Source organism: Mesorhizobium sp. WSM3224 (genome assembly GCF_000427725.1).
In the GTDB taxonomy this organism is placed as follows: domain Bacteria; phylum Pseudomonadota; class Alphaproteobacteria; order Rhizobiales; family Rhizobiaceae; genus Mesorhizobium.
Map to the genome: position 1 here is coordinate 396,435 of NZ_ATYO01000001.1, position 56,538 is coordinate 452,972.

54 protein-coding genes, 1 tRNA gene, 1 pseudogene and 1 riboswitch (2 of these 57 running past the window's edge) are annotated in these 56,538 nt (G+C 62.8%); of the genes and pseudogenes, 29 read left to right on the forward strand and 27 right to left on the reverse strand.

The window, feature by feature from the left end; all coding sequences use genetic code 11:
• Nucleotides 1-60, forward strand: partial view of a TetR/AcrR family transcriptional regulator gene (locus YU3_RS0101890; protein ID WP_027164642.1) — the 3' end only. 534 nt of this gene lie to the left of the window's left edge; the window shows 60 of its 594 coding nt (coding positions 535-594); its start codon lies beyond the left edge, outside the window; the stop codon is at nt 58-60.
• Nucleotides 61-189: 129 nt separating this feature from the next.
• Complete coding sequence (locus YU3_RS0101895; RefSeq protein ID WP_027164643.1) at nt 190-1,173, forward strand: hypothetical protein; 984 nt, start codon at nt 190-192, stop codon at nt 1,171-1,173.
• On the opposite strand, the gene bluB is transcribed toward YU3_RS0101895, so the two are convergent.
• Nucleotides 1,174-1,905, reverse strand: a complete 732-nt coding sequence (bluB, locus tag YU3_RS0101900; protein WP_027164644.1) for a 5,6-dimethylbenzimidazole synthase — start codon at nt 1,903-1,905, stop codon at nt 1,174-1,176.
• A gap of 42 nt (nt 1,906-1,947) precedes the next feature.
• A riboswitch (cobalamin riboswitch) is annotated at nt 1,948-2,125 on the reverse strand.
• A gap of 115 nt (nt 2,126-2,240) precedes the next feature.
• Here bluB and YU3_RS0101905 point away from each other — a divergent pair.
• The 6 genes from YU3_RS0101905 (at nt 2,241) to YU3_RS0101930 (ending at nt 7,135) form a co-directional block, all read left to right on the forward strand.
• On the forward strand, nt 2,241-3,167 hold the full coding sequence (locus tag YU3_RS0101905; RefSeq protein WP_027164645.1) for a histone deacetylase family protein: 927 nt from the start codon (nt 2,241-2,243) through the stop codon (nt 3,165-3,167).
• 3 nt (nt 3,168-3,170) lie between these two features.
• On the forward strand, nt 3,171-3,422 hold the full coding sequence (locus YU3_RS0101910) for an exodeoxyribonuclease VII small subunit (protein WP_027164646.1): 252 nt from the start codon (nt 3,171-3,173) through the stop codon (nt 3,420-3,422).
• A gap of 44 nt (nt 3,423-3,466) precedes the next feature.
• Nucleotides 3,467-3,733 (forward strand): DUF2277 domain-containing protein, encoded by a 267-nt coding sequence (locus YU3_RS0101915; protein WP_027164647.1) that lies wholly within the window; start codon nt 3,467-3,469, stop codon nt 3,731-3,733.
• Nucleotides 3,734-3,741: 8 nt separating this feature from the next.
• Nucleotides 3,742-4,662: a pirin family protein gene (locus YU3_RS0101920; protein ID WP_027164648.1), complete on the forward strand. Its 921-nt coding sequence runs from the start codon at nt 3,742-3,744 to the stop codon at nt 4,660-4,662.
• A 128-nt stretch (nt 4,663-4,790) separates the two neighbouring features.
• Nucleotides 4,791-6,698 carry a 1-deoxy-D-xylulose-5-phosphate synthase gene (dxs, locus tag YU3_RS0101925; protein WP_036257661.1) on the forward strand — a complete coding sequence of 636 codons (1,908 nt, stop codon included), beginning with the start codon at nt 4,791-4,793 and terminating at the stop codon, nt 6,696-6,698.
• Between the two features lie 149 nt (nt 6,699-6,847).
• Complete coding sequence (locus YU3_RS0101930; RefSeq protein WP_027164650.1) at nt 6,848-7,135, forward strand: hypothetical protein; 288 nt, start codon at nt 6,848-6,850, stop codon at nt 7,133-7,135.
• Here YU3_RS0101930 and YU3_RS0101935 read toward each other — a convergent pair.
• Nucleotides 7,132-7,533: a GFA family protein gene (locus YU3_RS0101935; RefSeq protein ID WP_027164651.1), complete on the reverse strand. Its 402-nt coding sequence runs from the start codon at nt 7,531-7,533 to the stop codon at nt 7,132-7,134. The genes YU3_RS0101930 and YU3_RS0101935 overlap by 4 nt on opposite strands.
• Before the next feature lie 107 nt (nt 7,534-7,640).
• On the opposite strand from YU3_RS0101935, the gene YU3_RS0101940 reads away from it, so the two are divergent.
• From YU3_RS0101940 to YU3_RS35840, 3 genes are all read left to right on the forward strand, one after another.
• Entirely contained in the window at nt 7,641-8,408 is a 768-nt protein-coding gene (locus tag YU3_RS0101940) for a TlyA family RNA methyltransferase (protein WP_027164652.1), read from the forward strand.
• Complete coding sequence (locus tag YU3_RS0101945; RefSeq protein ID WP_027164653.1) at nt 8,405-9,646, forward strand: class I SAM-dependent RNA methyltransferase; 1,242 nt, start codon at nt 8,405-8,407, stop codon at nt 9,644-9,646. The genes YU3_RS0101940 and YU3_RS0101945 overlap by 4 nt, the downstream gene beginning before the upstream one ends.
• A 169-nt stretch (nt 9,647-9,815) precedes the next feature.
• A complete protein-coding gene (locus YU3_RS35840) occupies nt 9,816-12,461 on the forward strand; it encodes a caspase domain-containing protein (RefSeq protein WP_036257663.1) in 2,646 nt (881 codons plus the stop codon).
• A gap of 73 nt (nt 12,462-12,534) precedes the next feature.
• Here the strand turns inward: YU3_RS35840 and YU3_RS0101955 are convergent, their stop codons facing one another.
• The 4 genes from YU3_RS0101955 to YU3_RS0101970 form a co-directional block, all read right to left on the reverse strand.
• A complete protein-coding gene (locus tag YU3_RS0101955; RefSeq protein WP_027164654.1) occupies nt 12,535-13,200 on the reverse strand; it encodes a transglutaminase-like cysteine peptidase in 666 nt (221 codons plus the stop codon).
• A gap of 171 nt (nt 13,201-13,371) precedes the next feature.
• On the reverse strand, nt 13,372-14,784 hold the full coding sequence (gene tldD / locus YU3_RS0101960) for a metalloprotease TldD (RefSeq protein WP_027164655.1): 1,413 nt from the start codon (nt 14,782-14,784) through the stop codon (nt 13,372-13,374).
• Between the two features lie 109 nt (nt 14,785-14,893).
• The gene (locus YU3_RS35845; protein WP_051333814.1) at nt 14,894-15,361 is read right to left on the reverse strand and encodes a YbjN domain-containing protein; all 468 of its coding nucleotides are present in this window, start codon (nt 15,359-15,361) and stop codon (nt 14,894-14,896) included.
• Nucleotides 15,362-15,437: 76 nt separating this feature from the next.
• Nucleotides 15,438-15,977, reverse strand: coding sequence for an invasion associated locus B family protein (locus YU3_RS0101970; RefSeq protein ID WP_027164656.1), 540 nt, complete (start codon nt 15,975-15,977; stop codon nt 15,438-15,440).
• 328 nt (nt 15,978-16,305) lie between these two features.
• On the opposite strand from YU3_RS0101970, the gene coxB reads away from it, so the two are divergent.
• The 12 genes from coxB to YU3_RS0102030 all read left to right on the forward strand — a co-directional run bounded on the left by coxB (nt 16,306) and on the right by YU3_RS0102030 (nt 26,106).
• The gene (gene coxB, locus YU3_RS0101975) at nt 16,306-17,190 is read left to right on the forward strand and encodes a cytochrome c oxidase subunit II (RefSeq protein ID WP_027164657.1); all 885 of its coding nucleotides are present in this window, start codon (nt 16,306-16,308) and stop codon (nt 17,188-17,190) included.
• 38 nt (nt 17,191-17,228) lie between these two features.
• Nucleotides 17,229-18,881, forward strand: a complete 1,653-nt coding sequence (gene ctaD / locus YU3_RS0101980; RefSeq protein WP_027164658.1) for a cytochrome c oxidase subunit I — start codon at nt 17,229-17,231, stop codon at nt 18,879-18,881.
• A gap of 77 nt (nt 18,882-18,958) precedes the next feature.
• On the forward strand, nt 18,959-19,903 hold the full coding sequence (locus YU3_RS0101985; protein WP_027164659.1) for a heme o synthase: 945 nt from the start codon (nt 18,959-18,961) through the stop codon (nt 19,901-19,903).
• On the forward strand, nt 19,900-20,091 hold the full coding sequence (locus YU3_RS0101990) for a hypothetical protein (protein ID WP_027164660.1): 192 nt from the start codon (nt 19,900-19,902) through the stop codon (nt 20,089-20,091). The genes YU3_RS0101985 and YU3_RS0101990 overlap by 4 nt, the downstream gene beginning before the upstream one ends.
• Nucleotides 20,091-20,720, forward strand: coding sequence for a cytochrome c oxidase assembly protein (locus YU3_RS0101995; RefSeq protein ID WP_027164661.1), 630 nt, complete (start codon nt 20,091-20,093; stop codon nt 20,718-20,720). The genes YU3_RS0101990 and YU3_RS0101995 overlap by 1 nt, the downstream gene beginning before the upstream one ends.
• Before the next feature lies 1 nt (nt 20,721).
• Entirely contained in the window at nt 20,722-21,603 is an 882-nt protein-coding gene (locus tag YU3_RS0102000) for a cytochrome c oxidase subunit 3 (RefSeq protein ID WP_027164662.1), read from the forward strand.
• 85 nt (nt 21,604-21,688) lie between these two features.
• Nucleotides 21,689-22,075: a DUF983 domain-containing protein gene (locus YU3_RS0102005; protein WP_027164663.1), complete on the forward strand. Its 387-nt coding sequence runs from the start codon at nt 21,689-21,691 to the stop codon at nt 22,073-22,075.
• The gene (locus tag YU3_RS0102010) at nt 22,072-22,827 is read left to right on the forward strand and encodes an SURF1 family protein (protein ID WP_027164664.1); all 756 of its coding nucleotides are present in this window, start codon (nt 22,072-22,074) and stop codon (nt 22,825-22,827) included. Before YU3_RS0102005 ends, YU3_RS0102010 begins: the two co-directional genes overlap by 4 nt.
• 135 nt (nt 22,828-22,962) lie before the next feature.
• Nucleotides 22,963-23,967: a 4-hydroxy-3-methylbut-2-enyl diphosphate reductase gene (ispH, locus tag YU3_RS0102015; RefSeq protein WP_027164665.1), complete on the forward strand. Its 1,005-nt coding sequence runs from the start codon at nt 22,963-22,965 to the stop codon at nt 23,965-23,967.
• 6 nt (nt 23,968-23,973) lie between these two features.
• Nucleotides 23,974-24,936: a homoserine kinase gene (locus tag YU3_RS0102020; RefSeq protein WP_027164666.1), complete on the forward strand. Its 963-nt coding sequence runs from the start codon at nt 23,974-23,976 to the stop codon at nt 24,934-24,936.
• Entirely contained in the window at nt 24,933-25,478 is a 546-nt protein-coding gene (gene rnhA / locus YU3_RS0102025; protein WP_027164667.1) for a ribonuclease HI, read from the forward strand. The genes YU3_RS0102020 and rnhA overlap by 4 nt, the downstream gene beginning before the upstream one ends.
• 34 nt (nt 25,479-25,512) lie before the next feature.
• Nucleotides 25,513-26,106, forward strand: coding sequence for a histidine phosphatase family protein (locus YU3_RS0102030; protein WP_027164668.1), 594 nt, complete (start codon nt 25,513-25,515; stop codon nt 26,104-26,106).
• Between the two features lie 3 nt (nt 26,107-26,109).
• On the opposite strand, the gene YU3_RS0102035 is transcribed toward YU3_RS0102030, so the two are convergent.
• From YU3_RS0102035 to YU3_RS0102045, 3 genes are all read right to left on the reverse strand, one after another.
• On the reverse strand, nt 26,110-26,586 hold the full coding sequence (locus YU3_RS0102035; RefSeq protein WP_027164669.1) for a DUF2938 domain-containing protein: 477 nt from the start codon (nt 26,584-26,586) through the stop codon (nt 26,110-26,112).
• A gap of 100 nt (nt 26,587-26,686) precedes the next feature.
• A complete protein-coding gene (locus tag YU3_RS0102040) occupies nt 26,687-27,169 on the reverse strand; it encodes a peroxiredoxin (protein ID WP_027164670.1) in 483 nt (160 codons plus the stop codon).
• Between the two features lie 84 nt (nt 27,170-27,253).
• Nucleotides 27,254-28,060 (reverse strand): protein-disulfide reductase DsbD domain-containing protein, encoded by an 807-nt coding sequence (locus tag YU3_RS0102045; RefSeq protein WP_027164671.1) that lies wholly within the window; start codon nt 28,058-28,060, stop codon nt 27,254-27,256.
• Nucleotides 28,061-28,186: 126 nt separating this feature from the next.
• Here YU3_RS0102045 and YU3_RS0102050 point away from each other — a divergent pair, with 126 nt between their 5' ends.
• Nucleotides 28,187-28,792, forward strand: coding sequence for a YqgE/AlgH family protein (locus tag YU3_RS0102050; protein ID WP_027164672.1), 606 nt, complete (start codon nt 28,187-28,189; stop codon nt 28,790-28,792).
• A gap of 157 nt (nt 28,793-28,949) precedes the next feature.
• On the opposite strand, the gene YU3_RS0102055 is transcribed toward YU3_RS0102050, so the two are convergent.
• From YU3_RS0102055 to thrC, 4 genes are all read right to left on the reverse strand, one after another.
• The gene (locus YU3_RS0102055; RefSeq protein WP_027164673.1) at nt 28,950-31,811 is read right to left on the reverse strand and encodes an EAL domain-containing protein; all 2,862 of its coding nucleotides are present in this window, start codon (nt 31,809-31,811) and stop codon (nt 28,950-28,952) included.
• Between the two features lie 29 nt (nt 31,812-31,840).
• Nucleotides 31,841-32,437 carry a GNAT family protein gene (locus YU3_RS0102060; RefSeq protein WP_027164674.1) on the reverse strand — a complete coding sequence of 199 codons (597 nt, stop codon included), beginning with the start codon at nt 32,435-32,437 and terminating at the stop codon, nt 31,841-31,843.
• A 117-nt stretch (nt 32,438-32,554) separates the two neighbouring features.
• Nucleotides 32,555-33,847 carry a pitrilysin family protein gene (locus YU3_RS0102065; protein WP_027164675.1) on the reverse strand — a complete coding sequence of 431 codons (1,293 nt, stop codon included), beginning with the start codon at nt 33,845-33,847 and terminating at the stop codon, nt 32,555-32,557.
• A 14-nt stretch (nt 33,848-33,861) separates the two neighbouring features.
• Nucleotides 33,862-35,259 (reverse strand): threonine synthase, encoded by a 1,398-nt coding sequence (gene thrC / locus YU3_RS0102070; RefSeq protein WP_027164676.1) that lies wholly within the window; start codon nt 35,257-35,259, stop codon nt 33,862-33,864.
• 128 nt (nt 35,260-35,387) lie between these two features.
• Here thrC and YU3_RS0102075 point away from each other — a divergent pair, with 128 nt between their 5' ends.
• Nucleotides 35,388-36,131 (forward strand): hypothetical protein, encoded by a 744-nt coding sequence (locus YU3_RS0102075; RefSeq protein WP_027164677.1) that lies wholly within the window; start codon nt 35,388-35,390, stop codon nt 36,129-36,131.
• Nucleotides 36,132-36,181: 50 nt separating this feature from the next.
• On the opposite strand, the gene YU3_RS0102080 is transcribed toward YU3_RS0102075, so the two are convergent.
• Nucleotides 36,182-36,871, reverse strand: a complete 690-nt coding sequence (locus YU3_RS0102080; protein WP_027164678.1) for an HAD family phosphatase — start codon at nt 36,869-36,871, stop codon at nt 36,182-36,184.
• Between the two features lie 173 nt (nt 36,872-37,044).
• On the opposite strand from YU3_RS0102080, the gene YU3_RS0102085 reads away from it, so the two are divergent.
• Nucleotides 37,045-38,178, forward strand: a complete 1,134-nt coding sequence (locus YU3_RS0102085; RefSeq protein ID WP_027164679.1) for a site-specific DNA-methyltransferase — start codon at nt 37,045-37,047, stop codon at nt 38,176-38,178.
• Nucleotides 38,179-38,222: 44 nt separating this feature from the next.
• Here the strand turns inward: YU3_RS0102085 and YU3_RS0102090 are convergent, their stop codons facing one another.
• Together YU3_RS0102090 and mutY are read right to left on the reverse strand one after the other, a co-directional pair.
• Nucleotides 38,223-38,834 carry an HAD family phosphatase gene (locus YU3_RS0102090; protein ID WP_027164680.1) on the reverse strand — a complete coding sequence of 204 codons (612 nt, stop codon included), beginning with the start codon at nt 38,832-38,834 and terminating at the stop codon, nt 38,223-38,225.
• A gap of 10 nt (nt 38,835-38,844) precedes the next feature.
• Nucleotides 38,845-39,966 carry an A/G-specific adenine glycosylase gene (mutY, locus tag YU3_RS0102095; protein WP_027164681.1) on the reverse strand — a complete coding sequence of 374 codons (1,122 nt, stop codon included), beginning with the start codon at nt 39,964-39,966 and terminating at the stop codon, nt 38,845-38,847.
• Between the two features lie 33 nt (nt 39,967-39,999).
• Here mutY and YU3_RS0102100 point away from each other — a divergent pair, with 33 nt between their 5' ends.
• From YU3_RS0102100 to smc, 3 genes are all read left to right on the forward strand, one after another.
• On the forward strand, nt 40,000-40,509 hold the full coding sequence (locus YU3_RS0102100; RefSeq protein WP_027164682.1) for a DUF721 domain-containing protein: 510 nt from the start codon (nt 40,000-40,002) through the stop codon (nt 40,507-40,509).
• A 154-nt stretch (nt 40,510-40,663) separates the two neighbouring features.
• Nucleotides 40,664-41,407, forward strand: coding sequence for a DsbA family protein (locus tag YU3_RS0102105; RefSeq protein WP_027164683.1), 744 nt, complete (start codon nt 40,664-40,666; stop codon nt 41,405-41,407).
• A gap of 117 nt (nt 41,408-41,524) precedes the next feature.
• The gene (smc, locus tag YU3_RS0102110; protein WP_027164684.1) at nt 41,525-44,983 is read left to right on the forward strand and encodes a chromosome segregation protein SMC; all 3,459 of its coding nucleotides are present in this window, start codon (nt 41,525-41,527) and stop codon (nt 44,981-44,983) included.
• A 220-nt stretch (nt 44,984-45,203) separates the two neighbouring features.
• On the opposite strand, the pseudogene YU3_RS39005 reads toward smc, so the two are convergent.
• The 11 genes and pseudogenes from YU3_RS39005 to YU3_RS0102170 all read right to left on the reverse strand — a co-directional run.
• A pseudogene (locus tag YU3_RS39005) lies at nt 45,204-46,242 on the reverse strand (HAD-IIB family hydrolase).
• A 284-nt stretch (nt 46,243-46,526) separates the two neighbouring features.
• Nucleotides 46,527-46,601, reverse strand: a tRNA-Gln gene (locus tag YU3_RS0102125).
• A 103-nt stretch (nt 46,602-46,704) separates the two neighbouring features.
• Complete coding sequence (locus YU3_RS0102130; protein WP_027164686.1) at nt 46,705-47,823, reverse strand: glycosyltransferase; 1,119 nt, start codon at nt 47,821-47,823, stop codon at nt 46,705-46,707.
• Nucleotides 47,820-48,944: a glycosyltransferase family 1 protein gene (locus tag YU3_RS0102135; protein WP_027164687.1), complete on the reverse strand. Its 1,125-nt coding sequence runs from the start codon at nt 48,942-48,944 to the stop codon at nt 47,820-47,822. Before YU3_RS0102135 ends, YU3_RS0102130 begins: the two co-directional genes overlap by 4 nt.
• A 51-nt stretch (nt 48,945-48,995) precedes the next feature.
• A complete protein-coding gene (locus YU3_RS0102140) occupies nt 48,996-49,607 on the reverse strand; it encodes an acetyltransferase (RefSeq protein ID WP_036257675.1) in 612 nt (203 codons plus the stop codon).
• Nucleotides 49,608-49,690: 83 nt separating this feature from the next.
• Nucleotides 49,691-50,542 carry a sulfotransferase family 2 domain-containing protein gene (locus tag YU3_RS35855; RefSeq protein WP_198021625.1) on the reverse strand — a complete coding sequence of 284 codons (852 nt, stop codon included), beginning with the start codon at nt 50,540-50,542 and terminating at the stop codon, nt 49,691-49,693.
• 1 nt (nt 50,543) lies between these two features.
• Nucleotides 50,544-52,166: a glycosyltransferase gene (locus YU3_RS39010; protein ID WP_027164690.1), complete on the reverse strand. Its 1,623-nt coding sequence runs from the start codon at nt 52,164-52,166 to the stop codon at nt 50,544-50,546.
• Entirely contained in the window at nt 52,157-53,974 is a 1,818-nt protein-coding gene (locus YU3_RS35860) for a hypothetical protein (RefSeq protein ID WP_156913288.1), read from the reverse strand. Before YU3_RS35860 ends, YU3_RS39010 begins: the two co-directional genes overlap by 10 nt.
• On the reverse strand, nt 53,974-54,729 hold the full coding sequence (locus tag YU3_RS0102160; protein ID WP_027164691.1) for an ABC transporter ATP-binding protein: 756 nt from the start codon (nt 54,727-54,729) through the stop codon (nt 53,974-53,976). The genes YU3_RS35860 and YU3_RS0102160 overlap by 1 nt, the downstream gene beginning before the upstream one ends.
• Nucleotides 54,726-55,508 carry an ABC transporter permease gene (locus YU3_RS0102165; protein ID WP_027164692.1) on the reverse strand — a complete coding sequence of 261 codons (783 nt, stop codon included), beginning with the start codon at nt 55,506-55,508 and terminating at the stop codon, nt 54,726-54,728. Before YU3_RS0102165 ends, YU3_RS0102160 begins: the two co-directional genes overlap by 4 nt.
• A gap of 2 nt (nt 55,509-55,510) precedes the next feature.
• A protein-coding gene (locus tag YU3_RS0102170; RefSeq protein WP_027164693.1) for a DegT/DnrJ/EryC1/StrS aminotransferase family protein crosses the window boundary here: on the reverse strand, nt 55,511-56,538 show its 3' portion. 73 nt of this gene lie beyond the right edge of the window; only the last 1,028 of its 1,101 coding nucleotides appear in the window; the start codon falls outside the window, past its right edge; its stop codon occupies nt 55,511-55,513.

A 56,538-nucleotide genomic window follows, 5' to 3' on the forward strand; every position in this document is an offset into this window, starting at 1 on the left:
TCGAAGAAGGCGATCGCGGCCTTTAAGCAGCTGCTCGAAGGTTTGCGTAAGAAGCTTTGAGGGCACGCTTGGGTAACCAAGCCACCGCGTTGTGCACCGGTTTCGGGCCAGTGCAACCCTGCAGCGATTGACAATCAATGGGGCGAGCGCATCCTCCTCCGCCACCTCTAAGGGTGGGAGAGTCGGGGCATGTGGGACTTCAGCATCGCCAGGTCGGTGTCCATCATGATGCGGACATGGCCTTTCATCGTCTTTCGCATGATCGTCTATTTCGGCATCACGGCCGCCTACATCATGGCGACCGGAACCGGCGCCAGCGTCGGCTACGGCGTCGGCCACATCTCGACCGATCCTGACGGCCCGACATCCTTTGCGCTCTGGGGCGGCGTGGTCGGCTTCGGCGTCGTTTCGATCGCCGTCTACTGGATCCGCGAATACATCCTCTATGTGCTCAAGGCCGGCCATATCGCCGTCATGGTGCATCTGATCGACGGCCGTGACATTCCCGATGGCCAGGGCCAGATCGCCTATGCCAAGGAAGTGGTGACCCAGCGTTTCGCCGAGGCCAACATCCTTTTCGTCGTCGACCAACTGGTCAAGGGCGCCATCCGCGCCATCACCGGCCTGATCGGCGGCATCGCGGCATTCCTGCCCATTCCAGGCTTGAGCGGGCTGGTCAGCTTCATCAACACGGTGATCCGCCTGTCGCTGACCTATGTCGACGAGATCATCCTCGGCTACAACATCCGCATCAATTCGAACTCGCCTTTCGAGACGGCGCGGCAAGGCGTCGTGCTTTACGCGCAGAACGGCAAGCACATGGTCAAGAACGCCGTCTGGCTGGCGGTGATCATGTGGGGCGTGTCCTTCGTCATCTTCCTTTTGATGCTGGCGCCGGCGGCCGCGATCCTTTGGGTCATGCCGGGCGAGCTTGCCGGCTGGGCCTTCGTGCTAGCCATCATCTTCGCCTGGGCCTTTAAGGCAGCCTTCATCGAGCCTTTTGCGATCGCCTCCCTGATGCAGGTCTATTTCGAGGCCATCGAGGGCCAGGTCCCCAATCCCGAATGGGACCACCGGCTGGCCGAGGCATCCTCGAAATTCAGGGAACTGCGCGACAAGGCGCTGGGCTCCTTCGGCGGTGGTTCGCGCTGGGATACCCCGAGAGCCGCCTGATCACAGCTTTGATAGGCCGCCAAGCCTAGCTATCGCTGATTTGAGCGGCGCTTCGCCGGCGCCGCGGAAAGTCTCGCTCATCACCAACTCGGGCAGCGGCAGGCGCTTGCCCCAACCATGCGCCTCGAGGTCCGGCCTCGGCGCGAAGGCCGAGACGCGGCCGACGCAGAGATAGGCGATCGGCGTGACATGTTCGGGAATCGAGAGAAGCTGCTTCAGCGCCTCCGTCTCGATGATGCTGACCCAGCCGACGCCGACGCCTTCGGCCCGCGCCGCGAGCCAGAAATTCTGCACCGCGCAGACGGTGCTGTAGAGGTCCATCTCAGGGTTATGCCAGCGTCCCAGCGGCGAGTCCTTTGATCGCTGCCGGTCGCAGGTGATGCACAGATTGAGCGCGCTTTCGCAGATGCCTTCGAGCTTGAGCTTGCGGTAGAGCGCCTGGCGCTCCGCCTCGATCGCCGGCAATTCCTGCTCGCGCGCGGCGAGGAACAGGTCGCGCACCTGCCGCCGCCTTGCCGCGTCGCGGATGACGATGAAATTCCACGGCTGCATATAGCCGACCGACGGCGCGTGATGGGCGGCAGTGAGCAAGCGCGCCAGCACGCTGTCATCGAGATCGTCCGGGACAAAATGGCTGCGCACGTCGCGCCTGGTGAACATCGCCCGGTAGACGGCGTCGCGCGCCAATTGGTCAAAGTCATCGCCGCTCGCGGCGATCGCTGCTGCCGTCATCGCTTTTCCCCTTGCGACAAGCAGTCACCCGCCTGACCAAACGGATGACCATGTCTGCCAGGCCGGTCTTCTGGCTCGGGATCGTCCCGCATCCGGCGCCTTCCCGTCATCGACAGTGGCTTTGCCGGCGCGGTCCCCCTCACAGCGTTGGGCACGCCACGGATTTCAACCGTGTTCCCGATTCTCCCGCATCGCGGGCACCAGGCAGCGAAGCGACCTTACCCCGAAGCTTGGCACCCGCCAATGGCGCGGGCGACACAGGCTGACGCAATTTTCCCCAGCCATTCGGTTTCTAAACATGGTCATCCACGCCGCGGGTGCCTAGATTAGGCGCCATGGCCACCCGTCTCTACACCCACCCGATCTTCCTGGAACACATCACGCCGCCCGGCCATCCCGAGCGGCCCGACCGCCTGCGCGCCATCGAGCGCGTGCTGGACGACGAGGCTTTTTCGGCGCTCGACCGTGTCAAGGCGCCGGAAGGTGACGAGGCGACGATCCTTTACGCGCATCCCGAGGACTTCGTCGAACGCGTGCGCGCGGCGATCCCTCAGAGCGGCATCGCCTCGATCGATGCCGACACCAGCGCCAGCCCGAAGAGCTGGCAGGCCGCGGTGACGGCGATCGGCGGCGCCAATGCGGCGGTAGACGACGTTTTCGAGGGCCGCGCCGCCAATGCCTTCGTCGCCGCCCGCCCGCCCGGCCACCATGCCGAAAAGACCACCGCGATGGGTTTCTGCCTGTTCAACACCGCGGCCATCGCCGCCCGCTATGCGCAGAAGAAGCACCAGGCCGAGCGCGTCGCCATCGTCGACTGGGACGTCCACCACGGCAACGGCACGCAGGACATTTTCTGGGACGATCCGTCGGTGCTCTACTGCTCGACGCACCAGATGCCGCTTTACCCGGGCACCGGCGCGAAGAGCGAAACCGGCGCCGGCAATATCGTCAACGCGCCGCTTGCACCGCAGACCGGCAGCGACCTGTTCCGCGACGCCTTCCTGTCGCGCGTGCTGCCGTCCATCGATGCATTCGCGCCGGACCTGATCATCATTTCCGCCGGCTTCGACGCGCATCACCGCGATCCGCTCGCCGAGATCAACCTGACCGAGGATGATTTCGACTGGGCGACCGGCCAATTGATGGAGCGCGCCGGCCGCCACAGCCGCAACAGGCTCGTCAGCCTGCTGGAAGGCGGCTACGATCTGCAAGGACTGGCATTTTCTGTCGCCGCCCATGTCGGGCGGCTGATGAAGGGATAAAGCATGGCTGTCGAAGGCAATGAGGACGTCAAGGCGATGAGCTTCGAACAGGCGCTCGACGCGCTGGAGAAGATCGTCGACGATCTGGAGCGCGGCGACGTCCCGCTCGACCAGTCAATCAAGATCTATGAGCGTGGCGAAGCGCTCAAGGCCCATTGCGACCGGCTGCTCAAGGCGGCCGAGGACAAGGTCGAGAAGATCAGGCTGTCGCGCGACGGCAAGCCGGTGGGAACGGAGCCGCTCGACGCGGAATAGTCGACAAAGGGTGGGGCAGAGAAAGCAGGTAAGGAGTTCAAGCCATGTGCCGCAACATCAAGACCTTGGCCAATTTCGAACCGCCGGCGACCAATGACGAAGTGCATGACGCCGCGCTTCAGTTCGTCCGCAAGCTGAGCGGCTCGACCAAACCGTCCAAACGCAACGAGCATGCCTTCCACCATGCCGTCGAGGCGATTGCCGCCGCGGCGCGCGAGTTGCTGGATTCGCTTGAAACGACACAGGAACCACGCAATCGTGAGGAAGTGGCGGCCAAGGCGAAAGCCAGGTCGGCGCTGCGCTTCGCCTAAGGGGCAACATGAGCTTCTTTCCAGGAAACGATCCTGAACCCGGTGATGCCTTCGCCTGCGATCAGATCGAGTTGATGGTCATCCCCAACGCCAAGGATATTGGCGGTTTCGAGGTACGCCGCGCCCTGCCGACGGCGAAGCGCCGTCTGGTCGGGCCGTTCATCTTCTTCGACCGCATGGGCCCCGCCATCCTGCGCGCCGGTCATGCGCTCGACGTGCGCCCGCACCCGCATATCGGGCTGTCCACTGTCACCTATCTGTTCGACGGCAGGATCAGGCATCGCGACTCGCTCGGCACCGAGATGGTGATCGCGCCGGGCGACGTGAACTTGATGACCGCCGGACGCGGCATCGTTCACTCCGAGCGCACGCCGGAGGAGTTGCGCGGCGCGCCGATGTCGGTCTCCGGCCTGCAGACCTGGCTCGCGCTGCCGGACGGCAAGGAAGAAGTCGCCCCGGTGTTCGCCAACACGTCGGTGGCCCGCTTGCCCGAGATCGATGCCGACGGCGTCAGCGGCCGCGTCGTCATCGGCGAGTTTTCGGGGCTGCGCTCGCCGGTCGCGACCGCTTCGGACACGCTTTATGCCGACCTGCGCCTGGCAGCGGGTGCCAGCCTGAAAATCCCGGCCGATGCCGAGGAGCGCGCCATCTACACGCTGGAAGGCGACGTCTCGATCGCCGGCGATGTTTTCCCGGCCGAGCGGCTTCTGGTGTTCAAGCCGGGCGAGGAAATCGTCGTTTCCTCCGAGCGCGGCGCGCATTTCATGCTGTTCGGCGGCGCCTCGCTGGGCTCCAAGCGCTACATCTGGTGGAATTTCGTCTCGTCCTCGAAAGAACGTATCGAGCAGGCCAAGCAGGAATGGAAGACAGGCCGCTTCGATATCGTTCCTGGCGATGAGGAAGAGTTCATCCCGCTGCCCGAGAACTAGGGATCGTTCAACCCGCGCGTCACTGACGCGCATTTACATTCGCATGCCGGCGGCCTATTCCCGCGCATGATTATGGCGCAATTCGCTGGTAGCGCCGTGTTCGATCGATTGAGGCAGGACGCGCCCGAGTGAAGCCAGACACGCCGCTGCTCGACAAGGTCCGCATTCCGGCGGATTTGCGGACGCTTGATGAGGGCGCGCTGCCGCAGCTTGCCGCGGAGCTGCGCGCCGAACTGATCGACGCCGTGTCGCAGACCGGCGGCCACCTCGGCGCCGGCCTCGGCGTGGTCGAATTGACCGTTGCGTTGCACTACGTCTTCAACACGCCGCAGGATCGGTTGATCTGGGATGTCGGCCACCAGGCCTATCCGCACAAGATCCTGACCGGCCGCCGCGACCGCATCCGCACGCTGCGCCAGGAAGGCGGTCTCTCCGGTTTCACGCGGCGGGCCGAGAGCGAATACGACCCGTTCGGCGCCGCGCACTCCTCGACGTCGATTTCGGCCGGCCTCGGCATGGCCATGGCGCGCGACCTATCGGGCGGCCGCAACAATGTCATTTCCGTCATCGGCGATGGCTCGATGTCGGCCGGCATGGCCTTCGAGGCGCTGAACAATGCCGGCGCGCTCGATGCCCGGCTGATCGTCATCCTCAACGACAACGACATGTCGATCGCGCCGCCGACCGGCGCGATGAGCGCATATCTGGCGCGGCTCGCCTCCGGCAAGGCCTATCTGGGCCTGCGCGATTTCGGCAAGAAGCTGACATCCTATCTCGGCAAGCGCGCCGACCGCGCCATCACCCGCGCGGTCGAGCATGCGCGCGGCTATGTCACCGGCGGCACCTTGTTCGAGGAGCTCGGCTTCTATCACATCGGCCCGATCGACGGGCATAATCTCGAACACCTGATCCCGGTGCTGAAAAACGTGCGCGACAACGGCAAAGGCCCGGTGCTGATCCATGTCGTGACCCAGAAGGGCAAGGGCTACGCGCCGGCGGAGGCCGCGGCCGACAAGTATCACGGCGTCAACAAATTCGACGTCATCACCGGCGCGCAGGCCAAGGCGCCGGCCAACGCGCCCGCCTACACCAAGGTCTTCGCCGAGAGCCTGATCCAGGAAGCGCGCGAGGACGACCGCATCGTCGCCATCACCGCCGCCATGCCAAGCGGCACCGGCCTCGACCTCTTCGGCGAGGCGTTTCCGAAGCGCACCTTCGACGTCGGCATTGCCGAGCAGCATGCGGTGACTTTCGCCGCGGGGCTGGCCACCGAAGGCTACAAGCCCTTCGCCGCCATCTACTCCACCTTCCTGCAGCGCGCTTACGACCAGGTCGTCCATGACGTGGCGATCCAGAAGCTGCCGGTGCGCTTCCCGATCGACCGCGCCGGTTTCGTCGGCGCCGATGGCGCCACCCATTGCGGCGCTTTCGATACCACCTTCCTGGCGACGCTGCCCGGTTTCGTCGTCATGGCGGCGGCGGATGAGGCGGAGCTGCGCCATATGGTGCACACCGCCGCGTCCTATGATGATGGCCCGATCGCCTTCCGCTATCCGCGCGGCAATGGCGTCGGCGTCGACATGCCGGAGCGCGGCGCGCTGCTTGAAATCGGCAAGGGCCGCATCCTGAAGGAGGGCGCCAAGGTGGCGCTGCTTTCCTTCGGCACGCGGCTGCAGGATTGCCTTTTGGCCGCCGAGGAGCTCAGCGCGGCGGGCCTGTCCACCACCGTCGCCGACGCCCGTTTTGCCAAGCCGCTGGACGAAGATCTCATCCGGCGGCTCGCCCGCTCGCATGAAGTGCTGGTGACGGTGGAGGAGGGCGCCATTGGCGGCTTCGCCAGCCAGGTGCTGCATTTCCTTGCCCATGAAGGCCTGCTGGAAAGCGGCCTCAAGGTGCGCCCGCTGGTGCTGCCGGATGCATTTGCCGACCATGCCAAGCCCGAAAAGATGTATGCCGATGCCGGCCTGGACTCGGCGGGCATCGTGCGCACGGTCTTCGCCGCGCTCGGCCGCGGCGTGCAGGCTCAGCGCGCCTGAATCGAAATCTCAACGCGATGAATCCGTTTGCCGGCTTCATTCTGTAAGTATTTGTTAACGCTACCGTTTGGTGGTTCGCTTACCCTGTCTCTTGGCCGATTTTCAACGGCGCCCTGCTAGAACTTCAAGCCAGGCTGGGAGATAGCAGAATGAAAACGCTTCTGTGCGGCGTCGCCCTTTTGGCTGCCATGGCTGCGCCGGCGGCAGCTGAAACGCGCTACGACCGCAATCTCGAAAAGGCGGTGCTGGATATCGTCGCCGGCAAGATGGGCAACATTCGCGGCGGCTTCTCCTATAAGCAGGCGCCCCAGCTCGTCGTGCTGCCGCAAGCGACACAAGCTGCGCCGGCCCCGGCCGAGGCGCCGCGCAAGGAAGCCTCCGGCAATGATGGCTTGATGCCGGCCGTCGAGCGCCCGGCTCCGCGGACTGTTTTTTAAAACCACATATCGCGCACGCAGCGGCCGTCGCGCGGCAGGTCGTCAAATGTGTCGAGGCCGTCGAAATGGTCGATCGGCAGGTCGGCGACGTCCTCCGGCGGCGCCAGCCTGACATTGACGGCGATGCGCGTGCGGCCGCTCTTGCCGGAACGCAGGCCGCGCCAGGCGACCACGCAGGCGCAGGTCGGACAGAACAGGATTTCCAACACGGGCTGGGCCACCTCGGCGCGTGTGTAGGACTTCACCGGTCCGGCGACACGAATGCGTTCGTCGACATAGTCATAGGCCCAGAGCGCGCCGTAGCGGCGGCAAAGCGTGCAATTGCAGGCGGTTATCCCACCGGCATCGCCCTCTAGCGTCCAATGGACCGCGCCGCAATGACAGGTACCCTTCAGCATTGCCACCTCCACCGACTGATGAACGGCCCGCTCCTGTCGGCATTCTGCAGCCTATCGCCCCTTATTCAAGCATTGCGTTCGCGCTCGGCTTTCGCCAATGAAGGCCGATGAATTCCGCTCAGTCAGCCAGCCAGCGCCAGCGGCTCGACGAATTGCTCGTCGGGCGCGGCCTGTTCGCCAGCCGCTCGCGTGCCCGCGACGCGATCGAGCGCGGCACGGTCACGGTTGACGGCATCGTTGCCCGCAAGCCCGGCCAGCCCGTCGTGCCGGATTGCCTGATCGCGATCGACGATCCGGCGCAAGCCTATGTGTCGCGCGCCGCGCTGAAGCTGATCGCCGGCCTCGACCGTTTCGGCTTGGATCCTTCCGGCAGCGTGGCGCTCGATATCGGCGCCTCGACCGGCGGCTTCACTCAGGTGCTGCTGAACCGCGGCGCAACGCATGTCACGGCAATCGATGTCGGCCACGGCCAGATCCACCCCGACATTGCCGGCGACCGGCGCGTGACGGTGATCGAAGGGCTGAACGCCCGCGATTTGACGGCAGCCGATCTCGGCGGCGGCATTCCCGGCTTCCTGGTTTGCGACGTCAGCTTCATCTCGCTGAAACTGGCGCTGCCGCCGGCGCTGGAATTGGCGGGCGAGGGCGCCAAGGCAATTCTTCTGGTCAAGCCGCAATTCGAGGCCGGCCGCGAAGCGATCGGCAAGGGCGGCCTGCTCAAGGAGCCAGGCGATGCCGGGCGCATCGCCGAAAGCCTGCATGACTGGCTTGCCGGCGTCCCCGGCTGGCGCGTGCTGGGTCTCCACCCGTCGCCGATCGAAGGCAGCGACGGCAACCGCGAGTTCCTGCTCGCCGCCATGAAGGACGCGCGATGAGCACACGCTTCACGATCGCGAGGCTGGGCTCGCAGGGCGACGGCATCGCCAATGCAGAGGGCGGGGAGGTCTTCATTCCGTTCACGCTGCCGGGTGAAACCGTCACCGCCGCGCGCCAGAAGGACCGCGCCACGCTGATGTCGGTGCTGGAAGCCTCGCCGCTCAGGATCGATCCGGCCTGCCGGCATTTCACCGAATGCGGCGGCTGCGCGCTCCAGCACTACGAGGCCGAGGCCTACCGGCAATGGAAACGCGAAAAGGTCGTGCAGGCGTTGAAGGGCAAGGGCATCGCTTGCGAGATCGCTGCGCTGGTGCCTTGCGCGCCGCACAGCCGTCGCCGCGTCACGTTCAGCGCAAGGCGCGCGGAGGCCGGCATGCAGCTCGGCTTCGTGCGCGCGCTTTCCTCCGAGATCATCCCGATCGAGGAATGCCCGATCTCGCTGCCGGCGATCGTCTCGGCGCTCGATAGATTGCGCGCGTTGGCCGACCTGATCTGCGCGACGCCGAAAGCATTCCATATGACGGTGACCGTCACCGCGTCCGGCCTCGACATTGCCGTCCACGATGCCGGCAAGCTCGGCGACAACCAGCGCCGCATAGCCTCCAACTTCGTCATGGCCGAAGGCCTGGCGAGGCTTTCCGTCGACGGCGAGATCATTGTCGAGCCGAAGAAGCCGGTGGTGCAGTTCGGATCGGTCGCGGTCGCCATGCCGCCGGGCGCTTTCCTGCAGGCGACGGAAGCCGCCGAGCAGACGATGGCGAGCCTCGTCGGCCAGCATCTGTCGCGCGCGAAGAAGGTCGCGGACCTGTTTGCCGGTTGCGGCAGCTTCGCGCTGCGGCTTGGCGCGAAATCCGAGGTTCATGCCGTCGAAGGCGATGCCGCAGCGCTTGCCGCGCTCGATCGCGCCTTCCGCTTCGCCAGCGGCCTGAAGCGGGTAACCAGCGAACGCCGCGACCTGTTCCGCCGGCCGCTGACCTTCAAGGAGCTGAACGCCTTCGACGGCGTGGTCTTCGATCCGCCGCGCGCCGGTGCCGAGGATCAGTCGAAGCAGATCGCCCGCTCCGACGTGCCGCTGGTCGCCGCCGTCTCCTGCAATCCGGTGACGCTCGCACGGGATCTAAGGATACTGATCGATGGCGGCTACACGCTGAAGGCTGTCACGCCGATCGACCAGTTCCTGTGGTCGCCGCATGTCGAGGCCGTGGCCCTGCTGGAGAAGCCGAGGCGACGCCGGTAGTCCAATGCCGCTGGCTCGCGGAAAATTTGTGAAGCCTCGGTTCTTTCGACGAAATTGCGCCCCAAAGCCGCCGTGTTGCGTCTCTTTATTTTTGCCCGCTTCGGGAAACATTTCGACCCTCCGGCGTTGTTAGGCCGAAGGGACGACGGATAGCGGATTGCGGATTGCAATGCGGACGCTTCAGAAAATCCTTGGTCTCGTCGTCGTTCTCATCTTTTTCGTGGTCAGCGCCGCAACCGCGGCGCTTGCGCAAGGCGAGAAGCGGCTGGCTTTCGTCATCGGCAACGGCGCCTACGAGACCGGAGAGCTCGCGACGGCCGCCAATGACGCCGGCTTGATCGGACAGACATTGCAGGCCGCCGGTTTTGACGTGGTCGGCGCGCGCGACGTGGATCAGGATTCGTTGCGCGGCGCGTTCCGGGATTTCATGTCCAAAGTGTCGGCGGCCGGTCCGGATGCCGTCGTGTTCGTCTATCTCGCCGGCCAAGGTGTGCAGTTCGAGGGCGAGAACTACTTCCTTCCAGTCGATGCTCAGATCGCCAATCCAAACGATGTCCCGCTTCAGGCGATGCGGATTTCCGATATCACCAGGCCGCTGTCCGGGTTACCGACCAAGGTCAATATCGTCGTGCTCGATGCGGCGCGGCCAAATTCCTTCCCGAAGTGGAAGGAGCCGCTGGCCGGTGGCCTTGCATTGGTCGATCCCGATCCGAACATGCTGATCGCCTTCAACGCCGCTCCGGGAACCGTCGCGCCGGCGGGCAAAGGCCCCTACGGAGCCTACGCCAAGGCGCTTGCCGAGATGATGCGCGAAGGCGGCCTGTCGCTGCAGGACGTGTTCGACCGCACGCGCCTGCGTGTCAGCGACGTCACCCAAGGCGGGGAACTGCCATGGAGCGCTTCGAAGATCGACGCGCCCTTCGTCTTCTTCGAACGCAGCGCGGATGCTCCTCCGCCCAAGGTTTCGGCCGCGGAGACCCGGGCGGCGCGAACCAGGCCGATCCGCGATTTCGACGCGCATGACGCCTATGTTGCCGCCCTCGATCGCGACACGATGCGCGGCTACGAGGATTTCCTCGACGCCTATCCGCACGATCCGATGGCCAAGCGCGTGCGCGCCATCATCGCCGCGCGACGCGAAGCGATCACCTGGCGCGAGACCTGGGAGCAGGACACGCCGGAAGCCTACTGGTCCTATCTGGAGCGCTACCCGCACGGCCCGCATGCCTGGGACGCGCGCCGCCGGCTGGAGCATTTCGACGCCGAGCTGGAGCCGCCGGAGAGCTTTACCGTCATCGTCTACGACGTGGCGCCGCCGCCGCCCGAGGAAATTATCTATGTCGACCGTCCAGTAATCTTTTTCGACGATTTCGATTTCGCGCCGCCACCGCCGATCACGGTGATCTTCCTGCCGCCGCCGCCGCCGGATTTCATCGTGCTTGAGCCACCACCGCCGCCGGTCGATGTCTTCGTCCTGCCGACGCCGGTATTCGTGCCGATACCCGTGTTCATCAACCCGCCACGCCGCATCGTGCCGCCGCGGAACGACATCATTTTCAACAACATCCACAACACGACCGTCATCAACAACATCAACACGACGATCAAGAACGAAACCATCAATCAGGCGGCGCAGTCAGGCGCCGGTGTTCAGGGTGGCCGCGCCACGGGCCGGCAGACGACCGGAGGCGCCGTTGGTGCCCGCGCGGATGCGCTGGCGGCCAGGGTTGCGCTGCCGCCGCCGCTGCAGAAGAAGGCGGCCATGTCCCGTCAGATCACCAATCAGCAGCTGGGCGGCCAGAATCAGGGCGGCCAGAGACAGGTCGGTTTGCCGCCGAAGCCCGGCCAGCGCGTCATCCAGGGCCAGCAGCCCGGCACTGCTATTCCGCAGTCGGAGACCCGGTCCGCGACCGGCAAGCTGTCGCGCGACCATGCCTTGCCTGGAGCGAACGGCAAGAGGCTGCCGCTCGTCAACGGCAAGCCGGCGCTCGACGACCAGAACTTGCCAGGCAACAAGTCGAGTAAACTGCTGAGCAAGCGGAGCGCGGCGGGCGGAAATACCGGCGCCGCCGTTACCGGCCAGGGCAACGAGCAGACCGGAGCCGGTAATGCCCAGGGCAAGAATCGCAAGCTCCGCAAGCTGCCGACCGTCAATGGCATGCCGACCGAGAACCCGCCGAGCGCGCGCGAGAGGTTCCGGAAGAACAATCCGAACGCCTTCTCCGATGAGAGCAACGGCAAGCCGAGGAAGCTGACGCGCAAGGACCTGTCCGCCGGCCGGTCCGTTGTCGAGCCAGGCGATCAGGGCTCGGCCGGCGCAAACAAAAAGAGCAGGAAATTCCGCAGGCTGCCGACCGTCAACGGCATGCCGGCCGAGAACCGGCCGAACGCTAGGGAGCGGTTCCAGAACAACAATCCGGACGTGTTCTCCGATCGGAACAATGGCAGGCCGAGGAAGCTGATGCGCAGGGACTTCTCCCCCGGCCAGGCCATCGTCGAACCGGGCGATCAGAGTTCGGCCAACCGGGGCGACAGGAGTCGCAAGTTCCGCAGGTTGCAGAACGAAGAAGGGTCCGCCGGCCCGGAAGTCGACGTCCAGCGCAACTTCAGGGTCAACAGGCCGAACGAGAATGCGCAGCGCCAGTTCGGGCAGGAAAGGCCGAGCGAGCAGGCGCTGCGGCCGCAAAGACTGGAGCGGAGGCCGGAAGAAGCGCAGCCGAGACCGCAGATGCAGGAGCGGCGTCTGCCGCAGCCGCAGGAGTTCAAGAAGAAGCCGTCTTGCGGGCAAGAGGGCGAGCCGTCCTGCAACCAGTAGACTGGCCGCTACGGCAGCAGTTCCAGGAAAGGCGCACAGTTCGGCCGCTCAGTCTGAGAGCCCTGGCGACACCTCAGGTTTTCGGCGTGCCGCCTCGCTGATTGAGCGAAACCCAGATGTTCGGGTTCTGTTGCGACTGCCGTTTCAGGAAATAATAGCCGGTTGCGTTCCAGGGGCGGATCTCGTCGACCAGATTGTCCAGGATGAGATCGCCCTTGTCGGTCTTCACCGTCAGGATGGTGTGGCCCTCATTGTTCAGGTCGCGAACAACCGTCATCAGCAGCGCCTGCCGGGGAAAGCCTGCTTCCAGGAGAAGCTTGCGCTTGTAGAGCGCGTAGATCTTGCAGTCGCCCTTGCCGTCCACCGGATAGTCCCAGTGGTCCATCGTCGTGCCCCAGTGATCGTAATTGCTGACGGGCTTGATGGAGCGGTTTGCCTTTTGGTTGATCCGTTTGAGGACGCTCAGCTTCTGCGCGGTCAGCCTGACGGTCGTGGCAGGCAGGGCAGGCACCTTGCACTCTTTCGGCCGGCGATGGCAGAAATCGACCCAGCCGTAGGGAACGCTGGTGCGTCCTCCGACCGCGGCGGAGCGAACCCCATTCGCGGCAGGCTGCGTCGCCGGCCGTTTGAACCATGACGACTGAGCTGCCACAGGGTTAACCTGCAGCGAAGTCGCACCAATCAATGAAACGAACCCAAGGAGGAAACAAGGGGCCAGGACGCCAGGGGAACGCTGCAATGCCAACACCACCTCAACGAGAAGACTGGAGGCAGGTTAATGCGCGAAAGCCAGCCTGGGCAATTGAACAATTAATAATATCCTAACACGATTGTGTTCGGGGTAAGGCAGAGGCTGCTACGCCCAGGCTTTGTCGGATTTTGACACGATGGCCAGAACGCCCCGGGCGCCTCAAACCCGCGTGCCGCCCACCGTCATCTGGTTCATCCGCAGATGCGGCTGGCCGACGCCGACCGGCACGCCCTGTCCGGCCTTGCCGCACATGCCGATGCCGGTGTCGAGCTTCATGTCGTTGCCGATCATGGAGACGCGATGCATGGCGTCCGGCCCGTTGCCGATCAGCATCGCGCCCTTGATCGGCTGCGTCACCTTGCCGTTCTCGATCATGTAGGCTTCGGTGCAGCCGAACACGAATTTGCCGGAGGTGATGTCGACCTGGCCGCCGCCGAAGGAAACCGCGTAGATGCCGTTCTTGACCGAGGCGATGATCTCGTCCGGCTCCATGTCGCCCGAGGTCATGTAGGTGTTGGTCATGCGCGGCATCGGCTGGTGCGCATAGCCCTCGCGCCGGCCATTGCCGGTCGCTTTCATGCCCATCAGCCGGGCGTTCTGCCGGTCCTGCATATAGCCGACCAGTTTGCCGTCCTCGATCAGCACGTTGCGCGCCGAGGGCGTGCCCTCGTCGTCGACGGTGAGCGAGCCGCGCCGCTCGGGGATGGTGCCGTCATCGACCACCGTGACGCCCTTCGCCGCAACTTGGCTGCCCATCAGGCCGGCGAAGGCCGATGTCTTCTTGCGGTTGAAATCGCCTTCCAGCCCATGGCCCACGGCTTCGTGCAGCATCACGCCCGGCCAGCCGCTGGACAGCACGATGTCGAAGGTGCCGGCGGGCGCGGGAACCGCCTCGAGGTTGACCAGCGCCTGCCGCAGCGCCTCGCTTGCGGCATGCTTCCAGCTTTCCTCGCTGACGAACTCGCCGAAGCTCTTGCGACCGCCCATGCCATAGGAGCCGCTCTCCTGTCTGTCGCCGCTGCCGACCACGACCGAGACGTTGATGCGGACCAGCGGGCGGATGTCGCGCACGATCTGGCCGTCGCCGCGCACGATCTCGACATGCTGCCACGAGGCGGCGAGCGATGCGGTCACCTGGCGCACGCGCGGATCCTTCGCGCGCAGCCAGCCGTCGATTTCCTGCAGGAGCTTGGCTTTGGCTTCGAAGGAAGGCGAGGGGATCGGGTTTTCGTCGCCATAGAGGTGGCGGTTGGTGCGGGCGGGCGCTCCCGCGAGTTGACCGGAATAGCCACCTTTGACCGCCGAGACGGCATCGGCCGCGCGCAGCAGCGAGGCTTCGGACAGATCGCTGGAATGCGCATAGCCGCTGGCCTCGCCGGCCACGGCGCGCAAGCCAAACCCCTGGTCGGTGTTGAAATTGGCTGTCTTCAGCCGGCCATTGTCGAACATCAGCGCTTCGCTCTCGCTGTATTCGAGGAACAGTTCGCCGTCGTCGGCGCCCTTGATGGTGTCGGTGACGATCTCTTTGACGCGATCGTCGGAAACGTCGAATTGGCCGATCAGGCTGTTCATGGCAGATCCATTCGTGGAAACAAAATCGTTGTGCAACGGATGTAGGCGCGAAGCCGCCGCCAGACAATCGCCAACGGGATGAAGCCGGCGATTGCAAGGCTGCCCGCTATCATTTCTCGTTGACGAAGTCCTTGATATTGCCGGCCATCGAGTCCCAGTTGGAGAATTGCTCCTCCAGATTGGCCCTGGTGATGCCGCCGGCGAAGCTGACATCCATCCTAAAATTCGAGCCGTCGCCGGAATAGGCCTTCACCCAGCGGTATTTCCTGTTCCAGGCGTTGGCCTGTTCGGCGGTCAGCGGGTCGGTGTAGCCCGTCGAGAATTGCAGCGACTTGCAGTTTTCGTGGTCTTCGCAGCCATAGAAATAGACCACGTATTTGACGCCCTCGATGCGCCCGGAAATCATCGGATCGCCGTTGTCGTCCTTGCCCATCCTGGCCGAGCCGAAGCCCTTGGCGATATCGAGGATCGCGGCGGGGTCGGGCTTCTGGAGGATTTCGCGATCCTCGGCCCGGGCGGCCGAAACCGCGCCGGCCAGCGCCAGGCCAGTGATGACGACGGGTAACGACGCGCGCATCGAGCCTCCTGGCCGCCAACTCGCACCGCCACCGGACCTCAGCGTCAGGAATGGCCGCGGCGCATGGGCGGCAAGATCAAGGTAGGGCGGCGAAGCCTTCCGCAAAGCCCTTGAGATCGACGGGAATGCCGATGCCTTCTTCCGGCGTCTGGAAGACGATGAAAGTGGCCGACGTGCCGCTCTTTAGCGTGTCGAGCAACGGCTTTTCGAGGATCACCTCGGCATAGCAGCCGTCCTGGAAGCAGCGCACGAAATAGGCGCGGCCGATATCCTTGCCGTCGACATTGAGACCGAGACCGTTGGGCAGGAGCACGCCGAGCGGCGCCAGCACGCGCAGGATCTCGGCCTTGTTGTCGGCGGTGCGCAGCACCACCACCGAAAGGCCCATTTCAGGACGATCCTCGGCGACGACGTTCTGCATCATCACGCATTGTTCGGAGGTGGCGCCCGCCGGCGTATCGCAGATGATCGACCATGCGCCATGCGTCGACTTCACCGTGCCGCTCGGCGGCGAGGCATTGTTCGGCGAGGCGGCGGCGCCAACGGCTATGCCGACGCCGAGCAAGGCGACGGCAAGAACGACCTTCGCCAAGGTTCTCGAAAGCCAGGAAGTCATGACGGCTCCATTGCGAATCACGGCACTTTAAGCCGCGCCGGGGCCAAGTAAAGGACGAGACCGTCGCCGGTCCGCCCCGATACCTGCAATTGCATGCTTTTCCAAAGCAAATTCGCCCGAATTGCGACCGTCCCGCATATAGCATGGCGAGCGCCGAACACGGGCTTCGGCTTGCGCGCAAAAATGCCGCACGGTTTCCTCCGCTCCTTCCTTGCGGAGGGAAATAGAGTATGGTTTGAACCAGCCTAGGGACAGACCGGGATTCCCAATCCCGGCATCGTCTATTATTGGTGCGATCAGATCGCGGGAAGCGGGAGACGAGAGGGCGATGAGGAAATTCCTGGCAAGCGCTGAATTCTTGGCAGGTACGGCAGCTTCGGCCGTGCTCTTCTCCAGTGCGGCGGCCCGTGCCGACCAGCCGCGGGACTGGGAGATGACCTTTCAGGCCCCGGCCACCGACATGATGCGGCAGATCGAGCGGTTCGGGAACTACACCATGTGGTTCATCGTCCCGATCACCGCCCTTGTGCTGGTGCTGCTTTTGGTTTGCATCGTCAAGTTCCGCGCAAGCGCCAATCCGGTGCCGTCCAGGACCAGCCACAACACGCTGATCGAAGTGGTCTGGACGGTCGGGCCGGTGATCGTGCTTTTGCTGATCGCCATTCCCTCCTTCCAATTGCTCACCGCGCAGTACACGCCGCCGGAAGAAGCCAAGCTCACCGTCAAGGCGACCGGCAACCAGTGGAACTGGGACTACGAATACCAGATCGACAAGACCTTCTCCTTCAACTCGGCGGTTCTCCAGGACGCCGACCGCGCCAAGGCCGGCAAGGAAGACCGCGGCCTCTATCCGCGCCTGCTCGCGGTCGACAACGAGCTGGTCGTGCCGGTCAACACCATGACCCGCGTGCTGATCACCGCCACCGACGTCATTCACTCCTTCGCCGTGCCGTCCTTCGGCATCAAGATGGACGCCGTTCCCGGCCGCACCAACGAGACCTGGTTCAAGGCGGAGAAGGAAGGCCTCTATTACGGCCAGTGCTCGCAGCTCTGCGGCAAGGACCACGCCTTCATGCCGATCGCGGTCCGCGTCGTGTCCGATGCGCAGTTCAAGACCTGGCTAGATACGGCCAAGACCGACGTGCCCGCCGCCAACAAGGCGCTGATGGCCGAGATCGATGGTACCAACAAGGTAGCGGCCGCCGGCAACTGATGCCGCGGGTTAGCAAGATTTAGGGAACGGAGCGGAACATGGCAGAGGCTGCAGCTCACGACGACCACGATCACAAGCCCTATCATGGCTGGGTCCGGTGGGTGTACTCCACCAACCACAAGGATATCGGCACGCTCTACCTGATCTTCGCGATCTGCGCCGGCATCATCGGCGGCGCGCTCTCGGTCGTCATCCGCATGGAGCTGCAGGAGCCAGGCATCCAGATCTTCACCGGTCTGGCGCAGATGGTCTACGGCATGAACGGCGATGCCGCCATCGACGGCGGCAAGAGCATGTATAATGCCTTCGGCACTGCGCACGCGCTGATCATGATCTTCTTCATGGTCATGCCGGCGCTGATCGGCGGCTTCGCCAACTGGATGGTGCCGATCATGATCGGCGCGCCGGACATGGCCTTCCCGCGCATGAACAACATCTCGTTCTGGCTGCTGCCGCCGGCTTTCATCCTGCTGCTCACCTCGATGTTCATGCCGAGCGCACCCGGCGCCTTTGGCGTCGGCGGCGGCTGGACGCTCTATCCGCCGCTTTCGACATCGGGCCAGCCGGGTCCCGCGATGGATCTGGCGATCCTGTCGATCCACATCGCCGGCGCCTCGTCGATCCTCGGCGCCATCAACTTCATCACCACCATCTTCAACATGCGCGCGCCCGGCATGACGCTGCACAAGATGCCGCTGTTTGCCTGGTCGGTGCTGATCACCGCCTTCCTGCTGCTGTTGTCGCTGCCGGTGCTGGCCGGCGCCATCACCATGCTGCTCACCGACCGCAATTTCGGCACCTCCTTCTTCGTGCCGGACAATGGCGGCGACCCGATCCTCTTCCAACACCTGTTCTGGTTCTTCGGCCATCCCGAGGTGTACATCCTGATCCTGCCGGGTTTCGGCATCGTCAGCCACATCGTCTCGACCTTCTCGAAGAAGCCGGTCTTCGGTTATCTCGGCATGGCTTACGCCATGGTCGCGATCGGCGCTGTCGGCTTCATCGTCTGGGCGCACCATATGTACACGACCGGCCTGTCGCTCGACACACAGCGCTACTTCGTGTTCGCCACCATGGTCATCGCGGTGCCGACCGGCGTGAAGATCTTCTCCTGGATCGCCACCATGTGGGGCGGCTCGATCTCCTTCAAGCCGCCGATGCTGTGGGCGCTGGGCTTCATCTTCCTGTTCACCATCGGTGGCGTCACCGGTGTCCAGCTCGCCAATGCAGGCCTCGACCGCTCGCTGCACGACACCTATTTCGTCATCGCGCACTTCCACTATGTGCTGTCGCTGGGCGCCGTGTTCGCGATCTTCGCCGGCTGGTACTACTGGTTCCCGAAGATGACCGGTTACATGTATTCGCCGGTGATCGCCAACACCCACTTCTGGGTCACCTTTGTCGGCGTCAACCTGATCTTCTTCCCGCAGCACTTCCTCGGCCTTGCCGGCATGCCGCGCCGCACGATTGACTATCCCGACGCGTTCGCCGGATGGAACTATGTCTCATCTGTCGGTTCCTACATCTCGGCGGTCGGCGTCATGATCTTCCTCTACGGCGTGTTCGAGGCCTTCCAGAAGAAGCGCGTCGCCGGCGCCAATCCGTGGGGCGAGGGTGCCACCACGCTCGAATGGCAGCTGCCTTCGCCGCCGCCGTTCCACCAATGGGAACAACTGCCGAAGATCAGGTAGGCAGCGTCCCGACGTATACGAGGCCGCCGGCTTGTCCGGCGGTCTTGGCCAACGGAATGATTGGACTTTAAGTACGCATGGCCCTTGCCGACCACAAATTGATGGAGGAAGCGGGTTTTCGCATGTCGGAAGCGACCGCCGGCGATTTCTTCGCCCTGTTGAAGCCGCGCGTCATGTCGCTGGTCGTCTTCACGGCCTTTGTCGGCCTGGTCGCGGCGCCCGTCGCCATCAATCCGCTGCTGGCGATGATCGCCATCCTGGCGATTGCCATCGGCGCCGGTGCCTCTGGCGCGCTCAACATGTGGTACGACGCCGACATCGATGCGGTGATGACCAGGACAGCCAGCCGCCCGGTGCCGGCCGGCCGTGTCACGCCGGGCGAGGCGTTGAGCTTCGGCCTGGTCCTGTCGGTGCTGTCGGTGATGACGCTCGGCGTGCTGGTCAACTGGCTGTCGGCCTCGCTGCTTGCCTTCACCATCTTCTTCTACGCCGTCATCTATACGATGTGGCTGAAGCGCTGGACGCCGCAGAATATTGTCATCGGCGGCGCTGCCGGCGCCATTCCGCCGGTGATCGGCTGGGCCGCCGCGACCGGCTCGGTCAGCTTGGAAAGCGTGATCCTGTTCCTGATCATCTTCTTGTGGACGCCGCCGCATTTCTGGGCGCTGGCGCTGTTCAAGTCCGATGATTACGCCCGCGCGGGCATCCCGATGATGCCGAATGTCGCCGGCCAGGCCTCGACCCGCAGGCAGATCTTTGCCTATGCGCTGATCCTTGCGCCGGTCGGCGTGCTGCCCTGGGCGCTCGGCTATACCACGGCCGGCTATGGCGTCGTCTCGGCGGTGCTCGGCGCGGGCTTCGTCTGGTATGCCTGGAAGGTGCTGGGCATGAGTGACGACGACCGCGCGATGAAGCCGGCCAAGGCCCTGTTCGGCTACTCGCTGCTCTATCTCTTCGCTATCTTTGCCGCCTATCTCGTCGACTGCGTGGTCGGGCGCGCCCTCGTGATGGGGGGAGTATGATCGTGGCCGACAAGAAGCTCGAACTGGTCACGCTGACCGAACGCCAGCAGAAGGCGCGCCGCAACCGCTCCATCGCCATCGGCATCGCGCTCGCGGCATTGGTCATCATCTTCTATGCCGCCACCATCGTGCGCTTCGGTCACCATGGCGCCAGCCTGGCCGGCTCGGGCCTGTTGGGGGGCGGCTGATGGCCGGCGACTTGAGCAAGCCCCGCAAGGTGAACAACAGCATCGTCGCCGTCGTCTGCCTTGCCTTCTTCACCGGCATGGTCGGCATGGCCTATGCGGCGGTGCCGCTCTACAAGATGTTCTGCCAGGTCACCGGCTATGGCGGCACCACGCAGCGCGCCGAGAAGCAATATGCCGGCCGCGTGCTCGACCGCGACATCACCATCCGATTCGATGCCAACACCAACGGCATTCCGTGGCAGTTCGAGCCCGTCGCTCGCTCGGTGACGATCAAGATCGGCGCGACGGCGCAGGCGCATTACAGCGCCACCAACAAGTTCGACCGCCCCATTACCGGCCGCGCCTCGTTCAATGTGCAGCCGGAAATGGCCGGCGCCTATTTCAATAAGGTGGAGTGTTTCTGCTTCACCGACACGACGCTGAAGCCCGGCGAGACGCTGGATATGCCGGTCGTGTTCTATGTCGATCCAGACATCGTCAACGTGCCGGAACTCAAGGACCTGAAGACCATCACCCTGTCCTACACGATGTTCCCGGTCGAAAAGAAACAGCCGGTCGCCTCGTCCACGCCGGCCGCCGGCAGCAGCACCAACAAAGTTTCCAATACCGAAGCAAGCCTCGGGGGTTGATATGGCAGACGCGCACGCAAAACCACAACACGACTACCATCTCGTCAACCCCAGCCCGTGGCCTTTCCTGGGTTCGATCGGCGCGCTGATCACCGCCGTCGGCGGCGTCTGCCTGATGCAGTATCTGAAGGCCGGCAACTTCCCGGTCTTCGGCCACAACATCGCCAACCCGTGGCTGTTCTTCATCGGGCTGATCATCGTGCTCTACACGATGTTCGCCTGGTGGTCGGACACCATCAAGGAAGCGCATGAGGGTTACCACACGCGTGTCGTGTCGCTGCACCTGCGCTACGGCATGATCATGTTCATCGCCTCTGAGGTGATGTTCTTCGTCGCCTGGTTCTGGGCTTTCTTCGACGCCAGCCTGTTCCCCGGCGAAGCCTCGCAATACGCCCGCACCGCCTTCACCGGCGGCGTCTGGCCGCCGAAGGGTCTGGAGGTCCTCGACCCCTTCCACCTGCCGCTCTACAACACCATCATCCTGCTCCTGTCCGGCACGACGGTCACCTGGGCGCACCACGCGCTGCTGCATGGCGACCGCAAGGGCCTGATCAACGGCCTGGTGCTGACCGTCGGCCTCGGCATGCTGTTCACCATGGTGCAGGCCTACGAGTACATGCACGCTCCGTTCGGGTTCAAGGACTCGATCTACGGCGCCACTTTTTTCATGGCGACCGGCTTCCACGGCTTCCACGTCATCATCGGCACCATCTTCTTGGCTGTCTGCCTGGTGCGCGCCATGCGTGGCGATTTCACCCCGAAGCAGCATTTCGGTTTCGAGGCGGCCGCCTGGTATTGGCACTTCGTCGACGTGGTCTGGCTGTTCCTGTTCAGCGCGATCTATGTCTGGGCCTCGAACGGCGCGATGATCGAAGCGCATTGATCTAAGGTTTCCGAAACCCTTTGAAGGGCGGCTGCGGCGACGTGGCCGCCTTATCTTTTTGAGCGAAAGAGTCTACGGTGCCGACATGAGTGAAGACAAGGCGATCTGGCCACCCATCGACCCGATCTCGGCCGGCCTGCATGGCCGCTGCCCGCGCTGTGGCGAAGGCAAGCTGTTCCAGGGTTTCCTCACCGTCGGCAAGCGCTGCTACAATTGCGGGCTCGACTATTCCTTCGCCGATGCGGGCGACGGACCGGCGGTGTTCGTGATCCTGATCATCGGCTTCGTCGTCGTCGGCCTCGCATTGTGGATGGAGGTGACGTTCAACCCGCCGCTCTGGTTGCACTTCATGCTGTGGATACCGCTGGCGCTGGTGCTGTGCCTGGCGGCGTTGCGCCTGATCAAGGGCGTGCTGATCACCTTGCAGTATTCGAAGAAGGCCTCCGAGGGCAGGCTGGATTCCAACGAATGAACGGGACGACCGATCTGGTTGCCGGCCGTTCGCGGCCGCGCTCGGCGTTGCTCGTCGGGCTCGGCCTTGTGCTGTTCGCTATCTTGATCGGGCTCGGCACATGGCAGGTCCAGCGCCTGCACTGGAAGGAAGACCTGCTCGCGACCATCGACAAGCGCACCCATTCCGCACCGCTGACTCTGGCCGACGTGGAGAAGGAATTCGCCGCCTCCCACGATGTCGATTACACGCCCGTGACGGTGACCGGCACCTTCCTGCATCAGGGCGAGCGGCATTTCTTTTCCACCTGGCAAGGCGACAGCGGCTTCAACGTCTACACGCCCCTGCAGCTCGAGGACGGCCGCTTCGTGCTCGTCAACCGCGGCTTCGTTCCCTACGACCTCAAAGATCCTTCCACGCGCCGGCAGGGCGAGGTTGCCGGCAAGGTGACGGTCACCGGGCTCGCCCGCAATCCGCTGCCCGCAAAGCCATCGATGATGCTTCCCGACAACGATGTCGCCAAGAACATCTTTTTCTGGAAGGACCGCGACGTGATGGCCGCGAGCGCCGGCCTGCCGGCCGGTGCCGTGCTGGTGCCGTTCTTCGTCGATGCCGACAAGACGCCAAACCCTGGCGGCCTGCCGGTCGGCGGCGTCACTATCATCGATCTGCCGAACAACCACCTGCAATATGCCGTCACCTGGTACGGGCTGGCCGCCGCTCTCGCCGCCGTGCTGATCCTCAGGCTGCGCCGCCCGGCGAAAGAAGCGTGAAACCGGCCGCTCTTGACAGGGCAGGGGTGCGCACCTCATTTCGCCTTGAGCAATTCCAGGAAAAGTGTGGGCGGTTTCCCGTCCGGATTGCGTCAAAACAAACAGATAGATTCCGACTGAACCGGCCTTGCATCGATGATTGAGAAAAAGCCACCGTTGACGATCAGGCTCTGCCAGCCGCGCGGCTTCTGCGCCGGCGTCGACCGTGCCATCCAGATCGTAGTGCTGGCGCTGAAGAAATATGGCGCGCCGGTCTATGTCCGCCACGAGATCGTGCACAACCGGTACGTCGTCGAGGGGCTGCAGAGCCTGGGCGCCGTCTTCATCGAGGAACTGTCCGAAATTCCGCCGGAGCATCGCCAGTCGCCCGTGGTCTTTTCCGCGCATGGCGTGCCGAAGTCGGTGCCGGCGGATGCCCAGGCGCGCAATCTCTTCTACCTCGACGCCACGTGCCCGCTCGTCTCCAAGGTGCACAAGCAGGCGATGCGCCACCAGCGGCTCGGCCGCCATGTGCTTCTGATCGGCCATGCCGGGCACCCCGAAGTGATCGGCACGATGGGCCAATTGCCGGAAGGCGCCGTGACGCTGATCGAGACCGAGGCCGATGCGGCGCGCTTCGAGCCGGTCGATGCGTCGGCCCTGGGTTTCGTCACCCAGACGACCTTGTCGGTCGAAGACACCGCCGGCATCATCCGGGCACTCCAGGAGCGGTTCCCGCAATTGTATGCCCCAGCCGCCGAATCGATCTGCTATGCCACCACCAACCGCCAGGAAGCGGTGAAGGAGACGGCCGCCGGCGCCGATCTTTTCCTCGTCGTCGGCGCTCCCAATTCGTCCAATTCGCGTCGCCTTGTCGAGGTGGCGGAGCGCGCCGGCGCGACGACGTCGCTTCTGGTGCAGCGCGCTGCTGAAATTCCGTGGGATGAGATCGCGGCGATTAAGACGCTCGGCCTGTCGGCCGGCGCCTCGGCGCCGGAGATCATTGTCGACGAGATCATCGATGCGTTCCGGCAGCGCTTCGACGTCACCATCGATCTGGCTATCACGGCCACGGAAACGGAGGATTTTCCGGTGATGCGGGTCTTGCGCGATGTCGAACTGACGGCGGCCGACATGGCCTTCGTCAATGGAGCGGCGTGAAATCGGATGGCCGTCTACACCGATGTCACCGAAGGCGAACTGACCGCGTTCCTGAAAGCCTATCCGGTGGGCGAGCTGCTCTCCTACAAGGGCATCGCCGAAGGCACCGAGAATTCCAATTTCCTCGTCCACGCCTCGACCGGCTCCTACATTCTGACGCTGTATGAAAAGCGCGTCGACAAGGCCGACCTGCCGTTTTTTCTCGGCCTGATGGGCCATCTCGCCAGGAAAGGCATTTCCTGCCCGCTGCCGGTCACCGCGGACGATGGCACCGTCATCGGCACGCTGGCCGGCCGGCCCGCCGTCATCATCACCTTCCTCGAAGGCCTGTCGCTCCGGCGGCCGACGGCCGCGCATTGCGCGGAAGTCGGCAAGGCGCTCGCCAGCCTTCATCTTGCCGGCCAGGATTTTCAGATGAGAAGGCCGAACGCGCTGGCCATCGACGGCTGGCGCAAGCTGTGGGACGCCTCTCGCGACCGCGCCGATCAGGTCGAGCCGGGGCTTGCAGCCGAGGTCGACGCCGACTTCAGCGATTTCGAGCGCAACTGGCCGACGAACTTGCCGCAGGGCATCATCCACGCCGATCTGTTCCCGGACAATGTCTTCTTCCTCGGCGAGAAACTGTCGGGGTTGATCGACTTCTATTTCGCCTGCGACGATCTCTACGCATACGATGTCGCCACCTGCCTCAACGCCTGGTGCTTCGAGAAGGATTTTTCCTTCAACCTGACCAAGGGGACGGCGCTGCTGGCCGGCTACCAGTCGGTGCGGCCGCTCACGGGCGACGAGAAGGCGGCGCTGCCGATGCTGGCGCGCGGCTCGGCGCTGCGCTTCATGCTGACGAGGCTCTATGACTGGCTGACCATTCCCGATGGCGGGCTGGTGATGAAGCGCGATCCGACCGAATATATCCGCCGCATGCGCTTCCACCGCGCCATCAAGTCGCCATCCGAATACGGGCTGAGATGAACAAGCAGATCGAGATCTTCACCGACGGCGCCTGCTCGGGCAATCCCGGACCGGGCGGCTGGGGCGCGGTGCTGCGCTATAACGGCGTCACCAAGGAACTGTTCGGCGGCGAGGCCGAGACCACCAACAACCGTATGGAGCTGCTGGCCGCCATCACCGCGCTCAACGCGCTGAAGGAGCCTTGTGCGGTCGACCTCTACACCGACAGCAAATACGTCATGGACGGCATCTCCAAATGGATCCATGGCTGGAAGAAGAACGGCTGGAAGACCGGCGACAGGAAGCCGGTGAAGAATGGCGAGCTCTGGCAGGCGCTCGACGAGGCCAACCGGCGCCACAAGGTCACCTGGCACTGGGTGAAGGGCCATGCCGGCCACCCGGAGAACGAGCGCGCCGACGAACTGGCCCGGCAAGGCATGGCGCCGTTCAAGAGGGCCCCGGCCGTGTCTTCAGTACCTAGGCCTGCACCGGCGCCGAAACCGGCTGCGCCCGCCAAGCGGCCGGCAACTCCAAGGGCACGACGCTCGACGCAGAGTTATTGATTTCCGTGGCCCGCTCTGACCGGAGAAGCATGCCGTGCCGATCGCCTATTACATCACCCATCCGCAGGTCCGCATCGACACCAGCGTTCCGGTGCCGGAGTGGGGACTGTCCGATATCGGCAGGGCGAGGGCCGTTGCAATGCTCGGCCAGCCCTGGATCGGCTCGATCCGCCATATCGTGTCGTCCGCCGAACGCAAGGCTTTGGAAACGGCGGAAGTCCTGGCGCGGCATCTCGGCCTCACCGTCGAGGTAAGGGAGCGGATGCACGAGAACGACCGGTCGGCAACGGGCTTCCTGCCACCGCCCGAATTCGAAGCGGTCGCTGATCAGTTCTTTGCCCGGCCGCACGACAGCATCCGCGGATGGGAACGGGCGATAGACGCGCAGCAGCGTATCGCGAGCGAGGTCGAGGCCGTGCACGGCTCCGATCCAACCGGAGACGTGGCCTTCGTGGGCCATGGCGGCGTCGGAACGCTTCTGCTGCTTTTGCTCGATGGCCGCGAGATCAGCCGCATCGCGGACCAGCCGGCGGGCGGCGGCAACTACTTCGCCTACGATATCGGCGCGCGCCGACTTCTCCACGGATGGCGGCCGATCGATGGGCCGGCGCCGCATCACGGCATTTGATCGTCAGCGGATCAGCAGCGCCGTCGAGAACATGCCGAGCGCGAACACCGTGTGCGCCACGAGGTTGAGCGCGCGCACCTTCATCGGATTGGGCAGCCTGGATGCCGCCCAGCCCGCCCCCATGCCCGGCGCCAGCAGGAACCAGCCTGCCCCGACGGTGACGATGCCGAGGATGAAGGCCGGCAGGAATGTCGGCGCCGCCAGCCAGCCAGCGCCCGCGAACACCACCAGGATCACGCCGTAAAGGATGCCGACCAGATAGTGGAAGGCCCAGCCCAGCGCCTTTTCATGCGCATAGGGAGCGGCTTTGGCGATGTCGTCGTGGAAGACCCTTTCCGGCAAATGCCGGACCCAGCGCCCGACCATGCCCCACTTGGGCAGCGGCAGGCCGAACGCCTTGTTGAGGATGATCGCCCAGATATCCATGAACATCGTGGCCCCGATGCCGATCGCCACCGCGCGCCAGACGGTGTCGAGCATCAGAGCTTGATCCCGAAAAGTGGGAACCGGTTTTCGGACAAGATCATGCTCCAACAAAGAGTTAGATCAGGATGGCGGGTCAACGAAACGTCATCCTGATCTAGAGCTGCTCAAGGATTTTCGCCGCGCCGCTCTCGTCGACGCCCGGCTTGGTTTCGACATTGAGCGCGACGACCTTGCCGTCGTCGACGATCATCGAGAAGCGCTTCGAGCGCAGGCCCATGCCGGTTGCCGAAAGATCGTTGTCGAGCCCCACCGACTTGGCGAAATCGCCGCTGCCGTCGGCGAGGTAGAGGATCTTGCCTTCGCCGCCGGTGAACCGCGCCCAGGCGCCCATGACATGCACGTCGTTGACCGAGACGACCGCGATCGTATCGACGCCGCGCGCCAGGATGGCGTCATGGTTCTCGAGATAGCCCGGCAAGTGGTTGTTGCTGCAGGTCGGCGTGAAGGCGCCGGGGACGCCGAACAGCACGACCTTCTTGCCCGCAAATATTTCGGCGCTTGTGATCGGCTTTGCGCCGTCGTCGGTCATTACCTTGAAGCTCGATGCGGGCAGTTTTTCGCCAACCGAAATGGTCATTGGTTCCTCGCTTGCGAGATAGGGAAGATCGATGCCTTCGATATCGGACTGAGCGGGCTCCGGCAACTCTTCACGACCCCTGGATCAAGGGAAAGGCAGCAGTCCGTCAACCGAACCCTCGGCGCTGGTCAGCGTGTAATAGAGCCCGCCATCGGTCGGCGTCGCCGACGGCCGGTCGAGGATCGGCACGGTGAAGAGCAGCTTGCCATCCTTCTGGCTACGCACCGGCGCACCGAACATATAGTCGCGCTCGCCGGCGATGAAGAAGTCGACCGACGCCGGATCGCCGGGTGATTGCGCCTGGACGACAAGCGTCTCGTGGTCGCCGGACAGCACGCTGATGCCGAAATCGGGCCGGGCGGGAGAGGGCAGCGTCGCAAGCGCGGTCTTCACCAGCGCCGCGTCGGTTGCGTTGTCGGGATCGGAACCGGGATCGACGCTGAGCCGGGTCTGCACCGGAATGCAGATCGTCTCGCAGATGCCGAGGAAGATGTTGGCATCGATGGTCGCCGGCTGGTCGGGCGAAGACAGCGTGAACGTCACCGGCAGAGACACGGGGCGATCGTAGCCGGCCCACTTGCCATAGCCGTCGTCATGCCGTTGTGGCGGCGGGAACGACAACTGGGCGTTGGCGACATTGGTGCTGCCCGATATGTCGAGTTGCGGCGGCACGCCGGCATCGCCCGGATCGCGCCAATAGGTCTTCCAGCCAGGTTTCAGCGCGATGTCGAGCACGCCGTGGATCCTGCCGGCCTCGTCGGGCTTGCCGGTGGTCACCAGCCGCACCTTGCCGCCTTCGCTCTTGTACCAGATCGAGGAGGAGGCCTCGGCCGGGAGGCCGGTAGTCCACCCGAAAACGACGCCGAGAACCAGTATTTTCATGTATCGCATGGCGGTGATTTGACCGTCCGTTCTTGGCCGCGCAATGACCACGTCACTCTCCCGGTATCATATTTGCGTGACATCGGGGACTGGCACCATCTTTTCGGCGCTGCCGAAACGCGTTAGGCTTAACCCATGGACTTGCTGAAAAACAAGAAGGCTGCCGGACGCGGTTTCCTCGACGACCAGTTCCTGATCGCCATGCCTGGCATGAAGGACGACCGCTTCGCGCGCTCCGTCATCTACGTCTGCGCCCACAGCGACGAAGGCGCGATGGGCCTGATTATCAACCAGACGCAGCAGATGCTGTTTCCGGACCTGCTTGTGCAACTCGGCATCATGAACGAGCAGGAAGCGATCCGTCTGCCGGCGCATACGCGCGATTTCGTCGTGCGCAATGGCGGGCCGGTCGACCGCAGCCGCGGCTTCGTGCTGCATTCCGGCGACTACCGGGTGGAATCCTCGCTGAACGTCTCCGACGACATCTGCCTGACCGCCACGGTCGACATTCTGCGCGCCATCTCCACCGGGCGCGGCCCGCGCCATGCGCTGATGGCGCTCGGCTATTCCGGCTGGGGCGCCGGCCAGCTCGAAACCGAGATTGCGGAGAATGGCTGGCTCACCTGTCCTGCGACGCCCGAGCTGCTCTTCGACACCGACATCGAGCGCAAATACGACCGCATCCTGGCCTCGATCGGCATCGACCTCGCCCATCTGAGCGCCGCCGCGGGCCACGCCTGACCTATCCGCCGACGTAGAGGCTGTTTCGAAACTCGCTCATGCGAGTCATATGGTGGTGATTTCGAGAACCGGAGCGGAGCGTACTTGAAGTACGTGAGCACCGGAAGCGCAGAAAGCGCCGCCAGGTGGCCGCAGGAGTAGAGTTTCCAAACGGCCTCTAAGCCTGGGTCAGCGGATACTGCTCCCGCAGCGTCTTCAGCACCTGGTCGCCGGGCATCGGCGCGCCGAACATGAAGCTCTGGACATATTCGCAGCCCATCTGGCGCAACTCCAGCGCGTCGCTTTCGTCAGAGATGCCTTCCGCCACGACCGAAAGCCCCAGCTCATGCGCCATGTTGACCATGGATTTGAGCAGCACTGCGCGCTTCGGCGTCGTGTCGTCGACGAAGCTCTTGTCGATCTTGATCGTGTCGAAGGGGAAGCGCGTCAGGTAGGACAGCGATGAATAGCCGGTGCCGAAATCGTCGAGCGAGAGCCCGATGCCGAGCTGCTTGAGCTTGGTCAGCACATGCGAGGTCTGCTCGGGATTGTCCATCACTAGCGATTCGGTGAGCTCGAGCCGGAAGCAGCGCGGCTTCAGATTGGCGCGCGCGATCACCGAGCGCACGTCGCTGACCAGATCACGGCGGATGAGCTGGCGGCTGGACAGGTTGACCGAGACCGACAACGGCGCGTCGCCGATCTGCTTTTGCCAGCTCGCGAGGTCCTCGGCTGCCTGCTGCATGGCGAACAGGCCGAGCTGCACGATCAGCCCGCAACTCTCGGCCACCGGGATGAAGTCCCCCGGCGGGATCATGCCGCGGCGCGGATGGTCCCAGCGAAGCAGCGCCTCGAAGCCGGCGACGCTGCCGTCCTCCAGCCGCACGATCGGCTGATAGGCAAGCGTGAACTCGCGCCGCTCGATGGCGCGGCGAAGGTCGGATTCGAATTGCAGCCGGTCGGTGCCTACGGTGCGGAAGGCAGGCCGGAACGGCTCGATCCTGTCGCCGCCGAAGCGCTTGGCCTGGTGCATGGCAAGCTCGGCGTCCTTGACCATGTCCTCGGCCGTGGTCTGCGCCGTCGTCCAGGTGATCAGGCCGATCGAGGCGGTCAGCACGATCTCGCGCTTGGCGAAGGTGATCGGATTGTTGATCGCGTGCTTGATGGCATCGGCGATTGCGGCGATCCGGGCAGGGTCCTGCTCCGAAAGCAGCATCAGCGCGAACTGGTCGCCGGCAAAGCGCGACAGCGAATCCTTCGGCTTCAAGAGCCGGTGCAGCCGGCGCGCGACGGTCAGAAGAATGGTGTCGCCGGCGGAAATGCCAAGGCCGTCATTGACCTGCTTGAAGCGGTCGATGTCGATGATGAAGACCGTCGGGCGAACCTTTTCCTCGGTGCGGGCGATCGAGATGATCGCCTCCAGCCGGTTCATGAACAATTCGCGGTTCGGCAGGCCGGTCAAATTGTCGTGCACGGCATCGTGCAGCAGCCTTTCCTCGGATTTCTTCTGCTCGGTGACGTCGACCATGGTGCCGACGCAGCGGATCACCTCGCCGTCGGAGCCGATCACCGGGCGGGCGCGCAGCGAGAACCAGTGGTAGTGACCGTCGGCGCCGCGCAGGCGGAAGTTCTGCGAGACCTTGCCGCGGCGGTGCTCCAGCACGACGTCGAGCGTGGTGCGGAACGTGTCGCGGTCGTCGGAATGCAGCACCGGCAGCCAGTTGCGGGCGGCGCCGCCAAGGCTGTTGGGCGCAAGGCCGAGCTGCAGGCTGATGTCCGGCTTGGTCACCACGCGGTCGCGCAGCACGTCCCAGTCCCACACGGTGTCGCCCGAGCCGGCGACGGCGAGCGCCTGCCGCTCGAGATCGGAGAACAGGCCCTGGTGCAGCGCGCCGCCGGCAAAGGCATGCTGCATGACGGTGAAGCCGATGAGCAGGATGATCAGGATCAGCCCGCCGCCCAGCGCCGGCTGCGCGATGTCGTTGTCGAGCATGCCGGTGATCGCCATCCACGACCCGCATAGCCACAGCAGCACCATCACCCAACTCGGCACCAGCATGATAGCGCGGTCATAACCGCGAATGCCGAGGAAGATGATGAGGCCGAGACCGGTAAGCGCGGTGGCGGCAAAGGAGATGCGGGCAATGCCGGCGGCGACCGCCGGATCGACGATGGCCACGCCCGCGATCAAAAGCAGCCCGAGGATCCAGACCAGCGCGCCGTAGCTGAAATGGCCATGCCATCGGTTGAGGTTGAGATAGGCGAACAGGAACACCACGAACGTGCCTGCAAGCGCCACCTCTGTGCCGGCCCGCCATATCTGCTCGTTGCCGGGCGATATCTCGATGATCTTGTTGAGGAAACCGAAGTCGACGCAGATATAGGCGAGCACCGCCCAGGCGAGCGCCGCCGTCGCCGGAAACATCGAAGTTCCCTTGACCACGAAGAGGATCGTCAGGAACAGCGCCAGAAGCCCCGCGATGCCGATGACGATGCCGCGGAACAGCGTGTAGGAATTGACCGAGTCCTTGTAGGAATCCGGCTCCCAGAGATAGACCTGCGGCAGCTTGGGCGAGGCGAGCTCGGCGATGAAGGTCACCACCGTTCCGGGGTTCAGCGTCACCCGGAACACGTCGGCATCGGGGCTTGTCTGGCGGTCGAGCGCGAAGCCTTCGCTCGGCGTGATCGCGGCGATGCGCGTCGAGCCGAGGTCGGGCCAGAAGATACCGGAATTCACCAGGCGGAAATGCGGCGCGACGATCAGCCGGTCGAGCTGCTGGTCGGTGGTGTTTGCGAGCGCGAAGACGGCCCAGTCGCCGCTCGAGCGCGCGTCATTGGCTTCCACCTCGATGCGCCGCACGATGCCGTCGGGCCCCGGTGCGGTTGAGACCTGGAAATTCTCGCCCTGGTTCCGGTAGATCTGCACGGCGCCTGAGAGGTCCAGCGCCTTGTCGTCGCGCGCGATCTTGATCGGCTCCACAGCCAAAGCCGGCGTCGCCGCCGAAAACGTGACGATGACCGTCAGGATAAGGGCGAACAGCGACGCGAATCGCGAAATAGTCGTCACATTCAGCCCTTCGTTCCATCGCCCGGCGGATCGTCCGCGATCCGGGCGTAGAGGTAGTGGTCCTGCCAGATGCCATTGATCCTGAGATAGGATCTTAAGAGTCCTTCGCGCCGGAATCCGGCTTTTTCAAGCACGCGGATCGACCGGGCGTTTTCGGGAATACAGGCAGCTTCGATCCGGTGCAACCGCAGCGTATCGAAGGCAAAGCGCGACACCAGCTTGACCGCCTCGGTCATCAGGCCGCGGCTGCCGAAACGTTCGCCTATCCAGTAGCCGATATGGCCGCTTTGCGCGACGCCGTGGCGGATGTTGCCGAGCGTGATGCCGCCGGCAAGCTTGCCGCTCGATTTTTCGAAGATGAAGAAGGCGATGGCCGTGCCTTGCGCGTAATCCTCGCGGTAGCGGCTGATGCGCAGCCGCCAGGCGGTGCGGTCGAGCTCGTCCGGCTGCCAGCGCGGCTCCCAGGGTTCCAGGAAGGCGCGGCTCTCGCCGCGCACCGCCGACCATTCGCGGTAGTCGTTGGTCAAGGGCACCCGCAGGGTGACCTTGTCACCCTTCAGCGCCGGCAGGTCGCGGCGGAAGAAAGGGAGCGCGAACACGGCGTTTATTCTAAGCGAATATTCGTGGGATGCCCCACGAATATCCGCCTAGATTCCCTGATTTCTCGCAGGTTCCGATCGCAAAACCGTGGGACACTTTTGCGGACCTGTTTAGGGTCAGACGGCGAGCCGGCGCGCCGTCGTCTGCGGACCCGCAAGCGATTCGAGGATCGCCTCGTAGGGCGCAAGCGTGCCCACGGGACCGACCGCGGTAAGCGTCGGCTTGGTCGAGAACAGCCGTGAGGAGAGGTCGGTCAGGCGCTCGACGGTCAGCGCCGAAAGCCGCTCCATCAATTCCTCCTTGGCGATCGGCCGTCCGAACAAAAGCAGCTGCCGGGCGATCTGCGAGGCGCGGCTTGCCGGGCTTTCGGCCGACATGATGAGGCCGGCGCGGTACTGCGCCCGCGCCCGTTCGAGTTCTTCCTGCAGGATGCTTTCGCCGGCCTTCTGCAATTCGCCTATGATCACCGGCACAAGCTTGGCGATGTCGCTCTGCCCGGTCGCGGCGTGCACGCCGAAAATGCCGGTGTCGGAGAAGCCCCAGTGGAAGGCATAGACCGAGTAGCACAGGCCGCGCTTCTCGCGCACTTCCTGGAACAGCCTCGACGACATGCCGCCGCCCAGGATCATCGACAGCACCTGCGAGGCGTAGAAATCGCGCACGTGGTAGGCGCGGCCCTCGAAACCGAGCACGATCTGCGCGTCCATCAGGTCGCGATCCTCGCGGAAGTCGCCGCCGACATATTGCGCATATTGCGGGATATTGCCCGCCGCCTTGGCGCGGAAGCCGCCGAGCCGCTTTTCGACCTCGCGCACGAAGTCGTCGTGCTTGACGTCGCCGGCCGCCACGATGACCATTCGCTCGGCGTCGTATTGCCGCTCGATGAAGTCGTGCAGTTGCCTGGAGGTGAAGGATTTGACCGTCTCCGGCGTGCCCAGGATCGAGCGGCCGATGGTCTGGTGGCGGAAGGCTGTTTCGGTGAAGCGGTCGAAGACGATGTCGTCGGGCGTGTCGTGCGCGGCGCCGATCTCCTGCAGGATCACATGCTGCTCGCGCTCAAGCTCCTCCGGATCGAATTCGGATTCCTGCAGGATGTCGGCCAGGATATCGACCGCCAGCGGCACGTCGTCGGACAGTACCCTGGCATAGTAGGAGGTCGTCTCGACGCTGGTGGCGGCGTTGATCTCGCCGCCGACATTCTCGATTTCCGAGGCGATCTCGAAGGCGCTGCGGCGCTTCGTGCCCTTGAACGCCATGTGCTCGAGCAGATGGGCCATGCCATGCTCTTCGTCGCGCTCATTGCGAGCGCCTGACTTCACCCAGGCCCCAAGGGCAACGGATTCGATGCTTGGAAGGGTTTCGGTGGCGACTGTCAGGCCGTTCGACAGACGGCTTACCTCAACACCCATATGGCAAATACTCCCTAACGCGCCGCCCGCGTGTGGCGGCTTACGTATTCTTCCACCATTTTCAGCTCGGATGGAAGTATCGTGTATTTTTCGTCGGCTGTCATCAAGCCGCCTAGCCATGCGGGCAGGACAGGAGCGATGCCGCTGGCGGCCTCGACCGCCGCTGGGAATTTCGCCGGATGCGCGGTGCCGAGCACCACCATGGGCACCGGGCCCGAGGCATGGGCGGCTGCGACATGAACGGCGGCCGCCGTATGGGGATCGAGTAGGTAGTTGCTCGCTTCGAGCGTTGCGCGCATGGTAGCTGCGACCTCGTCGACGGTAGCGCGGCCGGCGTCGAATTCGGCGCGGATGCGCTCGAGTTCACCGGCCTCGATGGTGAAGGCGCCGGACTGCTTCAGCCCGTTCATGTAGCGCGTGACCGTCTCGGCATCGCGGCCGGCCGCCTCGAACAGCAGGCGCTCGAAATTCGACGAGACCTGGATGTCCATCGACGGCGAGGTCGTGGCGAACACGCCCTTGGTGCGGTATTCGCCGCCGGCAAGCGTGCGCGCCAGAATGTCGTTGTCATTGGTGGCGATAATCAGCCGCTCGATCGGCAAACCCATACGCTTGGCGGCGTAACCGGCGAAAATATCGCCGAAATTCCCGGTCGGCACGGTGAAGGATATTGGCCGGTCCGGCGCGCCGAGCGACAATGCCGACGAAAAATAATAGACGATCTGGGCCATGATGCGGGCCCAGTTGATCGAATTGACGCCCGACAGCGACACTCGGTCGCGGAAGGCGTGATCGTTGAACATGTCCTTCACCAGCCCCTGGCAGTCGTCGAAATTGCCTTCGACCGACAGAGCATGGACGTTTGCCGCGCTCGACGTCGTCATCTGGCGCTGCTGCACCGGCGAGACCTTGCCGTGCGGGAAAAGAATGAAGATGTCGGTGCGGTCGCGTCCGGCGAAGGCGTCGATCGCGGCGCCTCCGGTGTCGCCCGAGGTGGCGCCGACGATGGTGGCGCGCTGTCCGCGCACGGAAAGCACATGGTCCATCAGCCGCGCCAGCAACTGCATCGCCACGTCCTTGAAGGCCAGGGTCGGGCCGTGGAACAGTTCAAGGATGAAGGTGTTTTTCCCGGTCTGCACCAGCGGGCATACGGCTTCATGCCGGAAGGTCGCGTAGGCCTCGCGCACCAGCCGTTCGAAGATGGGCGCCGCGATCTCGCCGTCCAGGAACGGCGTCAGCACGCGGATGGCAAGGTCCGGATAGGCAAGCCCGCGCATGGCGCGGATGTCGGCGGCGGAAAACTGCGGCCATTCGCGCGGCACGTAGAGCCCGCCGTCGCGCGCCAGCCCGGCCAGCACCGCGTCGGAAAATCCAAGCACGGGCGCATCCCCGCGAGTACTCACATATTGCATCGTACAAGGCCCATTGCTGCTGTTCGCGTCATCCACGGCAATTGGTTAATTTTCCCAGGCGGCTCAGTCGCATTTTTGCCGCGCGGTTGCTATACGTCACCGGCTTTATAAGAGGGAAGTGCAGTTTCATGGCGTTTTATTCGGTCAACCGTCGTTTTGTCGCGGGTCTGGCGCTCACTGGCTTTATGCTTGCCGCCGCCGGCTGCCAATCGGGCGACAATGGCATTCTTGACTTCGGTTTGACCAAGAAGGATCCGACCGCGCCGCCGCCGCCGCAGGATCCCAAGATACTTGCCAGTCAGTTGCAGGCCTATTGCCCGAAAGTGACGCTGCGCGAAGGCACAGCCTATTTCAACACCTATGCCAGGGGCACGGCCGCGAAGCCCAGGAAAAAGAAGGTTGATGCCACGGCGGAAGCTGAGGCCGACGCAGCCGCCGCGGCGGCCCAGACCGCACCCAACGGCCAACCCGTCGACCCCGATCACGATCCGTCGAAGATCATCTACCAGGCCTCGGTCACCGACGTGACGCGCGATTGCACCCACGCCAACGGTCAGATGTCGATGAAGATCGCCGTCGCCGGCAAGGTCGTGCCGGGGCCATTGTTCACGCCCGGCACCATCACCATGCCGATCCGCATCGCCGTACAGCATGGCGACGAGGTGCTTTATTCGCAACTGCACCCGTATCAGGTGCAGGTCACCGACCCGTCGGCCGCCACCCAGTTCGTCTTCGTCGACAGCAATGTCGTGGTGCCGGAGCCGACCGCGCGCGACTATCAGGCCTATGCCGGCTATGACGAGAACACGCCGGCCCAGGCTGCAGAAAAGTCCAAGGGCAAGAGGAAGAAGAGCGCTCCGGCGACGAACTGAGGCGGCAGAGATCGCCGCACCGGTTTCGGGAATGTAAGGTCCGAGGACGCTCAGGCGTCTTCCGACCACTCCGACAGCGCCGCGATCGTGCTGTTGAGCTCCGCCCAGCGCCGGATGACCGTCTCGGCGCCGGCCTCGGTCAGCGCATCGGCGTGCCCTGGATAGCTGTGCCCGGCGCCGGTGAAACCGATGACGCGCATGCCGGCCGCCCTGGCTCCGGCGATGCCATGCACGGAATCCTCGATGACGAAGGTGTTCTTCGGGTTGGCGCTGAGCTTTTCGGCGGCGTAGAGGAACACGTCCGGCGCCGGCTTGGTCTTCTTGCTGGGGATGTCCAGCCCCGAAAAGATGCGGCCGGCAAAAAACGGCAGCAGCCGCACCTTCTCCAGCATGAATTCGACCCGCTCGGTGCGTGAATTGGAGCAGACCGCGCGTGGCGCGGTGACGGCCGCAACCGCCTCGCGGGCGCCGTCGATGATGCGTACGTCGGAGCGCAGCTTGCGGTCGACCAGTTGCTCTGCGCGGTCGATCAGCGAGGCCTGGAACGGGATCTGCGACTTTTCCTCGACCCGCAGCATGATGTCTTTGAAGGTCAGCCCGGCATAGGTCTCGGCAAGCTCTTCCGCCGAGATCTCGAATCCGGCCGACGTCAGAAGCTCGGCCTCGACGCGCGCGGCGATGATTTCTGAATCGACGAGCACGCCGTCGCAATCGAAAATGACAAGATCTGGCTGGGGCATGGCAATCCGGAAAAGTTGGGGAGGGGCCTCACTGGCTCAAGCGGCGCGGCATACACCAATGGGCCGGCCTTCGCAAACCGCGTGAGCTGGGGTCTCGGGCCTTCACCGAATGTTTACGCTGATCGGTAACCATAACAGCCAGTAAACCGTAACGCGTTCCTTTGGGTGTTTTGATGTCTGCTGTGCGTCTTCTCGACGAGCTTTCCCATGCTGCCCAGCAGTCCGAATGGCTGGACACCATCCTGAAAGGCGATTGCGTCGCCGCGCTGGACAGGCTGCCGGAAAAGTCGATCGACATCATCTTCGCCGACCCGCCCTACAATTTGCAGCTCGACGGCGACCTGCACCGGCCCGACCAGTCCAAGGTCGACGCCGTCGACGACGACTGGGACCAGTTCGAGAGTTTCGAGGCCTATGACGCCTTCACCCGGGCCTGGCTGCTGGCGGCGCGTCGCGTGCTGAAGCCCAGTGGCACCATCTGGGTCATCGGCTCCTACCACAACATTTTTCGCGTCGGCGCCCGCATGCAGGATCTCGGCTTCTGGATCCTTAACGACATCGTCTGGCGCAAGACCAACCCGATGCCGAATTTCCGAGGCCGCCGTTTCCAGAACGCGCATGAGACGATGATCTGGGCCTCGCGCGACCAGAAGGCCAAGGGCTACACCTTCAACTATGAGGCGCTGAAGGCCTCGAACGACGATTTGCAGATGCGCTCCGACTGGCTGTTCCCGATCTGCACCGGCGGCGAGCGCCTCAAGGACGAGAACGGCAACAAGGTGCATCCGACGCAGAAGCCGGAAGCCCTGCTTGCCCGCATCATGATGGCCTCGACCAAGCCGGGCGATGTCGTGCTCGATCCCTTCTTCGGCTCGGGCACCACCGGCGCGGTTGCCAAGCGCCTTGGCCGCCACTTTGTCGGCATCGAGCGCGAGCAGGCCTATATCGATGCGGCCAACGAGCGCATCGCCGCCGTTCGCCCGCTGGAAAACGCCGATCTGACCGTGCTTTCGGGCAAGCGCGCCGAACCGCGTGTCGCCTTCATCAGCCTGATCGATAACGGCCTGGTCGTGCCGGGCGTCACGCTCTACGACGCCAAGAAGCGCTGGGCGGCAAAGGTGCGCGCCGACGGCACGCTGGCCATCGGCGACAGCGCCGGCTCCATCCACAAGATCGGCGCCGAAGTGCAGGGGCTGGATGCCTGCAACGGCTGGACCTTCTGGCACTACGAGCGCAGCGGCGGTCTCACCCCGATCGACGAGCTGCGCCGCATCGCCCGCCTCGGCATGGAGCGGGCAGGCGCCTGATCCGTTGAATCAAGACTTCAACGGATCGCTGCAAGCGATTCAGTTCAGGCCGCAATCCCGAGCCGTTGAAGGTCCGCTTGAAGTGTCCTGGCGTCGATGAACAGCACCGCTTGCCAGCCTGCCGCCCTGGCGCCGTCGACATTCTTCTGGCTGTCGTCGATGAACAGCGATGCCGCAGGCTCGAGTCCGAACGAAGCGGCGTGATGGTCGTAGATCCTGCGATCGGGCTTGATCAGGCCGATCTCGGCGGACACCGTTATGCCGCGTGGGCGATCGAGGAATGGAAAACGGCCCCGTGCCTCGACGAACGTGTCGGCGGCCCAATTGGTCAGCAGCGTCACGTCGTGGCCGGTGTCGATAAGCCTCTCTAGGACGGCAACGCTGTCGTCATAGGCATGCGGTGCCATTTCGTGCCAGTGGCGACGGAAATTGCGGATGTTTTCCGTGTGATCCGGATGTTCTGCGATGGCAAGCGCCTCTGCCTCTTCCCAGGTGCGGCCGCGGTCCTGCTCGATGTTCCAGTCATGCGTGCAGACATTGTCGAAGAACCATTTCCGCTCCGTCTCGTCGGGAATCAGCCGGCTGAACGGAATGTTGGGATCGTAATGGACCAGCACCTTGCCGATGTCGAAAACGATGTGGCGGATTTCAGTCATGGAGCCTCGTTCAATGCGGGCGTTGCTTCTTCGTCGCGCCGGGTATCGCCGCTTCGATTGCCTTTTTCATGACGGTCGGCAGCGCCTCCCCGGAAATCTCGTGGGCCAGCGACCAGAAATGCCCGTCCGGCGCCTCACCCTTGACGGGGGCATGGAAGATTTCGAGTTCGAGCGCGAAATGGGTGAAGACATGGCCGATCTGCCCGGCGCGCCGCCAATCGGCGGAAAACGGCGCGGCGTCGGCCGTCGTCGCTCCGTCAATCCGCGCCGTCCAGCCGGTCGTCGGCACTTCGGTCATGCCGCCGAGCAAGCCCTTCTCCGGCCGCTTGCGCAGCAGGATGGCGCCATCGCCGCGCTCGGCGACGAAGGCGGCACCCTTGCGCAGCGGCTTGTCGTCTTTCGGCACGCGGACCGGAAAACGTTCCGGATCGCCGGTGAGAACGGCGCTGCAATCCTCGCGCACCGGGCAGAGCATGCAGCGCGGCCGCTTCGGCGTGCAGATCGTCGCGCCCAGGTCCATCATCGCCTGGGCAAGATCGCCGGGCCGCGTCTGCGGCACCAGCTTTTCGACCAGCGCGCGGATCTCGGGCTTGGCCTCGCTGAGCGGCGTTTCGATCGAATGGAGCCGGGTCATGACCCGCTCGACATTGCCGTCGACGACCGCCGCCGGGCGGTCGAAAGCGATCGCCGCGATCGCCGCCGCGGTATAGGCGCCGATTCCCGGCAATTCCCGGAGCCCGGCCTCGGTGTCGGGGAAATGGCCGCCCCGCAGCGCCACAAGATCGGCGCAGGCTTTCAGGTTGCGCGCCCTGGAATAATAGCCGAGCCCGGCCCAGGCCTTCATCACGTCCTCGGCGGGCGCCGCCGCCAGCGCCTCGACCGTCGGCCATTTCTCGACGAAGTTGCGGAAATAGGCTTTTACCGCCTCGACCGTGGTCTGCTGCAGCATCACTTCGGACAGCCAGACGCGGTAGGGATCGGCCCTTGCGCCGCCCGCAAATGCGCCGGGCGTGATGCGCCAGGGCAGGTCGCGGTGATGCGCGTCGTACCAGGCAAGCAGGCGGGACGCGATGCCCGTATCGCCGGGTGCGGCCTGTCTTGATGCCTTGCGGGTCTGATCTAGCGGTGCCATTGATCGGATGAGCTGGGAGACTGGAGAACGCACATGGCAGGGAAAAGGCCCTTCGGCAATCCCGTTCCGGTGAGCGATCTCGCGACCGAGATCCTCGATCCGGTGCTGAGGAAGCGCGCCGGCATCTCCATCGGGCTGGTGCAGTCCTGGGAAGAGATCGCGGGGCCGCGCCTTGCCAGCCACTCGCGGCCGGAAAAGATCCAGTGGCCGCGCCGCCTGCATGAGGACGACCCGTTCGAACCGGCGACGCTGATCATCGCTTGCGAGGGCATGGCGGCGCTTCATTTGCAGCATGAGGCCGGCGAGGTCATCAACCGCGTCAACGCCTTCCTGGGCTTCAACGCGGTCGGCCGCATCAAGATCCTGCAAAAGCCGGTGCTTTCGCAAAAGGCGCGGCCGAAGCCGGCGCCGCGACCTTTGAGCGAGGTGGAGAAATCGAAGCTTTCGCATATGGTCGGCAAGATCGAGGATGACGGCCTGCGTGCTTCGCTGGAGCGGCTCGGCGCCACAATTATGGGTGTAAGGAAGCCCAAAGGGTCTTAAGAAGCGTCATGAATGCGTCGCCAATCTCGCGCATTCGTGATGCCGATGATCAAGTTCCGCGATTGGATTGGGGATCGCGATGCCTTAATTCGCGCCAACTCTCGCCTTTTCTAGCCTTTGCATTGCAAAATCCAACCGATATCAGGTGATTCGCATGAACCGTGCCCCGTTTGGCAAAAGCTTGTCCCGCAGAAACCTTCTGACCACGCTGGCTGCTGTTCCTGCGGTGGCGCTGCTAGCCGCATGCAGCGACTCGGGCGAGGACGCGAAGGCGGCCGATGTGAAGCCCGCCAACCCGTCGACGCCAGCCAAGCCGGCCACGCCGGCGGCCGCTCAGGTGCCGGAAGCGCAGGGCACCGTCGACATGGCGGAACTGCTCAAGCCCGGCGCGCTGCCCGACAAGCAGCTCGGCAAGGACGACGCCAAGGTCACCATCGTCGAATACGCGTCGATGACCTGCCCGCATTGCGCGCATTTCAACGACACCACATTCCCTGAGTTGAAGAAGAAGTATATCGACACCGGCAAGGCCCGTTACATCCTGCGCGAATTCCCGTTCGACCCGAGCGCCGAGGCCGGCTTCATGCTGGCGCGCTGCTCCAAGGACAACTACTTCGCCATGGTCGACGTGCTGTTCAAGCAGCAGCCGAGCTGGGTTGGCGTCAACAACACCAAGGAAGCGCTGCTGCAGATATCCAAGCTGGCTGGTTTTACACAGGAGTCCTTCGAGGCCTGCTTGACGGACCAGAAACTTCTGGACGATGTGAGAGCGGTCCAGAAACGCGGAGCGGACGAGTTCAAGGTCGACTCGACGCCGACGTTCTTCATCAACGGAAAGACCTACAAAGGGGCGATGTCGATTGAGGAAATGTCGGCCATCATCGACCCTCTGCTCTGACATCCAGGCCGCGCCGGAGCGGCTGGGCTTTGGCGCGTACGGCCCGTTGTCTCGCCGCGGGTTCTTGTCGCAAAACCGCGGAACATTTTTGCGGAACCCGCTTGAGGAGCGGCGCGAATGAAGTTTTCGCGCCTTCGCCTCCTCGGTTTCAAATCCTTCGTCGAGCCCGGCGAGTTCGTCATCGAACGCGGGCTGACCGGCATTGTCGGGCCGAACGGCTGCGGCAAGTCGAACCTCGTCGAAGCGCTGCGCTGGGTGATGGGCGAAAGCTCCTACAAGAACATGCGCGCCTCCGGCATGGACGATGTGATCTTCTCCGGCTCGGGCGCGCGCCCGGCGCGCAACACCGCCGAAGTCACGCTTTTCCTCGACAATACCGACCGCACCGCGCCCTCCGCCTTCAACGACGCCGACGAATTGCAGGTGTCGCGCCGCATCGAGCGCGAGGCGGGCTCGCTCTACCGCATCAACGGCAAGGAAGCCCGCGCCAAGGACGTGCAGCTTCTGTTCGCCGACCAATCGACCGGTGCGCGTTCGCCCTCCATGGTCGGCCAGGGCCGCATCGGCGAGCTGATCCAGGCCAAGCCCCAGGCTCGCCGTGCCCTGCTGGAAGAGGCCGCCGGCATCTCCGGCCTGCACACGCGCCGCCATGAGGCGGAGCTTCGGCTGAAGGGCGCGGAGCAGAACCTCGAGCGGCTCGACGATGTCGTCGGCGAGCTGGAAGGCCAGATCGAAAGCCTGAAGCGCCAGGCGCGCCAGGCCTCGCGCTTCAAGAACCTCTCGGCCGATATCCGCAAGGCCGAAGCGACGCTGCTGCATCTGCGCTGGACACTGGCCAAGACCCAGGAAGGCGAGGCGCGTTCCGCTCTTGCGGTTGCGACCACGCTGGTCGGCGACCGCGCCGCCGCCCAGATGGCGGCCGCCAGGGAGCAGGGCATCGCCGCGCACCGGCTGCCGGACCTGCGCGACGCCGAAGCCACCGCTGCCGCCGCCTTCCAGCGCCTGTCGATCGCCAAGACGCAGATCGAGGAAGAGGCCGGCCGCATCCGCGCGCGCCAGACCGAGCTCGAACGCCGGCTGCAGCAGCTCGACGCCGACATCGCCCGCGAGGAGCGGATGGTGCGCGACAACGCCGATATCCTCGAGCGTCTGCGCACCGAGGAGGCCGAGCTCAATTCGGAGAACGCCGGCGCCGCCGAGCGCGAGGCGACCACGCGCGCCGCTTTCGAGCAGGCCGGCGCGACGCTGTCGCAAAGCGAGGCAAGGCTCGCCGCGCTGACCGCCGAACGCGCCGAGGCGGCTGCCTCGCGCCACCAGACCGAGCGCACCTTGCGCGAGACCGCGGAGCGCCGCGATCGTTTTGCCCGCCAGCTCGCCGAGGTCGACCGCGAGCTCTCCGACATCGTTTCGCGCATTGCCGGCCTGCCCGATCCCGCCGAGAAGCAGCTTCTGGTCGAGGATGCGCTGGCGCGGCTGGAAGAGAGCGAGGCCGGCGCCATCGCCGCCGAGCAGGCGGTCGCCGAAACCCGCGCCGCCGAAAGCGCCGCCAGGCCGCCGCTGCAGGATGCCAGGGCGGAACTCGCGCGCATCGAGACCGAAGCGCGCACGCTGGCCAAAATCCTCAACGCCGCGAGCGGCGACCTTTTCCCATCGGTGCTGGAGCAGATCAGCGTCGAGCGCGGCTACGAAACGGCGCTTGGCGCGGCCCTTGGAGAGGATCTCGACGTCCCGCTCGACCGCAGCGCCCCGGTGCATTGGGGTGAGAGCGTGGTTCAGCCCGGCGACGCGGCGCTGCCCGAAGGCGTGAAAAGCCTTGCCAGCGTCGTGCGCGCGCCGGCGCAGCTTGCGCGCCGCCTTGCGCAGATCGGCATCATCGATGTCGCCGAAGGCCGCCGCCTTCAGGCGCAGCTGGCGCCCGGCCAGCGGCTGGTCAGCCGCGATGGCGCGCTATGGCGCTGGGACGGTTTGACGGCGAGCGCGGATGCCCCGACGGCCGCCGCGCAGCGGCTGGCGCAAAAGAACCGTCTGGCCGAGCTCGATGCCGAGGCCGTGCAGGCCACCCGCGTCCTGCGTGAGGCCGAGGAGGCGCTGGCGCGTGCCGAGCAGGCGATGCGCCAGGCAAGCGAGGCCGAGCGCAACGCGCGCCAGGCCGGCCGCGACGCCCAGCATGCCCTGGATGCCGCCCGCAATGCGCTGGCCGAGGCCGAGAGGGCCGGCGGCGAGCTGGTGAGCCGGCGCGCTGCCTTGGATGACGCCCGCGCGCGCATCGTCGACAGCCATGAAGAGACGCAAGCCGCCTTCCTCGAAGCCGAGGAGATGCTGAAGGACGCGCCCGATCTCGGCGATCTCCAATTGCAGCTCGAACAGGCTTCCGCCAATGTCTCGCGCGACCGCGCCACGCTTGCCGATGCGCGCGCCGTGCATGAAGGGCTGCGGCGCGAAGCCGAGGCGCGCATACGCCGGCTCGACGCCATCGGCGCCGAGCGCGGGAACTGGCTGGAGCGGGCCGAGAACGCCTCGACGCAGATCGCCGCCCTTGGCGAGCGCAAGGCCGAGGCCGAAGCCGAGCGCGAAAGGCTGGCCGATGCGCCCGACGAGATCGACGCCAAGCGCCGCGCCCTGCTGACGCAGCTTTCCGAGGCCGAAGCGCTGCGCCAGGCCGCCGGCGACCGCCTGCAGGAGGCGGAAAACAAGCAGGCCGAGCTCGACAAGGCGGCCACCGCCGCCATCCAGTCGCTCGCCGAGGCGCGCGAAACCCGTGTCCGTGCCGAGGAGCGTCTCACCGCGGCGGATGAACGCCGCGCAGAGGTCGAGGCGCGCATCCAGGAGGCGCTGAACACGCCGCCGCATCTGGTCTTCAAGCATACCGGCCTCGAAGCCGACGATCCGATGCCCGACATGGCCGAGATCGAACGCCAGCTCGACCGGCTGAAGATCGAGCGCGAGCGGCTCGGCGCCGTCAATCTGCGCGCCGAGGAAGAGCAGAAGGAATTGTCGGAACGCCTGGAAACCATCATTTCCGAGCGCGAGGACATCATCGAGGCGATCCGCAAGCTGCGCCAGGCGATCCAGAGCCTCAACCGCGAGGGCCGCGAGCGGCTGCTGTCGGCCTTCGAAGTGGTCAACGGCCATTTCCAGCGGCTGTTTGCGCATCTCTTCGGCGGTGGCACGGCCGAGCTGCAGCTCATTGAGTCTGAAGATCCGCTGGAAGCAGGGCTGGAAATCCTCGCCCGGCCGCCCGGCAAGAAGCCGCAGACCATGACGCTGCTTTCCGGCGGCGAGCAGGCGCTGACGGCGATGTCGCTGATCTTCGCCGTCTTCCTCACCAACCCGGCGCCGATCTGCGTGCTCGACGAGGTCGACGCGCCGCTCGACGACCACAATGTCGAGCGCTTCTGCAATCTGATGGACGAGATGTCGAAGACGACGGAGACCCGCTTCGTCATCATCACCCACAACCCGATCACCATGGCGCGCATGGACCGCCTGTTCGGCGTCACAATGGCCGAGCAGGGCGTCAGCCAACTCGTGTCAGTTGATCTGCAGGCCGCCGAGGCGATGCGCGAGGCGAGCTGAGAGCTCAGGCTTCGGTCAGGCTGTAGGGGTGCCGGTTCTCGGAAAAATCATGCTTCAGCAAAGAGTTAGATCGGGATGCCGGTTCAAGGAAACGTCATCCTGAGCTAAAGCATGTCTCCCGAAAGTGGGACCGGTTTCGGGACAAAGACATGCTTAAAATCAAAGACTTAAAGCAGGTCACGTGAATCCTTTTTCACGCGACCTGCTTTAGGGAACCAATCTACTTCTCCGGAGCCGTGGCAGGCGCCGTATAGCGGCGGCGCACGGCGTCGATCACCAGCTTCCGGCTCTCCTCAGGCGATAGACGCTTGTCGTTCTCGGCCTCTGCGGTTTCGCGGGCGAGTTCCTTGTCCCTGATCTGATGCCGGAACCATTTGGAATAGTCGCCGGCGCGCAAATGGTATTCCCAGGTCTTGTCGTCGATGCCTTCCGCCATCTGGGCGAAGATGATGAGATTGTGGGCCCGAAGGTTCATCGCCTTCTTCTGCCCCGTGAAATAGAAGCTGCTGGCCTCGTCCAACTCACCCTCTGCATATTTGCGGCTGTGCCGCTTCAGCGACTGGTCGGGCTCGATCGCCTTGACCGTGAACGGCTTCTTGCCGTCATGCGGCCGCCAGAACAGCACCCTGTCGCCCTTGGGCAGCGGAATATCCTTTGGCGCCTTGAGCCCGGTTTCCTTGCAGAAGGTCTTGATCACGCCCTTTGCCTTCGGCCCGAGCGCGATTACCGCCGTCACCAGGCGCAACGCGCGTCGCCAACGGCCACGACATTATGCGGCGACAGCTTTAGGTCCTCGAGCGCCGCCGCCAACCCGGTCGCCTTGTTGATGCCCGACGGCAGGATCATCACCGCGCCCTTGTTGAAGATGATCTCCAGCTCCAGCCCGAGCTTCTTGATGATGTCGAGCACTGTCGCCTGGTGCGGCTCCCAGGTGGCGACGATCGAACGGCCGACCGAGAGCGGCTTCACGCCGCGCTTCTTCAGCCTGTCGATGAGATCGGTGGAAGGCGAGGGGGCAATCGTGCGCTCCTCCTCGCTGGCCGGCGTGTAGATCAGCGCGCCGTTTTCGGCGACGACCTTGTCGAACAGAAAAAGTTCGGGGAACACCTCCTTGAGATCGGGCAGTTCGCGGCCGGTGACCAGGATGAGCTTGCGGCCGGATTTCTTCAGCTTCTCCAGCCCCGAGATCGTGCTTGCGTTGACCAGCCCGTCATGCGCCAGCGTCCGTCATAATCGGTGGCCAATGCCATGAAATACATCGGTTGAGCCTCTCCGTCGGCTGTCGCGCGACCCGCCGTGAGAACCGGCGTGAATAAACAACAACGCCTGTCGGCGGAAAAGGTTTAGGCCGACGCTCTGCTCCGCGGCGATAGCGGCATCTCGCCCGGCTCGACGCATCATCGCGCCTGGTGTTCCACCGGCCGGCAAACCCCTCCTTGCTCGATGGAACCCACGGTGCCTGATGTCCGGCAGGTTTTTCCTTTCAGCCCGCGCGGGCTTCAAGGGTGGGGTGGCCGGTCGTCCGGTTGGCATTTCTTGGAGTTGGCTGGGGCGCCAGGATTCGAACCTGGGAATGTCGGTACCAAAAACCGATGCCTTACCACTTGGCGACGCCCCAGCAGGCGGTGCATGCCCGCTGCGCGCGGCCTTATAGGACGAGGCGGGAGAAAGCTCAATGCCAGCCGTGCACTAAACGCGGCCGCAAACCATGCAGTCGCCGGCTAGGCGCCGCGATTGCGCAGCCGGACATAGAGGTCGGCATAGGCCTGCCCCATTTTTTCGGCGGTGAACAGATCGCAGAACCGTTCGCGTGCCGCCCGCCCCCATTTTTCCGCTTCCTCGGGCGAATCGAGCAGGCGGTTGATGGCTTCGGCCAGTCGAACCGGGTCGGAAGGCGGGACGACTAGGCCGGTGACGCCGGCCTTGTTCACATAGGACGTTCCGGTGCCGATCTCGCATGAGATCATCGGCTTGCCGCACATCGCTGCCTCCGCGAGCGAGACACCATAGGCCTCCGACCGCTGGTTCGAGGGGAAGACGAACCCGCTGCAGGCATGAAGCAGGGTCATCTTCTGCTGCTCGGAAACCTCACCGAGGAAAATGACATTGTCGCGGTTGAGCCTTTCGGCCTGGAGCTTCAGCTGCCGCTCGATCGGTCCCGATCCGGCAATGACGACCTTGCACCGCACCTGGCTCGCGGCCTGGATAAGGATATCCAGCCCCTTGTAGTAACGCAGGACCCCGACGAAGAGCACGAAAGGCCCCGACACGATCGATTGGCGCCAGGCGCTGTCTGCCGCCGTCGGCTCGGGATAGGCGCTTTCGTCTATGCCGATCGGAATGACCGTCGATTTGGCCGTGAAGCGCCTGAGAACCGCGCTCGACCGCAGATAGTCGGGCGATGTCGCGACGATCGCGTCGACATCGCCCAGGAAGCGCTGCATCAGCGGCTTGTAGAACGGCAGCAGCACGCGCTGCTTGACGATGTCGGAATGGTAGGTGACGACAGCCGGCTTGCCGTGGCGCGATCTGAGATGGGCGATGTCCATGACAGGCCACGGAAAATGGTAATGTACCAGGTCGGACTGGCGGGCGAGCGCGTCGAACTTGCGGAAGACCTCGCGCGAAAATCCTGTCGAGGCCAGCTCGAAATCCAGCTTGGCTTTCACGGCCACGTGGCCGCCGACCCGCCGGGTGTTTTCGCGCGGAGCGCTGCTCAGCGACAGGACCTGCGTTTCGACGCCATGGCCGGCCGTGCTTTCGGCGATGGCATGGATGGTCCGTTCCACCCCGCCGAAACTGTCCGGCCAGTATGTCTTGAAGAAATGCAGGACTTTCAAACGGGCGTCTTTCGTCTCAGCCGGATGGCCTGCTCGAAGATCTGCAGCATGCCCTTGGCGTGGTTCTCCCAGGTGAAGCGCTCCGCGTTGCGGCGCGCGCCGGAAGCAAGCTTTTGGCGCAATTGCGCGTCGAGGCAAAGATGACCAAAGCCGCTGGCGATCGCCCCGGCATCGCGCGGGTCGACGAGCACGGCGCTTTCGCCGGCCACCTCCGGCATCGACGATGTGTTCGACGTCAGCACCGGCTTGCCGAAGGATTGCGCTTCCACGATCGGGAAGCCGAAGCCCTCGTAGAGCGACGGCATGGCCAGGAACAGGCAGTTGGCATAGAGCGTCGCCAGCACGGCGTCGTCGACGAAGCCGGTGAAGATGATCTTCCCTTCGAGCCCGCCGCGGCGCACCTCGTCCGCCAGGCCGGTTTGTTTCCAGCCGCTGCCGCCGACGATGACGAGATCGCAGCCGGAGCGGACGCTTTCCGGCAGCAGTCCATAGGCCTTGATAAGCTTGCCGAGGTTCTTTCTGGGCTCCAGCGTGCCGACAAACAGCGCGTAGGGCCTCGCGATGCCGAGAGGTTCAAGGCTGGAAAAGCCGCCCGGCGCGGGCAGGGGCGTCGTGCCGGGCGCGATCGTGCGGATCGGCGCTCCCAGCCACGGAAACTCTGTCTTCAGCGCGCTCGCCGTGGCGCTCGAATCGGTCGCCACGACATCGGCCCTGCGCAGCGCGGGCTTCATCAGCAGGCGCTCGCCGAGCAGGGTCCGCGCACGCATGGTTTCCGGCGCGTGCACCCAGACAAGGTCGTGGATGGTCACCACCCGCGCGATCCGGCTGTCCAGAGCGAGCGGCAGGCGGTGCGACGGCCCCCAGAAAACCTCGACCTCGTCGCGCGCGGCCGCGGCAGGCAGGATGGCCTGCCCCCACAATGCCCGCGCCGGAAGCGACCGATATCCGCCCGCCCGCAAGGCAATCGCGCGCGGCAGCTCGTAATCGGCATTGATCGGGGCGGGAGCATAGACGCAAACCTCGGCGCCCAGCGCCGACAGCGCCTTGATCGACTTGTGGACGAACCGGCCGATGCCGTCGGTAGCCGATAAGAGGTTCCTGCCGTCGATGCCGATTTTCATGAACCGGATGGTATTTCATTTTGTTCGAGTATTGGCCAGAAACCGCACCGTTCAGTCCCGGAGCAGGCGAGCAGGGGTGCCGATATACACTCCAGGCACTTCAATGTCTCGGACAACCGTTGCGCCAGCGCCGACCGTTACGTTGGAGCATATTCTAATGCGATCGATCACCGTGGCGCCGGCGCCGACCATTACTTGTGCGCCGATTCGGCAACGTCCAGCGACGGTTGCATTGACCGAAATGTGCGAAAAATCGCCGATCATGCATTCATGGTCGACGACCGCTCCGCTGTTGATGATTACACCTCGACCGATCCTCGTGAGTGGTCCCAGATGGGCTTGGTGGCCGACAAGTGAACCCTGCCCGATCTCGCATTGCGTCCCAAGAGAGGCGGTTGGTGCCACAAGCGTCGCTAGGGGGAGAGAGGCGGACTCGCATTGAGCCTGTCGCCGCGCATTGTCACCTGAGCCTGGAAATACGAACCAGCCAGAGCCGGTGGCGTTCTCGGGAAGCATGGTGACGACCGGGAAGCCGGCGAACGCCTCGCCCTCCCTTGCATGCTCGTCGACAAAAGTGAGGTCATCGAAACCCGACGATAAAGCTATATCGCCTACGCTACGAGCGTGACCGCCAAAACCGAGGATGATGAGACTCTTAATCATGATGGCGGCGTCATGCCTCTCGTTTGGAAGGCATCAACAATGCCGACATGCTCATCGACCACCTCCGCCAGATCTCCTGGACGTCACAAATCGCACCTAAGAGACCCTTTCGTTCGCTCCGAAAAAAGTTCGACTGCAAACCTATAGAGTTCCATGTCATTCTGAAGCATATCACTTAGACGTTCCGCGCCCTTTCGTGAGAGCGACAGCTGGCTCGCGTCGCTGCGGTTCTCCAGCCTCGTCGCGATTTCGTAGGTCTTAAAACCCGATATCTGCCTCTGCAGTTGTTTCAGAGAGAGATCGAATTCCTCAACGATCCCAAAGAACGTCATGCTTGCGAGATTTTCTTTGGCTGAAGAGAGGAATTGCGGCGTTCCTGGTTGGTCGCTAGACAGCATTAGAGTCTGGACGTCGCGCAACTCGGTCTCAAACCGCGCCCTCCGCCCATTGACGAACTCATCGAAACTGACTGTCTGCGCAAACTCGACGTCATCGATCTGCTCAGGCGTCATCACTTTCCGCCATGGGTCGTTCTTTGGAAAGTTCAGGGGATCGTGCCATGACTTGTATTGAGAATACGACCGGGCGACCGGGTGCCGCAAGAATGTCAGGTACAGCGCATTCGGCAAATAGCGGGCAATATCAACGAAACGAAAATGTCCCCAAAATAGCTTCTTTGAGGGGTCCGAAATCTGGATCGTGTTGAAATCACCAAGAAAGGGTGGCGCAATACTATCTTTCGGGAGGTGGCCTTCCAAATACCGAACGAAAGATGTGCCCGCGGTCTTGGGAATATGAACGAAAGCCAGAGGCGCGTCTAAGGTCGAGATATCAATAGGAACTAAGGATCGCCGTCGTGGTTTGGTCCGCCAGTTGAAAAAAGACAACGGACAATCAGGCGGCCATCGCCTCGTTCGCTCCCCTTGGTCCGTCATTTTAGCATCTCTCGGCAACGTTCTCGAGTGCCAATACGTACTCTCCGACCACTTCCTTCCAAGAGCGACTGACCAGGTGGCGATCATAAAAATCTCGTTGGAGAGCAAAAAGACCCTCGCGGTCAGTCAACGCGTCTGTAATAGCCTTTGCAATACCCTTGTAATCCAGGGCGTCAAAAAACGTTCGGCGGGCAACTTCAGCATCCGTAATAATTTCGCGAGAAACTGGTATATCCGCCATGATTACGGGAGTCCCGACGGAGACCGCTTCCGTAAAGGTAAAGGGCATTCCTCCCTCGGCCAGCGAAGGATTCACTGCCAAGGTTGCAAGCCGGTAGCAGGACGCAAGTTCTCTCTCGTTTAATCTTCGTACAAATAGAACGTCGTTGTGGAGTCGATTCTCGTTCATAAAGCGGACTACACTATCTGATTCCCGCCATTCGCCAGTCATCAGCAGCTTGTATGGAAAATTTTGACTTCGCCGCAGATCGTTATATGCACGAAGAAGGCTTATGATGTTCTTGTTGGGTCTTATCTGACTTGCGTAAAATAAAAACCCGAGATCTTTCGACGCATACCAAGTGGCGTTATTATTATTTACCGTCTTCGAAAGAGCACTCCAAAAATGCTGTGCACTCAAAGTGTCGGTGGCTCTGTCATTGTCAGGAAATCCAGAAATTTTTATGAGCTGATCGAGCCTGTTCGCGCCGTGTGGAATAGCGCTGATACGGTCGGGCTCAATATGAAAGCGGTTCACCAGCGTCTTGTTCTTTACTTCACGGCTGTAAGTTACGAACCGATCGCCACCTTCGATTGCCGCTTCCATTCTTTTGAAGTCCTGCATTCTGCGGTCGCCAGACTCCTGGATTGCGAAACCTACAGGGAAGTGAATTGGCACGACATCAGGAACACACATCAGGCGCGGCGCTTTGATCTGGTTGAATTCGGGCCAGAACGCTGCAGGTGAATACCAAGCTTCAATATCGCGCCGCTTATTGGCCTCGTCGGCCACCGCAGCTGCCTCGGTGTCGCACATAAACCGGTATGCGTTGTGACCAATACGAGTAAAAAGGCCGTTTCTATTAAGATACGGCGTCAGTTTTACGATGCGTAACCTCGGCCGGAATTTCGCAAACAGTCTAACGACGACAGTCGCTACCAATGCAAAACACGCCACCACCGCAGCCAGGGGTAGGGCGGTAATTCCGATGGTAATGATCAAAAGCGGTGTGAACGGATTTCGTGATTTGGCGACAGCTAAGATACAGGACTTCGTCACCATGGAAATAAAATTCTTTGCCCTTCTCAGGTAACCCTTTCCATATATCTTCCCTCTGAACTTAGTTTTTCGATCGCCAATCGCCATTCGTAACCCGTATAACAAGCCTAGTAGGGATGTATGCTTTGGCGAGATCAGTTCGAATGTCGTGAAATCCAAATCAAAACTTTCAAAAAGTTCCTCTAAAGGAGAATGCAGCCATTGCGGGGCGGCGATGACAAACCTTACGTCCTTGAAGTGGGTCGAAGCTCTAAGAAATTCGGCAAGATGGCGGCCTAATCCCTCGGCTCGCAAATCGATCCGTGGACCATAAGCTAGATATATACCAAACGTTTTCAAAGGCATTCAAGCACGGTTTCTAGGAGTAAGTTTCGCGAAGGTTCACCGTCCTTCACCAGATGGACAATCGTCGGGTCTAAGCCCTCCATATTGATGAGGTGCAACATTGCTCGTTCATCACAAGCAATCACTGCCTCCGGTTCAGGTATGAATCCTAGGCGCGGCTGCAAAATGTTGACGTTATTCGACGGGGCGGCGCATGCTTTGGGATAATCTCGAACAACGACGACTATCGGCTTCATCGGCAACACTGGCGAGGAGGTACGCTCTCCGACGACGATCCAAAGGTCGCTGTCCTCAAAGAAATTTATTTCGTCGTCAGGGACTAAAAAAACATCATCGTAAAGTTCTCGTCCAACGCCGGCGTAAGTTAACGCTCGATCTGCAGCAACACGCGATATCTGCCTCCATTCGAATATCCTAGTGGGAACATCTATAGCATCTAGATCTTTCATAAACGCAGCGATAGCCGCTTTAGCAGTTTTCTTTTTTAATTTCCAGTTCAGTTCCGATGTTGGATTCTCGACGCCAAGGACGACTGTCAAGTTCTCATCTGTAGCCTTGGACTGGCTTATCAGGTCTCGAGCAATTCGTAGCGCCTCTTGCATTTTCCGGTGCGAGCTAAGAACTGCCACTCGTCGCGCACTTTTCCGGTCTTGGTGCTCTCGACTCAAAGATGCAAGTTGAAGCTTGCGTAAGCCGTCAGCCCAGGAGGCCTGGGCATTTTCAGCTTTCATCGCCTCAAGCAATACTGGTTGCGTGTCTCGAATCCTATCGAGGAACGCTTTGTCGCCGTCTAGCAACCGCCGAACCTTCCTCCTGGCCTCTTCCCAGGACCTGGCCCGTCCGGGAAGCGTCATTCCTCCCATCCGATCCAGCATGCCACCGGCCATGAAAACAAGAGGCATTCCTGCTTTCACCGCCTCGAACGGATGGTAGTGAATGTGGCGAGGCTCCCTGCTGTGGTAGAACATGACCTGCATATGCTGCATGTTTCTTTTATGCTCTTCCAGGGGCAAGTAGCCGAGGACATGGCGGTCGGAGACCTCAATCGATTGAGCTCCGCCGACGGCATATGGAAAACCTTTGAACTCTTTTTTGAACTCGTCGTATATCTCTGCGTAAGCTGGATTGAAGCCGATATCGGGACAGACAAACAACATTCGTTTATCCCCACCTGTCCACTCTGTTTGACTAGGCGACGAGGCACCAGCCATACCAAGCGGCAGATAGACGGTTTGTCTCTGAATCCAGGGGCTCTCTATCTCGTGGAGATTGGAATAGCCTTCAGCAAACCAGAAGCGTGAACCGAGCTGTCGAAAGGCCGCGTTTGCTCGTCGATACTGAGGAAGGGTCTCCAATATCTTGGTGTATGAGTTCTTGCCAGCCAAGCCATAGGTGCGCCACACCAGTTCGCCATTGAAACGGCGACACATGATTTCAACGCCCTTCGCATCAAAAAGGATAAAGAATGCCATATCGAAATATTTATTAGCAATTTCCCATGCCCTTCGATTGGCTCCGGCATACCAGTCAGAATCATTTAGAATTGCCAACTCGTCGGTAGGTATAGTGAGATTAATATCTTCAGAATAGTCAATTGAAGCGCTTCGGAAATTTGCGTCATTGGGGTAGATCTTCGGGGTAAAAACTTCATATCCCAGCTTCCGGAGCATAGGTATTTCGTATTTTCTAGCCGCAGTGTGATTGAGGATCCACATTACACGCGGGATACTGTCCACCCGGGCATTCTTTTTCGATCGCCCGGCCAGTGACTCGTTTGATGAAGGAGGGTGTTTGGTATCCATGTCCATTAGTCAGTAGCGATCCCGTTCGCTCTATTATAGCTGGCTATAGCGCCGAGAATGCTTCCGTCAAAAATGATTTCGCCGTGGTGAAACACAATCCCTCTTTCGCAGATAGACTGCAGTGTCACGAAATCATGAGAAGCTAACAACAGAATTTCGGCCTGCTCGACTAGATCCAGTATTCGCTTGCGTGCCTTTCCGATGAAATTCGCGTCACCTGCGCCGATAACCTCATCAACGAGGAGAATATCGCCACCGACAGCCGTCGAAATCGCGAAGGCGAGGCGCACCAGCATACCTGCTGAGTATGTTTTTATCGGATAGTCGATGAATTCTCCGATATCCGTAAAAGCAACAACCTCCTCCTCGATCGAACGCATGAATTTGGGTGAGAGGCCCAAAAGAAGCCCCCGATAGAGAATATTCTCTCGACCGGTGGCGTCTGGCTCAAAACCTAGGCTCAGGTCGAACAATGACCGGACTGTCCCTTCGACAGCACGTTTCCCGGAAGATATTGGGTACAGTCCCGCCACCATCTTGAGAAAGGTGCTCTTGCCGGCCCCATTGTGCCCCAAAAGGCCGACACGCTCACCAGGGCCAATATCGAGACTGAGATTTTTCAAGGCGTGAATGTCGACGATCCTCTCTCGTTCTCTTTTCAGCGATGCAAGCGAGACCAGCATCGATTTCAGGGAGCGTTCCCTGAAACCGACCGACGCATAGTGGAGGTTAACCGACTGAAGGAGAATCCTATTTGTCATAAATAAAAGATCGCCCTCTTTTCGGCGGACCTGCCAACCAACAGGGCTGCTATCGTTAGTGCGGCAATGGTCCCAATGCACCAAAGGTAATTGGCGGCGGTCGGCCACTCGCCGTGCAAAAGCGGAGCACGAACAATCTGGAGAAGGTGGTAGATAGGGTTGTAATCCAGGAGGACATGCAAATTGCCCTTGCGGAATACCGAAGTTTCGAAATAGATCGGCGACACGAACCACATGGCCTGCATGACGAGGCCAAGCGCGTGCGGCAGATCCCTGAAACGGGTGCCGATGTAAGCCATCAGGGTTGCCCATGGCCATGCGGTCATTGCCAGTATCGGAAAAATGGTCAGCGCGGCGAGCCAACTCCACGACAGATTTTCCGGGAACACGACAAGCACCCAGATTATGAGTGCTGTGCTGGCCATGCCAAGCACGCACAGGCCCGTCAAAACGTTGCGCAATGTATAAATAGCTAGCGGGTGCCTGGTTTGCTTGATGTAGGGAGCAGCCTGAACAAAAGCTGACGCCCCGCCAATGACGGTCGTCGTGACGTATTCCCAGATGATCATTCCAGAGAGAATGTAGGGTGCATAGGCGCCGAGCGTGCTCCCGAAGATGTTGCTGAAGACCAGCGACAGTAGCAGGGTCAGCCCCAGAGGCTGCAGGATCGACCAGAAGACGCCAAAAAAGGATCGCCTCCATCGTGCGCGAAGATCTGACATCGATAGGTGCCACCAGAAGTAGCGCGCTGCCCATATGCCCTTCATGTATTCGAGCAGGCTCATCTCAGGTTCGATCGGAAAAAGGACGCAACGGCGTCGCAGATGCGCTCGAGCTGTTCGGGGGTCAAGCCTGGATAACTCGGCAGGTTGATTCCGCGAGCGCTAATGTTCTCGGCTATGGGTAAGGTGATGTCTGCCCGGCAATGCGGCATGAGATGGGCCGGCGAAAAGAATGGCCGGGTCTCAATCTCATTTTCCGCGAGATGTCTGCGCAGCGGGTCCCGTTGAGTTGGATCGTCGACGAGGAGGGAGCACATCCAGAAGGAATGATCCACTGGCCCGATAGGTTCATGGGTTTGCAAAGGCAGCCCGGCAAGTGCTTGCTTGTAGCTCTGAGCAATTATCTTTTTCTGGCCGAGAAGGCTATCGGCAATCTCGAGCTGGGCAAGCCCGATTGCCGCTTGAATATTCGTCATCCGATAATTGTAAGCGAGCATGTCATGCCAGTATTCCCGGTCGAGGGAGACGCCTTGACTCTTTAGCCGCCGGCATCTGTCCATCACGTCGGCCGATCGCGCCAGCACCATCCCGCCTTCGCCCGTCGTGATCGTTTTGTTTCCGAAGAAACTGAAGGTCGCGGCATCCCCGAATCTACCGACATGCTGCCCTTTCCAACGGGTTCCGAAGCCTTCCGCGCAATCTTCAATGAGCAGGAGATCGTTTTCGCGGCAAAGGGCCGGGATCGCGTCCATGTCGCAAGGATGGCCATACAAATGCACCGCCATGACGGCTCGGGTCTTCGGCGTGATGGCGTTTCGTATGGCGTGCGGATCCACCTGCAACGTGTCCGGCAGCGAATCTACATAGACCGGCTTCGCGCCCGTCTGCAAAATGGTGTTGATCGACGCCACATAGGTGAAGCTTGGAACGATGACTTCGTCGCCGGCGCCGATACCAAGCGCTTCCAACGCAAGGTGAAGAGCTACGGTGCCGTTTGCCACACTCGTCGCCTGCTCAGCGCCGACATACTCCGCAAATGCATTTTCAAACCTGGATATAAAGGCTCCACGCGAGGAGATCCAACCCG

Bases quoted from the DNA above. Each gene is read 5' to 3' on its own strand.
- YU3_RS0101895 (WP_027164643.1), top strand. From the start codon at position 190: ATGTGGGACTTCAGCATCGCCAGGTCGGTGTCCATCATGATGCGGACA.
- bluB (WP_027164644.1), bottom strand. From the start codon at position 1,905: ATGACGGCAGCAGCGATCGCCGCGAGCGGCGATGACTTTGACCAATTG.
- YU3_RS0101905 (WP_027164645.1), top strand. From the start codon at position 2,241: ATGGCCACCCGTCTCTACACCCACCCGATCTTCCTGGAACACATCACG.
- YU3_RS0101910 (WP_027164646.1), top strand. From the start codon at position 3,171: ATGGCTGTCGAAGGCAATGAGGACGTCAAGGCGATGAGCTTCGAACAG.
- YU3_RS0101915 (WP_027164647.1), top strand. From the start codon at position 3,467: ATGTGCCGCAACATCAAGACCTTGGCCAATTTCGAACCGCCGGCGACC.
- YU3_RS0101920 (WP_027164648.1), top strand. From the start codon at position 3,742: ATGAGCTTCTTTCCAGGAAACGATCCTGAACCCGGTGATGCCTTCGCC.
- YU3_RS0101930 (WP_027164650.1), top strand. From the start codon at position 6,848: ATGAAAACGCTTCTGTGCGGCGTCGCCCTTTTGGCTGCCATGGCTGCG.
- YU3_RS0101935 (WP_027164651.1), bottom strand. From the start codon at position 7,533: ATGCTGAAGGGTACCTGTCATTGCGGCGCGGTCCATTGGACGCTAGAG.
- YU3_RS0101940 (WP_027164652.1), top strand. From the start codon at position 7,641: ATGAATTCCGCTCAGTCAGCCAGCCAGCGCCAGCGGCTCGACGAATTG.
- YU3_RS0101945 (WP_027164653.1), top strand. From the start codon at position 8,405: ATGAGCACACGCTTCACGATCGCGAGGCTGGGCTCGCAGGGCGACGGC.
- YU3_RS35840 (WP_036257663.1), top strand. From the start codon at position 9,816: ATGCGGACGCTTCAGAAAATCCTTGGTCTCGTCGTCGTTCTCATCTTT.
- tldD (WP_027164655.1), bottom strand. From the start codon at position 14,784: ATGAACAGCCTGATCGGCCAATTCGACGTTTCCGACGATCGCGTCAAA.
- YU3_RS35845 (WP_051333814.1), bottom strand. From the start codon at position 15,361: ATGCGCGCGTCGTTACCCGTCGTCATCACTGGCCTGGCGCTGGCCGGC.
- YU3_RS0101970 (WP_027164656.1), bottom strand. From the start codon at position 15,977: ATGACTTCCTGGCTTTCGAGAACCTTGGCGAAGGTCGTTCTTGCCGTC.
- coxB (WP_027164657.1), top strand. From the start codon at position 16,306: ATGAGGAAATTCCTGGCAAGCGCTGAATTCTTGGCAGGTACGGCAGCT.
- ctaD (WP_027164658.1), top strand. From the start codon at position 17,229: ATGGCAGAGGCTGCAGCTCACGACGACCACGATCACAAGCCCTATCAT.
- YU3_RS0101985 (WP_027164659.1), top strand. From the start codon at position 18,959: ATGGCCCTTGCCGACCACAAATTGATGGAGGAAGCGGGTTTTCGCATG.
- YU3_RS0101990 (WP_027164660.1), top strand. From the start codon at position 19,900: ATGATCGTGGCCGACAAGAAGCTCGAACTGGTCACGCTGACCGAACGC.
- YU3_RS0101995 (WP_027164661.1), top strand. From the start codon at position 20,091: ATGGCCGGCGACTTGAGCAAGCCCCGCAAGGTGAACAACAGCATCGTC.
- YU3_RS0102000 (WP_027164662.1), top strand. From the start codon at position 20,722: ATGGCAGACGCGCACGCAAAACCACAACACGACTACCATCTCGTCAAC.
- YU3_RS0102005 (WP_027164663.1), top strand. From the start codon at position 21,689: ATGAGTGAAGACAAGGCGATCTGGCCACCCATCGACCCGATCTCGGCC.
- YU3_RS0102010 (WP_027164664.1), top strand. From the start codon at position 22,072: ATGAACGGGACGACCGATCTGGTTGCCGGCCGTTCGCGGCCGCGCTCG.
- ispH (WP_027164665.1), top strand. From the start codon at position 22,963: ATGATTGAGAAAAAGCCACCGTTGACGATCAGGCTCTGCCAGCCGCGC.
- YU3_RS0102020 (WP_027164666.1), top strand. From the start codon at position 23,974: ATGGCCGTCTACACCGATGTCACCGAAGGCGAACTGACCGCGTTCCTG.
- rnhA (WP_027164667.1), top strand. From the start codon at position 24,933: ATGAACAAGCAGATCGAGATCTTCACCGACGGCGCCTGCTCGGGCAAT.
- YU3_RS0102035 (WP_027164669.1), bottom strand. From the start codon at position 26,586: ATGCTCGACACCGTCTGGCGCGCGGTGGCGATCGGCATCGGGGCCACG.
- YU3_RS0102040 (WP_027164670.1), bottom strand. From the start codon at position 27,169: ATGACCATTTCGGTTGGCGAAAAACTGCCCGCATCGAGCTTCAAGGTA.
- YU3_RS0102045 (WP_027164671.1), bottom strand. From the start codon at position 28,060: ATGCGATACATGAAAATACTGGTTCTCGGCGTCGTTTTCGGGTGGACT.
- YU3_RS0102050 (WP_027164672.1), top strand. From the start codon at position 28,187: ATGGACTTGCTGAAAAACAAGAAGGCTGCCGGACGCGGTTTCCTCGAC.
- YU3_RS0102065 (WP_027164675.1), bottom strand. From the start codon at position 33,847: ATGGGTGTTGAGGTAAGCCGTCTGTCGAACGGCCTGACAGTCGCCACC.
- thrC (WP_027164676.1), bottom strand. From the start codon at position 35,259: ATGCAATATGTGAGTACTCGCGGGGATGCGCCCGTGCTTGGATTTTCC.
- YU3_RS0102075 (WP_027164677.1), top strand. From the start codon at position 35,388: ATGGCGTTTTATTCGGTCAACCGTCGTTTTGTCGCGGGTCTGGCGCTC.
- YU3_RS0102080 (WP_027164678.1), bottom strand. From the start codon at position 36,871: ATGCCCCAGCCAGATCTTGTCATTTTCGATTGCGACGGCGTGCTCGTC.
- YU3_RS0102085 (WP_027164679.1), top strand. From the start codon at position 37,045: ATGTCTGCTGTGCGTCTTCTCGACGAGCTTTCCCATGCTGCCCAGCAG.
- YU3_RS0102090 (WP_027164680.1), bottom strand. From the start codon at position 38,834: ATGACTGAAATCCGCCACATCGTTTTCGACATCGGCAAGGTGCTGGTC.
- mutY (WP_027164681.1), bottom strand. From the start codon at position 39,966: ATGGCACCGCTAGATCAGACCCGCAAGGCATCAAGACAGGCCGCACCC.
- YU3_RS0102100 (WP_027164682.1), top strand. From the start codon at position 40,000: ATGGCAGGGAAAAGGCCCTTCGGCAATCCCGTTCCGGTGAGCGATCTC.
- YU3_RS0102105 (WP_027164683.1), top strand. From the start codon at position 40,664: ATGAACCGTGCCCCGTTTGGCAAAAGCTTGTCCCGCAGAAACCTTCTG.
- smc (WP_027164684.1), top strand. From the start codon at position 41,525: ATGAAGTTTTCGCGCCTTCGCCTCCTCGGTTTCAAATCCTTCGTCGAG.
- YU3_RS0102135 (WP_027164687.1), bottom strand. From the start codon at position 48,944: ATGAAAATCGGCATCGACGGCAGGAACCTCTTATCGGCTACCGACGGC.
- YU3_RS0102140 (WP_036257675.1), bottom strand. From the start codon at position 49,607: ATGATTAAGAGTCTCATCATCCTCGGTTTTGGCGGTCACGCTCGTAGC.
- YU3_RS35855 (WP_198021625.1), bottom strand. From the start codon at position 50,542: ATGACGGACCAAGGGGAGCGAACGAGGCGATGGCCGCCTGATTGTCCG.
- YU3_RS39010 (WP_027164690.1), bottom strand. From the start codon at position 52,166: ATGCCTTTGAAAACGTTTGGTATATATCTAGCTTATGGTCCACGGATC.
- YU3_RS35860 (WP_156913288.1), bottom strand. From the start codon at position 53,974: ATGGACATGGATACCAAACACCCTCCTTCATCAAACGAGTCACTGGCC.
- YU3_RS0102160 (WP_027164691.1), bottom strand. From the start codon at position 54,729: ATGACAAATAGGATTCTCCTTCAGTCGGTTAACCTCCACTATGCGTCG.